This is a genomic window from Bradyrhizobium sp. Bra64, from assembly GCF_024519875.1.
In the GTDB taxonomy this organism is placed as follows: Bacteria; Pseudomonadota; Alphaproteobacteria; order Rhizobiales; family Xanthobacteraceae; genus Bradyrhizobium; species Bradyrhizobium japonicum_G.
In genome coordinates, this window is record NZ_JALJRD010000016.1 from 1 (window position 1) to 57,671 (window position 57,671).

The window sequence follows — 57,671 nt, forward strand, 5'->3', positions numbered from 1 at the left end:
CCCTGGGCCTATTGCCGTCACGACCTCAGAGCTGTGGCCTGAAGACAGCGCTTACGTCAAAGCCATGGCGACGACCCGTAGTTCGACCAGCGGGTCATTCGAGCGCGAGACACCTCCTGCAAGCCTGCCAGGCGGTCAGACTTGGTTAATTTTTACAGCCACAACGGCTGCCCGTGGCGAGTTCGCGTGACGGCAAGCACGCTGTGCCAGTTTTTAACGACGAGAAGGTCGCCCTCAGTCTATTGTTCAACGCCACCGCCATTCACCAACTCGCGATGCGTGCTGACCGCGCCATGGGCGACCGGCTCAAGGGTGTCGGGACGAATGGAGAAAATAGTGATCACTTTACCGACCGTGCTGTGGTTTGATGTGATCGGGGCGCCGGCGTCCTGCGGCGTATCAGCACCCAATCGGGAGAGCTCAAGCCGGGGATAACATCTGTCGGTCTCACCAAGTGTTTCCGGTAGTGAGAATCGCATCGTGCGGCTCACCCGACAGGTGCCGATGCCGGGGCCACTTGAGCAATGATTGTCCCCATCCTCCCAGCAATCACCCGCAAGACGGCCAAAGTTGGTGCGATGTTTGGTCGTGACTTCGGATCAATTGGTCACTCGAAACCAGCGTAAGTTCGACAATGAGGTTCTAACCATCCCGCAGCATAAGCGGTGTGTCAATACCTCCAAAAATTCTGGCGACTGTCCCGGATATTGTCTCGATATTGATCGAAACGAGATCTTCCAGGACCGATCAAAGAGTACGAAACGAGAGAAAAACGGGCAAAAAGGCTCCAAAAAAACCCAACTGAACCACGTGATGAAAGTATACAGCTTGGGATAATCTGTACGATCTGTTTTCGATTTAAATCCCTTTTGTCAATGACTTATAAAGGTCAAGCAAGCGAACCCGCCGTCGGGTGTCTTGGTATTTGTCCCGGGAATTGAGCTTCTATGGCCGGGGCGAGCTCTAGAAGGATGTCGGACAGCGGCTCTTGGGCAACGCCGACACCCATCAGACCGGCGAGGAAGAAGGCTGTTGGCGCCGTTCGACTAGTCGCTGGCGCGACCGGTACTGCATGCTGCCATCACACCGAAACACCACCGGACTCCCCTCAGGGGCGGCGCACCGCAAGGGGCTCGGCAAGGAGTTTGGCCGGGCACGCGCGATGACGACAACCCTCGCGGGATTAGAGGCGACCGACATGGTTGATGCCGAGGCCCGTTGCCATGCTGGCGAGGTGGTAGAGCCATCGCATCCAGCCAATCTTAAAATGACCGTCGTCGGATGCCGAGCCGAGACCAGGATCACAGAAGGCGGCCTGCTCCGAAGGCTTGACCTTGGTGTAGGAACCGACACGACATGCTCGGTAGAGCTTGTAGACGTTGGTTCGGGCATCGTCGAAATTGATCCCGCTGCGGCACCCGGCATAGTTCGTCCCCTATGGCGCCGCTAAACTCCCGAAATCATTTGATCCAAAATAGATATTGGCGAGGTCCGGAGGGTGGTCACCAGGCAAAGTATCCCCCTAAAGCCGCATGCGCCAGCGACCGCAAACATGCAGTCAAAATGGGCGTTTCCAGGATCTTGGCAATCGAACGGGCAGGCGATGCTGGCGGCGCGTACCATCCCTGAGCTCGGCAATGCGCCAGGAACGGCGGGTTTCACCGCTACGTCCTTCAGCAATTGCCCCGCTGCCCTTCGCAACCAAGTTCGCCCGAGTTCCATAGAGGGCTTCGCTTGATTAATTGCGACATGTGACACATATTGGGCGACACATGACGCGAGGGCGACTATGACTGCTGCAGCCAAGAAACCGGCTCCAAAGGGACTAGGCAATGATCTGCAGAAGGTGGCCGATTTGCTCGGCGGGCCGCGCATCCTGTCGCGCCGCATCACAAGCACCCTCGACGCCCACGAACTGCTGCTGGACGGACTGCCAGGCTCCGCGCTGACCCACTTTGTCAGTCACCTCCTCTTCATTCAAACGGACTCGCTGGAAAAAGCCTTCGGAATGAGCCTTCGCACCTTTCAGCGACGCAAGGACGCTCCGGACAAGCCGCTCAGCCAGGAGCAAAGTGGGCGGACCTGGAAGTTTGCCGAAATCCTGGCCAAGGCCACGGACGTGTTCGGTTCGCAGGAAGAAGCAGAGCAGTGGCTCGAGCGTCCGGCCATCGGTCTTGACCAGCGTCGCCCGATCGATCTGCTTGCTACTCCGGCGGGCATCGAGCTCGTTGAACAGTACCTCACACGGCTCGCATACGGCGTCTATGCATGACGCCTTCGGTAGAGCCATTGGGAGGCGGCAAGCTCATCGCTTGGCGCCTCGATCAGGCGCGCTTTGCGTCGACCTGGGATAGTGGCGAAGGCGCGTTCCAGGTCGGCGGCCGGTGGAACAGCAAAGGCGTTCGCGTCGTGTATTGCGCGCTTGATCCAGCGACCGCGATACTCGAAGTTGCGGTTCACAAAGGCTTCAAAGCGCTCGACACTCTGCCGCACGTACTGACCGCGCTTCATATCGCTGACGTGTCTGACGTTCATATTGTTCGCCCTGTCGACGTTCCGAACGCCAATTGGCTACGACCGGGAATCCCAGGCGCAGGCCAGCAGGCGTTCGGGGATGCGCTCTTGGCCAAGCACAAATTCGTCGTGATCCCAAGTGTAGTGTCCAATCACAGCTGGAATCTGATCTTCGACCCGACCAGGGCGAAAGGCGCCTACCAGCAGCACCTTCAGGAAGCGTTCGCGCTCGATACGCGCCTTCATCCTTCGACATCACCGCTCTAATTCGGCCCGTAGCAGCGACCGGCCGCGTGTGAAATATCGGCTATCCGGATTATCGTGTGGAATGACGCGTGCGCCGTGGCCCAGAGTGCCATGGGAGCTTCTAATCCTTCGCTACCCATTTCAGGTGGCATCGCGGGAATTTCTGAGCGACTGCGGCATTGGTTTACGCCTGCCGATACAGAATGATCGGAACTCCCGGAACAAGTTGGTTGAGGAAGTCGAAGTCGCCGACATTCGCTGTCAATACGCCGGCACCGATACCCCGCGCCTGAAGATAGATGAGCGCATCGTTGAGATATTTGCGCTCATGTCCCGCGCCCTTCGGCGCGCCGCTGAGACGAACGAGCTCGCCCGCAAGCATTCCCGCTTCGCCCCACATCGCCGTGTCCGGAGCTTGCAAGCGATGTCGCGGAATGTCTTCAATCACACTCCGTACCGCTTGCAGAACCCCACTCGTTGAGGGGTGAGCCGGATCGAGGCGACCGAACACATGCGTTAGTTCGGCAAGGCAGACGGCCGAGTGGTGGCAGACGCGATACGTGAGCAATTCATCGACGGCGTTCGGAGTACGAGCCTGCAAGACGTCGAGGTAAACGCTGGTATCGAGCATTAACGTGCCGCCGATGAGCGGTTCGTCGGATGCCCAAGCAAGCTCGGAATCTGATCGTCGCGTCAACCGCTCCAAACGCTTGTGCGGCTTCACCCTCCGCAACGTTCCCTGGAGATCAAACGGCAAGATCGATATCTGCCGGGACGCTTCCCTTGCGCCGGACAAGACGCGCGCCGAAATCGTCTTCGAGCGCCAAACGCGACAACGCGAGCTCTAGGAGTTCGGTATCGGAAGACACGTGAGCCCGCTTCTTTGCCGCTTCGACCAAGCCTGCCGGCACGCGGCCGGACAAGCGCGTGTTCTTGGCCTCACCGAGCAGCCCGACGGCGCGCGCCTGCTCGAGCACGAGCCGGTTGCGCTTAAGCGCAATATGTTCCTCGGTCTCTGTCGACGTGCGGGTCCGCACAACCATAACAACCTCTAGCGTTGAACAAAGTATAACAATTGTTCAACGCCTTTGCAAGGACCAGAAACGAGGGGGTTGTGACCGCGATCGGTGCGCGATGTTTCAACACGAAATTCCGAATGGCCGAAATATCGAAGAGGGGCAGCTGAAGATCTTTTGGTCCATCCTGGATGCCGGCTTGCCGAGGTATCGGCGTTCGTCCTCAACCCGAGACATCCGGAATGAAAAGTCCCGCCGTGCTGGCGGGGCTTTTGTGTTTCAGGCGAAGGGACCTACTTTGCCCCGATTAGGGACCAACTTGTAGGAGACCAACTTTGCCCAGTGCAGCGGCCCGTCGCTGCAAGAATGCTCGAGATTCGAACCGCGCGATGTCAAAGATTTACGAAGGAACGAGGGGACGTACTTTGTCCGGCGCCGCAACTGGATCGCGCAGCAGCGCCAGCGCCTCGTCGGATGGAACGTCAAACAGTCGCCTCGTTGCGGGACATCTATTGAGACTCATCACGCGATGTCGAAGCCGAACCGAACCGCCGTCGTCGCTTCATCGGCGCCGCTCGGGATTCAAACGGCTTGCCCAAAGCGCGCGAATCGGCTTGCGAATGATCACCTCCGAGAGGCCGCCAAGGCGCCGTTCCCGAGTCGTTAACCAGAGGTAAATCGCCGGAAAGATTTGCTCCGCTTGCAATTTTGCGACTCAGGTTATGTCTCGTCCATAGTCGTTGAATAGAGGACGGTCGCAATGTCAGGCGGCAATGGAAACGAGGCCTGCTCAGCTGGCGGAAGGCTCATCGCTTATTTCGTTGTCGCGGGTTCGACGCTTGCGAGCATGGCGGTTCTCCTGTTTCGGGCCTTGCCGACCTTGCTTCAAAACTATGGCTAACAAGTCCGCTACAAGACACAGCATGGCTTGTTGCTGCGGCGAGACTCACCCTAAGCAACCATACGAAGCTTACTTCCAATATCTGGGTCCAAAGATGCGAAACTCTACGCGAGATCTGCCGACGACTGGTTATGCGATTGTGGTCGACGGTTGCGTGAAGACAGAGTTCGAGACGAAGGACGGCGTCGAACATGGAGCGCGGGATCTTAAGCGACGCTTTCCCATGCTGCAGGTTAGTGTCTACGATGCGCAGGCGCGATCGGATCACGAAATAAACGCGTTCTGACGTCGCGACGTCGACGGAACCTTGGAGCCGCAGCAAGCCGCGCGTGAGTTTGCGCTTTCGCTTCAGGCTCCCGGGGGATATATCGCTCCGCCGGAGACGAGACGATGGTGCAAAAGCACGCGAGTGGATCCCGCCAGCATCGGCGACGGGCGAGACAGCGCGAAACAAGTCCAGGCGTTAACATTCGCGACCGCATTGCGGGCTTGCGAAGTCTGCCGCGGCAGCAGCTGGCGGATGCGGTGTTCATGCTTGCGATGGACGCGAAGCGCCAGAGTACTATGCTGCGAGAGGCGATCAAGCAGCGTGCGGATGTCGAGCCCGATCCAAGCTCGGCACCGGATGTAGATTTGGCGACTTATCTGGCGGGAGAGGCCCTGTCGTCACTTCGCCACCACACAGTAAGCGCTCCCTCCTTTCTCGATGTTTTGCTGCAACGGTCGCGTGACCTTCGATTCACCGTTGATTCAGACGAGGCCGTTGCACTGCTTGCCGCAACTCTGCGGGAACAGCGGATCGAGGGTATCCTCGAGGGCCTCCGGCTTGCCGGTGTCTTGAACGAGCCACATAAGGATCGCCACGCTGGCTTCGACTCGTGAAACGATAGTCTGGCGTTGAACGAGATCATTTTGTCGGCTGTTCCCTAATTCCACAGCATCGTGTTCGAGCCGTCTCGCCGACGTCCGCAGTTGCTTGCTCATGGGTCGAAGAGCTTCGAGAGCTGAGTGTGGGCCAGCCTGTCCCCGCCAAAAGTCTTGCTGATCGGTCGAGACGAGAATCCGATGATCTGCGATCTCTCGGCCGCTATACCCGTCCGCTGACGGCATGATACACGACGAATGCATGGTCGGCATGGGCGGAACCTCGCTGCACTGGTCGAAAGTGGTCCGCGACGTTCCGGATACGGCGCAACTTCACGAAACAGTCTATGAGCGCCTCGCGATGAAGTCTGTGCGCAATTATTCAAGCTTCGGTCCGTATCGACCGATAACGTTGCAAGGGCATCAGAAGGCGAAGAAGTTCTTCGAAGTGCCCTCAAACGTTGATGTTGGGACCAAGCGCCGGGACGAAACAAGCTAAACGCGCCAGGCGCCTGTTGCGGTCCGCAATCACGCTGCCAGTTTAGTGAACCGGAGATCGCGAAACTTCCGTCGCTCTTTCGCATACGCAGCGAGAAGCGTTTTGGCCCAAAGGGCCATGCCTTCTGCTTTCAATCCTATCCGCTGGCTGCGGTTGTAGTGTTGCTCGGTCACCGACGCCATCCGTTCGCGTTCGTCGACATGATTATGGTTAGTCTTATGGCCGAGAATAGCTGTGGCGGCCCCACCCAGCCGGTTGTCGTCAAGGAATGTTGTCATCGTCCTGCGAACGTCATGCAGCGTCCACGGTGCAATGCCGTAGATTTTGAAGAGGTCTAGTCTTTCCTTCTTAGGCTGAGGTTTTGGCCCGGGTTTGCCCTTGCGAGCAGGCTTCTGCTTCACAGTGTGATCGTAGACACGTCCCTGGAGCCGGTACAACAACTGGTTCAGCGCAGCCTGCGTAACATGCCTTCTGGGGTCGCGTCCGCTGAACATCCATTCGGATTTTCCGCCGGATTCTGTGTGATAGGCGCGCAGTATGCTAAGAATCTCTGGAGGCAATGGCAGCGAATGAGGCCTGCCACCATCTCGACCTCCCTTCATCTCTTGTTCGGTCCAGTTGGCGACCTTCCAGCTTTTTAGGCGCCGTTCAGTCCTCGGCGGATCGAACAATCGGTCCGGCCGCAATTGTAGGAAGCCGCCGGTCCGCTGTGCGGTCAGGGCAACGCCCCACAGCGCTCCGATGGTTCCGGGATAGGTCTCATGCTCGCCGTCCGCTAAACTCCGGAAATTTTCGGCGATTACGATGGTGCGGGCTATCTCTTCGATCGTCGGTGCGTGCGTCCGCGACTTGGTCTTGTACTCGAAGGACCACCGGGTCCACCATTCGAACTGTACTTCCTCCAAACCGGCCGCGGTCGCATGATACTTCCAAGCCCAGCTCATCATCGTCTTGGATTGAGTGAGGGCGCGGTGGACTGCGGAGGGCGCATGATTGAGATGTATCGTGTCCCGTAACCGCTCCAGATCGCGCAACTTGACCTGGCTGACGAGCTTCTCGTTTACTTGGTCAAATTCGGGCAGCTTGAGGTAGTGTTCGTAGTGATCGCGGTATTTGGCTTTGAGCTTCGGCAGTTGATATTCGAGGAACTTGGCGGTCAGCACCTTCCAGGTCCAGGTTGTGCCGGTGTCGCCGATACGTTTTCGATACGCAAGCAATGACGTCTCATCGGCCAGTTCATCGGCCCATTCCGTCTGTCCCATACGGTTTCGGTATTCCGAAGTAGTCGTCTCGAACTTCACCAGAGCCTCGGCGAATTCGCGCAAGTTGCGCTTGCGTTTCGCTGCCAGGTGAATTTGATCGGCAACGTATCTCGCCTGTTCCAGATCGAGTTTGCCTGGCACACTCTTCCCAGCGGGGCCGCTCGACAACAGTAAGGCGAGCCGAAGCGTCAATTCGCGGCGGCGCACGTACCAGACGGCCTTCCCCGGTGTGATCCGGATCGTCAAGCCAATCGTCTTGCGGTCGCGCCACTCCGCGATCTTTCCAATGATCGCGCGGCTCTGGCTGTATGATATTGCGCTATCGATGTCGTTGTCGGTGAGGGATTTCACCTCCCGTTCGTAGGTAACCTTTTCTGGCACCTGCCCCTCCATACAACGGCCATACAAAACAGCTTCCGAATGCGAACGTTTTTACGGCGCTTCCGAAAGTCTTGGAATAGCAGTAATATGAAGTCTTTTCAATTGGTTAAGGGGAGGCTAACGTCTCCTCTAAGCGGCTGAAGATTCCGCCTTCCAAGCTGAATACGAGGGTTCGATTCCCTTCACCCGCTCCAGTGTTTCAATGGCTTAGCACGAACCCTCAGATTTCATTCTGACAGCCATTCTGACAACGCGGCTGACTGCCGGTCCCCGACAGTCGCTCGCGCAGCAGCCAGACCCGATCGCTGCCCCAGAAAAGCTCGCCGGTTTCCTGCAGCACGAATGTCGGGACACCGAAGACACCCCGCTCTTCGGCTTCCGTAGCGATCGTCCGGCATCGGCGGACCCCTTCGCCGGATAAAATCAACTCGTCGAAGGCGCGGCCTTCCGCGCCTGCTTCGATGAGGAGGCTCCTGATCGCTCCCGCGTCTTCGATGTCGAGGTCTCTGCGCCAAAAGCGCTCGCAGAGCGTATCGTGATAGCAACGGAATACAGATTCGTCGGTCTGTGACGCGAGCAGCATTCCCGTATGCGCGAGCGTAGGGTCGAAGATTTTAGTTGTACCGCGGATGATCCAATTGTGGCGCGCAGCAAGCCGCCGCGCGTCCATGTAGGCATAGCGAACCTTGCGCCAGTCTCGGTCGGTCCTCTCTTCGACTTCGCCGCCGTAAGCTCCCTGAAGGTCAATCGTGAATGGTTGCCAGAGCAGTGTCACATCGAAATCTCGTGCGAGCGCGTAGGCTTCTTCCTTGACGAGATAGGAGAACGGGCTGCGGTAATCGACGTAGAGGGTGACTTTTGTGGACATGGCTAGTTGGTTCCGGGCGATCTGGCGGCGCCCGACGCGTACTGCGGACCGCCGAAGAGATTCGTCCGCGCTTGCTCGCTCTTCGTCACGTCGACCCACTGATCCAGCAACAGTTTGATACCCCGCTCCACTGCCGGCCGGGCGCGGATGGCCGCATACCAGCGCGAGACCCGCGGCAGGTCGTCGAGGCTCTGGTTGGCCATCTTGTGGATGCGGACCCAGGCGAAGCAGGCAATGTCGGCGATCGAATACTCTCCGGCCAGATAGTCGCGCCCGTCGAGCCTTCGCTCCATCACGGTCAGCAGTCGTCGGCCCTCGTTGGTGTACCGTTCGATCGCGTACGGCACCTTCTCGGTGGCGTAGCGATGGAAATGTTGTGCCTGGCCGAGCATCGGGCCGAGCCCTCCCATCTGCCACATGAGCCATTGCATCACCTCGCATCGCGCGCGCGCGTCCGAAGGCATGAAGCGGCCCGTCTTCTCCGCGAGATATATGAGGATCGCACCCGTCTCGAACACCGTGATCGGGGCGCCGTCCGGACCGTCGCCGTCAACGATCGTCGGCACCTTGTTGTTGGGATTGAGCGCCAGATAATCCGGATCGAACTGCGCGCCGCGAGTAATGTCGATCGGATGCACCGTGTAGGGCAGGCCGATTTCCTCGAGCATGATCTGGACCTTGTGACCGTTCGGGGTCGGCCATGTGTAAAGGTTGATCATTGAAGGGCCCTTCTATTTGAGGCGATGCGATCACGCCGTGCGGATTTCCTGCAGCGCGAGTTCTCGCACCATCGCTTCCCGCATGATGAATTTCTGAACCTTGCCGCTCACTGTCATGGGGTAGGCGTCCACGAAGCGGATGAAGCGCGGAATCTTGTAGTGGGCGATCGCCTCGCGACAGAAGGATCGGATGCTTTCTTCGTCGCACGTCTGCCCGTCCTTGAGACGGATCCAGACGCAGACCTCCTCGCCGTACTTTGGGTCCGGAACGCCGAATACCTGGACATCCTGCACCTTCGGGTGCTGATACAGGAATTCCTCGATCTCGCGCGGATAGATGTTCTCGCCGGCTCGGATCACCAGATCCTTGATGCGACCGGTGATGTTGCAATAGCCGTCGGCGTCGATGGTGGCGAGATCGCCCGTGTGCATCCAGCCGGCTGCGTCGATCGCCTGCGCGGTCTTGTCCGGGTCGTCCCAATAGCCTCGCATGACCGAATAGCCGCGCGTGCAGAGTTCGCCCGGCATGCCGCGCGGGACGATGTCGCCGGCTTCGTCGATCACCTTCACTTCCACGTACGGCTGGATGCGGCCGACCGTTGACACGCGCCGTTCCAGGGGATCGCCCCGATCGCTCTGAAAGCTGATCGGGCTCGTCTCCGTCATGCCGTACGCTATGGTGATTTCGCCCATGCCCATCTCGCCGATCACGCGGCGCATGACCTCGACCGGGCAGGGAGCGCCGGCCATGGCGCCGGTGCGGAGCGACGACAGATCGAAACTGGAGAAGGTGGGGTGTTCCAGAATCGAGATGAACATCGTCGGGACGCCGTGCAGCGCCGTGCACCGCTCGGCTTGGACGGCCTCGAGCACGCCCAGCGGATCGAAGGCTTCGCCCGGGACGATCATGGCCGCGCCATGCGTGATGCAGGTCAGGTTGGACAGGACCATTCCGAAGCAGTGATAAAAGGGAACGGGAATGCAGAGCCTTTCATCGGGACCGAAGCCGAGGGCTTGCCCACAGAAGTAACCGTTGTTGAGGATGTTGTGATGGGTCAGCGTCGCGCCTTTGGGAGCGCCGGTCGTGCCACTGGTGAACTGGATGTTGATCGGATCGTCGAAACGTAGCTTCACGCGCGGAGGAGAGGCAGTCGAGCCGCGGCGGCAGACGCCCTCGAATGAAAGCAGGCCCGGAGTCGTCGTCTCGCCGATCTGAATGATCGTGCGCAGGTCCGGCAGTTTCTGAAGGTTCAATCGTCCCGGAATGCCCGTCGCGATCTCCGGTGCGATCTGACGGAGCATGCCGATGTAGTCGCTCGTCTTGAACGCGGTCGCTGTGACTAGCGCCGCGCATCCGACCTTTCGCAGCGCGTACTCCAACTCCTGCGGACGATAGGCGGGGTTGATGGTGACGAGGATCAATCCGAGCTTTGCGGTGGCGAACTGCGTGACCACCCATTCGGCGTTGTTGGGCGACCAGATGCCAACGCGTTCGCCCGCGACGAGACCGAGCGAAGCCAGGCCGCTCGCGAAGCGATCGACGACCGCGGCAAGCTCGCGGTACGTCCATCGGACGCCTTGAGACCGCACCACCAAAGCGAGGCGATCGGGGTGGGCGCGGACCGTGGCATCGAAGCAGTCGCCGATCGTCATGCCCAGGAGGGGCGTCATCGACCCTCCGCTGACGTAGCTCGGTGTGATCGACGAACCGTCGGTTGCCTGGCCGCCGTGCATCAGTCCCTCCTGTTTTTCGTTCTTTTCGATGGCCTCTACTTCACGTCCTCCTTCGGATGGCGCCTAGGCGGGCAAGGGCCAGGTCACTTCCTTGCCCTTCAATTCCTTGTAGCGTCGCGTGTGGGCGCGGATGCTTCCGAGATCCGACATGCCACGCGACAGCAGGTCCTTGTCGAGGCGGGCCGCGGCATCGATGGCGGCCATCGTGGTCGCCTGAAGCGCACGCTTCGAGAAGGCGTACGCCGCATGGCAATCTGGCGGCACCAGCGCCGCCCAGGCGACGGCTGTCTCCAGCAGCTTTTCCGGCGCGACCGTCTGCTGGACGACGCCGAGACGCTTGGCGGCGGCGAGATCGTAGATTTGACCGAACAGCGTCATCTCGAACGCCGATCGCGGACCGATGGCATGCTTGATGATCTCGCAGTAGACGGCCGGCATCGGAATTCCAATTGGCACCTCGTTCAACGCGAACTGCAGCGGGCCTTCGCTGGCGATCCGGTGATCGCAATCGATCGCGGTGATGAACCCGCCGGCGTAGGCGTGGCCGTTGATCGCCGCCACGGTGGGCCTCGGATACGTGAAGAGGCGCAGGTTCGTCGCGCGGTATGCGTCAAACCAGGCATCGATCTCCTTGATCGACCGGCGTGCGAACATCGGAAAATGATGATCGAAGTCGAGGCCCGCCGTGAACACCGCGCCCGATCCGGTCAGCACGACGGCGCAATCGGCGAACTCGGATTCCAGACGATCGAACGCCGCGTGGAGCTCGGCGAAGAAGGCCGGATTCTGCGCGTTGACCTTGTTGGTGTTCATCGTCACCACGGCTACGTGGGGGTGCTTGCGTTCAATGGTCCAGGGCATCGGTCATCCTTCGGTTCGGGGTCTCGGGTTGCGGAAGATCAGGCCACCTTGAACTGGCGACGCGCGTTGTCGGTCGGGGAATGACGAACGGGCGTCGACGCCGAGGTGGAGGCTGGCGATGCGCTCGTCCGCCCGTCTTGCTGGTCTTCAGCGCCGCAACGATCGAACCTCGGATTCCCGATCCATGCGGCGTTCGGGTGCTGCATCCAGGCGTCGATGATCATTCTAAGGAGCTCGCGTCTGACGGTGTCGAGGTCGAGGCCTACGACCGGTCAGCGCGAAAGGCGGACCTGCTCAACCGGCTTCGGTCGTGGTCTCAAGTGGCCACACCGCCATCATTAGGCGCGTGGATCGGCCGGCGTCTTGAAGAAATCGGACAGCCTGCGCGCGGGGCCTGCACCAGGCCTGCCGGAACGCGCCGGGAGTGACGCCGGCGTGTCGCCGAAACTCTCTGGTCAGATGAGCCTGGTCGGAGAATCCGAGATCGGAGGCGATCGCCGACAGACCGTCGCCTCCCGCCGCGATTTCGTAGACCGATCGGCGGAACCGCTGCATGGCGAGAAAACGCTTCGGCGGGCAGCCCGTCGATGTTCTCACTCGCCTCTGCAGCGTCCGGACCGATCTGCCTACGCGGTGCGCCAGGTCCCTGACGCGGCCGTGCGGCGTATCCAGAGGGGCGCCGCCCGCAATCGATCCGTGCCTTGGTTGCCGCGAAAGTGCGAGCAGGGTCCGATCCATGGTGTCGAGGATGTCGAAGCACGATGGACCCTCCCGGACGAGGCGCGCGAGCGCATCGCGACAGGCGACGATCGCCGGATCGTCGACGCTCGGTGAACCGGACCAATTCGGCTTGAACTTGACGCCCACGATCCAGCCCACGAACGCTCTGCCTTTTCTTCGGTGATCGAGGCTGGGCTCGCTGAAAACTACTCTGCCGCCTGGACCGTCCTCCCGAAATACGAAGGTGAGCTCCTTGAGCGGGGAAGCGAACGACATGCGGCTTTCGGTCAGCCGTCCCCGGTCCTTCAGGATGTAGATCGAGTCGACGCAGCCGGCTTGATCGTCGCGCGGCGCGAACTCGGCGTAGAACGAGGGGAGGGCGAAAACCTGCTCGTTATCTGCGCTCCAGGCCGTCCTCGCTCGCGGATGTGGGTCTTTCGCTGACAAAGTCGAGCTCCAGTGATGCCGGGGGCGGCTTCCTTGACGTCATTTAAGTAACACTGTTATATTTCGATAGCAAACGTCTCTGCGCACCGCCCGGTCCGGCACTTGAGCGGCGACAATGGCGCGGAGGTCGGGCATGAGTGCCGCCCGCCATGGCCTCGCGAAACGGAAAACTATCGATGGCGGAAGCTTCCGATCCGAAAATCGAACAGCGCAAAGCCGCCGTGAGCGCTTTCAAGCGCGAACTGATCCGCGAGGCCGCCAAACGCGTTTTCGTCGAAGTCGGCCTGCACAAAACATCGGTGCGGGAGATCGCCAAAGCGGCGGGCTACACGACCGGTGCGATCTACGCCCAATACGCAAGCAAGGAGGAGGTCTACGCCGACATCCTGCGTGAATCCCTGACGAGCATGGCCGAAGCCGTCGAGCAGGCGGCCGCAGCAGCCCGGGTGGGTCGGAAATGTGACGCCGCCTTGCGCGCTTGGTTCGAGTATTTCCGCGAGAGGCCCGCGGAGTACGATCTCGGGTTCTACCTGTACGGCGGTGCCAAGCCCGCAGGTGTCGGCAAGGACCTGAACCGCGAACTCAACGTCCGTCTGAAGCGGGTCTATGCTGCGGTCGCGGACGCGCTCGAGGCCGACGGTCTGGTCGACGCATCCAAAAAAAATGAGGTGGCAGTCGCCGGGGCGTCCTGGATGTTCGGCCTGCTGCTCATGTACAGGACCGGTCGTCTGAAGATCCTGGCAGTGGACGTCGACGTGCTGATCGACGATTGTCTAGCCACGCTCTACCGAGGCACGGCACGCTCCCGGTCCGGACGGTCCCGCGGCTGACCCGCCTCCTTAGCCGGGCTGCATTGATGAATTGATTGGGGGATCAAGTCCGTCCTGATCGAGGCACGCTTGGCATCGACCAACACCCGCCGTGCGTCTGTGGATTGCAGACAAGGCCTCCAAAACCTACCGCATGTCGATACGCCACAGGGGCATTGCCGCCATTCTGACAGCAAGAAATTCTGTAACGATCTCAATGGGCCAAAACTGCCGAAAATGTCAGAACGGCCGCTGAAAACATTACAGCTTTTCGAGACTTCCAAGCTGAATACGAGGGTTCGATTCCCTTCACCCGCTCCAATGTTTCAGTCAGTTGTAGTTCAGCCCGTCCGCACAGTCGCGACTGAGCATCAAGCACCAATGCGAGCGCTTGATTGCGTCCAGCTCTTAATCATCAGCTCAGGGATAGATCGCCGCATCAACGGATGCACGGCGTCAACGAGGATGGCGTGGCAATCCGACAGCAACGGGAACTGGCTGACCGGCTTTGCGGCCGGAAGCAGGAAGTCTCGCTCGTCGAAGTCGATCTTGATCTTTTGCCCGGTTGTAACTCAGTAACGATCCGGGAAACGGGGCCTGCTATTTATCGTGGTGCAATGCAAATTGACCGTGCCGTAGCTTTATCCTAGGTCGCTCCTGCCATCGCTGCAAACCGGGAGCGCTCAAGATCAAGGTGGCGCCTGATCTTCGGCGTCGCGGGGGCACGCTATCGCAAGCCGCCATCTGCGGTATACTCACTGAATTGCTGGGCGAAGGTCCGGGCGAACGAACCCCGACCGCATAATTCGGGACATTGGGCTAATGGCGATCAGGATTGCGGCGGTGAGCTCCGCCACCATGACAGATGACAGCAAGGAATTCGTGGTTCAGACCACGGGCAAATACACCGGTGCGCTGGAGCTGAGATTCGCCAGTGACTGTGTCGATGATCTGATCGCAGCACTGACGCGCGCGCGGGGCGGCGTACAGCCCGCGATGCCGAATGGCGGTGGGTCGGCCTTCGCTGCCGAAGCAGTCGCGCCCGGTGCGGACGCGGCGGCGCGGATCGAACCTGGCGCAGCTGACAAGAACAAGCCAAACGAGGTGAGATTCGAAATCCCCCAGAACTGCACGATTTCCGCGGACTCCGGCGGTCGCGGCCTTGTGCTGTTCATCCTCAATCACCGGCTGGACCGGCAGGCCGGATACGCGTTCTCTCCGGACGCGGCGAAGCAATTGGCCGGAGGGCTCACCAAGAGCGCCGAGGCGTTGTTGGCGCAGCAGGCGAGACCCAAAAACTGAACGTCAAGCAGCGGAGCGTTGGCTTCGCTCATCTCCAACTCCATTACTGCAAGAATTTACGATGATAAATAACGCCATCACGCTCAGCGTCCGCCCGAAATGGCCCGAGATCGCCGATCACTATGCGGTCTGGTCGCAAGGCCGCGAGATCGGCAAGATCCGCCACGCGCTCGATGCCGGCGGGCCTGATCACGCGTGGGAGTGGTTCATTCTGATCCCGATGGGCATGCCGGCATGGGCAAGCGGGGCTGCCCGCGACAGGGATGCGGCGATCAGGGCCTTCAGCGCGGCCTGGGGACGGCTGCTGCAGGAAACGCAACCGGAGCGGTTGCAAAGAGCATGGGAGCTTGGCCGGGCGGCGCAACTGCGGGCCGCGACACCACAGCCTGCGCGGTCCCCGGCCGGCAGTTGAGAGCGGGACCGTTCACATCCTCATCGTACGGTCGAAGCCATTGATCCACCTGCGGAAAGCGACTTTTTGCCAGATTTTCCCGATCGCGTGACTTCTTGGTCGGAAGGCAAGCTCTCTATAAACATTGCATTAATTGTAAATAATTGCTTAAAGTTCCCTGTTTGGCTCGTTTAGGGCAGGGGCCGTTTTGATTAATTCTTGTACCCGGAGGTTTGCGTAGGCCGGCACGCGTGGCGCGTGAGCCGGCCTTTTTGTTGCGCAACCAAAGGTGGCATTTTGGCCTCTTCCTGCGAAGCCCTGGAATTTTTTTGCGAGTTTTTTTGGAGAGTTTAAGTCATGGCAACATTCAAATACGATCCGGCGACGGGGACGTACATTCTTGTCGATGACTCTCAGTTGATCTTCGACCCGACGCTTGCGGCCATTTCCATCAGCACCGACCAGGCCGACTACGCACCGGGCTCGACCGCTTATTTCACCGCAAATGTCGGCGTCGGCGACGCTGTCACCTTTGAAGTTACCGACGTGGGTGGCAACGCCGTGTCCGGCACGAATATGCCGTGGACGATTACAGACGGCGGCGCCGGCGATCTTGACAACGTTGCAAACGGCGTCGTTCAGACGGCCTGGAATGTCGGCTTGGACGCGGCCGGGGAGTCCTTCGTGCTCAGCGCGATCGACCAGACCGCGGGTCTGATGGCCACAACCGCGTTTACCGATTCCAGCGGCACCGCGACGACAAATATTTCCTACCAGGTCCAGGTCGACCTCTCGACCGTAGGCTCGACTGCCCTGGTCAATCAGGCAACCATTGAACAAATTCCGGTCGGCTCAACCGGTTCTTCCGGCACCGGCCAGTTCCCGGCGTTCTTGCGGATACACAATCCCGGCAACGATCACACTGAACAGGGCTACAACACCGACGGCGACACGAATCCGAGCACTGGCGCGCAGAATTTTCAGTTCGATCAGGTTGCCGGCAATTTTACGCACTCGGTCCAATTGGGCTCGATGGCGATCGTCACCGTCGACGGGACGGACTACAGGGAGTTCCGGCTGGATCTGGGCGAGAACGTCAACAATCTGATCTCGCTGGATGTTCTGAAGCTCTATGATTCAAACAATCCGGCACTCACCAGCTATGACCCGATAGGCGCTCTTGGTGGCACCGATACCGGCTTTGGTGCGGCGGCGACGCTGATCTGGAACATGGATGCAGGTGCAGGAGGGGATGTCTCGCTCAAGCTGAACGACCTCTCGTCGGGCAATGGTCATCCGGACTACAGCTTTCTCATCCCGAACTCCTTCTTCGTCGGCCTCAGCAACAGCTCCTATATCTACCTGTATTCGGTCTTCGGTGGCGTGAGCGGCGAGCGGGTCGACGGCACTTTCGAGGAGTGGTCGTACCGGGCGTCGGGCAACGTCGAGCCTCCGCCCACCCCGCATGCGACCGTTTCCATCACCAAGGACACTGTCTGTCCAGAGGAAGGGCAGAGCGTCGCGGGCAAGACCTTGCTCACCGGTGAAGACGTTAAGTGGACTTATGCAATCACGAATACCGGAACGGTGGGCCTGAACAACGTCGTTGTCACGGATGACAGCGGGACGCCCGGCAACGCGCTCGATGATTTTGCGGCGACCGGTGTCAGCGTGACTTTCAACAGCCAGCAGTACAACGTTGGTGACCTGAATCATAACGGCATCTTGGATGCCGACAATCTCATCACCACGGATGTCAACGAAGCCGAGACCTGGCAGTACTTTGCGACGGGGACGACGGTTCACGGCACTTACTCGAACATAGCGACTGTCACAACGAGCGCGACGGGTTACGACCCGGCCAATCCGCCCGCCGATCTGAATCCAACCGCATTCGATGTCAGCGGTTATACTGGGGTAACCGTGGCGGAAGATTCGGTCACGGTTAAGAAGGAAGTGTCGGTCGACGGCGGCGCGACCTGGTACGACGCGAACGATCCGACCGGTCCGACGCTGATCGCGGGTCATGATGATCCGCAGTATCGATTCACGATCACCAACAGCAGCGACGTTGCGCTGGACGTCCACCTGACAGACGCCAAGCTGCAGATTGATCTGACTGTCACGGTTGCGGGCGGCGGTGGCTCCGAACTCGTGGACACTATCGGGGGCAATGCCATTACGGCTGCCTGGGCCGAGGGGCAGCAGACCAACACGGCGACAGTATCGGCAACCTACACTGACGCGTGCGAAAATCAGGCAACCGCTTCCGGCTCCGACGACGCCAACTACTTCGGCGCGGCGCCGTCGATCACGATCGACAAGAACATCATATGCGCGGACGACAATAGCGTGCTGTCGGCCGACAGCGTCGTTAACCTGCTCAAGGACGGCGATGGTATGGTTGAGTACCAGATTGTCGTTACCAACAACGGTAACGTCGATCTGGCAGGGCCGACAGTGACTGACACCAAGCTGACGTTGGGTAGCCCGACGGAGTCGATCTCCGCCGACGGGATACTGGAGGTGGGCGAGACCTGGACCTACACCGTGACAGCCGCATGGCTTGCTGGCGGACCCAACACGAACACGGCCAACGCCACCGATAGTTTCACGGACAGCGCCGGCAATACCGCAAATCTGGATGAAAGCGATTCCGCCATCTACTTCGGGCTCGATCCACACATCACGTTGGACAAGAAGACGAACGGTGCCGATTCCGCAACCGTCCTGGTCGGGCAGGCGATCACCTGGACCTACGCGGTCACAAACGACGGCAACGTTGGGCTGACCGGTGTCGGAGTTTCCGACAACAACGGCACGACCGGCACGACAGCCGACGATTTTGCAGCGGCCACGTTGTTCGGATCCAGCTCGGATCTTCTTGGGTCGGATACCACTCACAACATCGGCGACCTCGACAATGACAACGTGCTCGATGTCGGCGAGACTTGGCAATTCACGGCTACCGGAATCGCGGGGTCGACTGCCTACACCAACATCGGCACCGCCACGACCGATGCGGTCTCAGACGATTGCGGGGATTCGACGACGCCCACCGCAACCGATACCAGCAGCTATACGCCGATCGGTGTGACCTTGGCCGGCTTGACCAAAGGCTATTGGTCGACACATCTTACGTTGTGGGATGCGTCGTCCGGCAACGAAAAAGGCTCCGGCGCGGAGATCAACCTCACTCCGAAGTACGATTGGGACCACGATACAAAGATCGGCTTGAACGATCTCAGCACGCTTACGACGAGCGGCCCCGCGAGCAGTCTTGGCCTCGTTAAGGGTGCAAATAACGGAGGTGGCGACTCCGGGCTTCTGATGGGCGACCTGAACCATGACGGTTGTGTCGGCGGTGACGGATCGTCAGATCACCTGTTCTTCGATCTCGCCTCCGCGCAGATACTTGCCAACAGCTCCGTCTCTGGCGATGCCCGCATCATACTGGCAAGTCAGGCGGTCGCGGCGCAGCTCAACGAGTACAATGACTACATCTACGATCAGGCGCACGGCGGCCTTGCATCAGGCTTTGATGCATCGCCCACCGGCCTGATCGAAGAGGCCGTGGCGTGGATGAAGGGGTTGGGGCCCTTTAGCAACGGCGACAGCAAGATCAATTTCTCGGCCGGAAATGATCTGGGTTCGCCCGCAGTTCAGGCCATCATCAACGATGCGGCCGGAGTGGATTATACCTTGAGCGGCAATGCGATCACGTTCAAGAGCACGGCCATGTCCTCAAGCGACGCTTCGTGGTCGAAGCTTGCTTCGACCGGCTTCTCCTACAAATCAGATTACATCGCCGCCAACACGGACAGCAATTCCTTGAACGATGTGATCACCACCGTGTATGCGGACGGCGAGGGGCTGAAGAACGCTCTCGCCGCCTACAACCACGGACTGGACGGGTCGACTGGAGGCTTCGTGATCTCGACAGATGGCAGCCTGATTGGCTGGCAGGACAGCCTGGGCGGCACCGTCTACGACGTTCACGCGAACACGACGGACGCGTTCTGGGGCATTCTGGAAGACCAGAACCTGATCGGCCTGCACCCGATTGCGGGAATTGCCAATCACGCCTAGGCGTGACGGGTTGCCGGAGTCCAACGGAGGCCCCGCGGCGAGTTCGTCGCGGGCCTTTTTCTTCGTTACACGATCAAGCTCCACGATATCGTGCTCTCGTGAAGCAGGCTCGGCGCGATGCCGACGACATCCACGATCGCCTGCGGCGCCGCGCCGTTGTGTGCGTCGAGCACGACGTTGGTGCCGCCCTTTGCATCCGAGATGAAGCTCAACCATCCGTCGCTCAAGGGATTGCTGCCGGCATAACCGATCGAGCTGAGCAGCTGCCCCACGTTGATGCTGTTGTTTCCCGACACCCAGTTCAGGATGGTGTCGGTCGTGCTCGAGAGGGCATTGAATATGAAATTGTCGCTGCTGCCGGTGGCTTGCGCGGCGTAGAGGATGTCGGCCCCCTTGCCGGTGACGATCGTGTTGTTGCCGAGGCCGGCCTGAATCGTGTCGCCGAAATCGTTGGCGATGATCGTGTCGTTGCCGACGCCGGCCCACACGTTCTTGATGATGGAGGTGGAGGCGATCTGAAGCGTCTTGCCTGCGATCGTATCGGTCGCTCCCGGATTGAGATCCAGATAGGAGCCGGTGGTCACGGCCGCGGTGTTGATCTGTGCGGTGCCGCTGGAGTCCGTGAGCACGACACGGTTGCTTCCGGCCATGGTCGCGAATTCGTCGGTGTAGACATAGGTGGTCGGGGTGGTCGGTGCATCGCCCAGTGCCGTCAGCGTCCAGCTGTTCAGCGTGCCGCTGTTGCCGGATACGCTGTCGGTGACCGTCAGGGTCCAGGTGCCCTTGGCATCGTCGCCCCAGAAGCTGTTCGCGGTGGTCTCGAACACGATCCCGCCGCCGGTGCCGCCCGTGGGATGCGAGACGAGTTTAGCGCTCATGCCGTCGGGCCCGGTCAGGGTGACCGTGAGGTCGCTGGGGCTCGCATGCGTGATGTTGAGATCGATCACCATCTTCTCGACCTCGAGCGACGAGGCAAAGGTGATCTGGCTGCTCACGCTTCCGGTGCCATCCGGAATCGCGGCGTTGTCGCCGTGAATTGCCGATTCCGTCGACATGTCGGCGTAGGTCTTCTGATAGCGCCAGCTTTCCGCGAGCCGAACTGCCGCCGTCGCGTCGACCAGCCCGAAACCGTAGTCCTCGCTGTAGTGCAGGCCGCCGCCGTTCCAGTCGTGGGCACCGTTGACGTGCCAGCTGGCGTTGGTCGGGTCGGTCTCTTTGGAGGAATAGGCCAGGATGTCCTGAATGTCGCGAAATCCCAGGTTGGGATTGGCTTGCAGCATCAGGGCGATGACGCCGGAGACGGCCGGCGCCGAATAGGACGTGCCGGAGATCGAGATGTAGTCGCCAGTGGTGTTGTAGCCGGCGCTGCCGACCCGGTCATCGGTATACGCGCCGCCCGGGGCGGAAACAAGAAGCGCCGCGCCCGGCGTGCTGAAGGTCGCGACGTGTCCGGTGGGATCGACGCCGGCAACCACGATGACATAGGGGTCATTCTGGTAGTTGTGATAGTTGACGTTGTCGCCCGATCCCCGGCCGTTGCCGGCTGCGAAGACGACGCTGGTGCCGAGACCCCCGCGACCGTACATGACCACGTTGAGGATGGCCGTCTTGGACGAGGCGAACGCAGAGGAGAAGAAATTGTCCGAGTAGGCGGTCGAATAACCCCAACTCGCGTTGACGACATCCATACCGCTCGAGAGCGTGTGATTGAGGGCATCGGTAATCTGGCCCGGGCCGCCGCCGGTGCCGTAGCTGATACGGAAGCCGGCGATCCCGGCATTGTAAGCCACGCCGACAGTGCCGCTGCCGTCGCGCGCGGCTCCGATCACGCCGGCAACTGTCGTTCCATGATTGTCGGTAGACGTGCCGTAGGCATCGCTCCCGCCATTGGTCGCGTCGTAGTCCAGAGCGAAGAGATAGTGCGGATTAAGATCGGTGTTGTTGTAGTCGATGCCGTCGTCGATGACGCCGACCTTGACGCCCAGACCCGTATAGTTCTGCCAGGCCTTGGCGACATTGATGCCGCCGGTGCTGCTGGTCAGATTCCATTCCTTGTAGAAATATGTGTCGCTTGGCAGCGCGCTGTTGCCGGTGGGTGGGTTCAGGGTCGGCGACATCATCGTTACCGCCGCAAAGCTGGTCGTCGTGGTGCCCTGGCCGGCGGTCGTGCCGGTGCCTGTTGTGCCGCTTCCGCCCGTCGTTCCGGTGCCGGCGGTGCCACCATTCGTCGTTCCGCCGCCGGTGGTGCCGCCACCCTTTTTCCCGGCGAAGCTCTCCGGTGCGCCTGCGTCTGAAGTCGAAATCTCTATTTCGACGCCGCGGTCCCCTGCGTGGGCCGCCGGTGTGTCCATCGATCCGACGTTTGCCGAGGCGATGTTCAGTCCGACGAATTCCCATTCCAGAGCATTTGCATTCGCTTCAGAGAAATTCCCGTACTGATCATTCACGCCCCGCTTCGCCATTGAGTCTCCTTGCATGTGCGACGGAAGAAAACGCGCGTCATGTCGCGCGTTGGTGCGGAGAGCGGACGACGGAGCAAATTAAAGGTGGGTAAATTCAGCCGTTAAACTGGGATCATCGGTTCCGGAGCGCTGACCGCCGTCGTCCAAGTTTCGCAATTTCTTTAAGGGCGCATAAATCGAATTTATGCCCGTTACGATCGTCGCCTTTGTGCGGTAAAACTGTGCTGGATTTGACTTGATTTCGCTTCTGACGGAGCGTCGTTTCCCCACACCCGATGATAAGTGGAGCGGGCACCGATCCGATGATCCCGGCAATCGAGCGCGTGGGCTGCGAGGTCCGAGGTGCCGCCCGGGCATGCCGCAGTCTCCCCGGGGGAGCGCGCGAAGGAAGCCGCTAAAATCGTCTGACGGAGCCCGAGACGTCGGCTTCACCTGTAACCCGCCCCGGCCTCCTTTCTGCGCACGCGCGGTCGCGGGTGCCGGCCGGCACCCGGCCTTCCCTGCACCCTTTCTTCCGAGACGGGGTTTAGGGGCAATCTCGGGCATGGTGCGCCGCGAGAATGCCAACCCATGTCCGCCGTTTGCTCCATGTCCGCCGTTTGGGCGCCCGCTTGGCTTGCGCGAGCGCTTGCCGCTTTAATGTGACCGGGAGCGAATTTAAGTGCGCCTCAGTCGAGCTAAATACCGTAAATGAGCGGCAGGCCGTAACTCTACGGGCGACTTTAACTTTCAGCGAGGATTGATTTCGCGGGGCGTGACAGCTGTGCTAAACATTGTCTTGCATTAGGCAAGAATTGTAGCTGTTGCCAGAAGTCGTTAATTCGGCCGGGCGTTGTCGCGCCGGCATAAGTTTTGATTAGAGGGGCGGAAATCCGCCGGATCGTGTGAGTGCGCCTTTCAAAAGGCCGGACGAACTCCGGCGCTTGCTGCAGACATGCCAGGGTTACTTCCTTACGGCGGGCATCTTCAGCCTTGCGATTAACCTGCTGTATCTCGCCGGCCCGCTCTACATGCTGCAGGTTTATGACCGTGTGATCTCGAGTGCGAGCGAGATCACGTTGTTGATGCTGACGATAGCGTTGCTCCTTGCGTTCCTTGCGCTTGCCGGGCTGGACGCGGTTCGTGCACGGGTCCTGACCCGCGCCAGCATACGCCTTGACCAGAAGATCGCCTCGCGGGTGATGACGGCAATCATCGATCGGTCGGCCGGCGCGAACGGCGCCCGCAGCCAGGCGCTCCGCGATTTCGATACATTCCGTCAATTCGTGACCGGGACGGGCATCCACGCCGTCTTCGATCTGCCGTGGGCTCCCATCTACATCGCGGTGATCTTCGCGCTGCATCCTTTTCTGGGGGCGTTTTCCCTGGCATGTTCGGTCATCCTGGTGCTGATGGCGCTGCTCAGTGAGTGGCTGGTGAAGTTGCCGCTCACGGAATCGAACGAAGCGGCCGCACGCAGCTACGGCTTCACCGAAATGAGCCTGCGCAACACGGAAGTGGTGCGCGCCATGGGCATGACCGGAGGCCTGTTACGCCGCTGGAGCCGCGATCGCGACCGGATGCTCGAGCGTCAAGTCGCAGCAAGCGACCGTGCCGCCGTGATCCAGAGCCTGATCCGTTTTCTACGGCTCGCCATGCAATCGCTGATCCTCGGCCTGGGAGCCTATCTCGTCATCGAGCGGATGGCGACGGTTGGTTCGATGTTTGCCGCCAGTATTCTGCTCGGTCGTGCACTGCAGCCGGTCGAGCAGATCGTCGGCTCCTGGCGTGGCCTCGTATCAGCGCGCGGTGCGTATTTGCGCATTCGCGAACTGCTTGCGGCTCATCCCATTCCAGATACCGGTCTGACACTGCCGAAGCCGAAGGGACGCCTTTCGGTCGAGGCGCTCACCTTTGTCCCTCCCGGCGGCTCTAAGCCGATCTTGCGCGGCGTCACCTTTGCGATCGAAGCGGGAGAGGTCCTCGGGGTCATCGGGCCGTCCGGAGCGGGAAAATCGACCCTGTCACGTCACCTTGTCGGCGTCGCCATGCCTTCGGCCGGCGCCGTGCGACTGGACGGCGCCGATGTCTCGACCTGGGTCAAGCGGGCAATCGGAGACCATGTCGGCTACCTGCCACAGGATATCGAGCTGTTTTCCGATACGATCGCCGCGAACATCGGTCGCTTCGAGGAAGGCAGCGACAGGGAGGTCATCCTCGCCGCGCAACTCGCGGGCGTACATGAAATGATCCTGAGGCTTCCGAACGGTTATGACACCCAGGTGGGAGAAGGCGGCGCCATTCTGTCCGGCGGCTTCCGCCAGCGAATTGGTCTGGCCCGCGCTGTCTATGGCAGTCCCAGCCTTGTCGTGCTCGATGAGCCCAGTTCGAACCTCGACGCCGAAGGGGACGTCGCGCTTGCAGATTGCGTTGTGCAATTGAAAAAGCGCGGAACGACCGTCGTCATCGTCTCGCATCGTCCGGCGACGATCGGCGTCGTGGACAAGATCCTCGTCCTCAGAGAAGGCGTCGCCGAAATGTTCGGGCCACGTGCAGAGATCATGTCACGCCTGACTCGCCCCGTGCCTGTGCACGCGGTGCAAAGCTCCAGCGGTTAGGCACGAGGCATGGCCATTCTAGAACAGACGCCCAGGAGTCTTGCAGCTGTCCGCGGCCGGACGGGTCGCGCCGGCGGACCGCCAAGCGACTCCATCAAAAACATCGCGCTCGCAGGCTGGGTTATCATCGCAATCTTCTTTGGCGGAATCGGCGCATGGGCTGTCACGGCTCCGCTCAACGGTGCGGTGGTGGCGAACGCAGTTGTCAAGGTGGATGGCAATCGCAAGAGCGTACAGCACCTCGACGGCGGTATAGTCAAGGAATTGCGTGTCAGGGAGGGCGACAAGGTCCGCGCTGGCGATGTCCTGATCGTGCTGGACGAGACCCAGGCGCGCGCGGAATACGAGGTTCTGACCCAGCAATGGGTTGTGCTCCGCGCGACGGAGGTTCGTCTACTGACGGAACTCGACCATGGCTCCGAGCTCAAGATGCCGTCAGATCTGAAGGCGCACTCCGATGACCCCTATCTCAAGAGTGTATGGAGCGGACAGGTCAGCCAGTTCGAAAGCCGCCGGGCGGCCCTGGATGGGCAGCGCAGCGTCATCCGGGAGAAAATCAATCAGCTCGGATCGCAGATCGTCGGCGCCGGGGCGCAAGTCAAGGCATTTACGGATCAGATAAACTCCGTCCACAGCGAGGCGAAAGATATCGCGCCTCTGGTGGAACGTGGACTGATTGCACGCCCGCGTATTATGCAACTGGAGCGCTCCGCCTATGGCCTGGAAGGTCAGATCGCAGATGCAAACGCCAACATGGCCAAGGCGCGTCAGGCGATCGCCGAGCAAGAACAGCAAACGGCGCAGCTCGACAACGATCGTATGACCGACGTGACAAAGGACCTGCGCGACACACAGGCAAAGATTTTGGAGGTCATACCAAAGGCCGTGAACGCAAAGGCGGTTCTTGGCCGCATGGAGATCCGCGCTCCCTATAGTGGGCAGGTGGTCGGACTTAACGTCTTTTCCGTCGGCGGCGTCATTCAACGTGGCGACAAGATCCTGGACATCGTCCCGGAACTGGATGGGTTGACGATCGAGGCGCAGGTGGCGGTCGAGGACATCAGCGACGTGCATCCAAACGCGCGCGCCGAGGTTCATCTTACGGCCTACAAGCAACGCATCGTGCCGATCATTCACGGCGACGTCGTTCAGATCTCGGCAGATCGTCTGACCGATCCCAAGACCAACAACCCGTATTATACGGCCTTCGTACGAATCGATCAGGATGAGCTTGCGAGCATGCCGAACATAAGACTTTATCCGGGCATGCCTGCGACCGTTATGATCCCGACTGTGCAGCGCACCGCATTTGAATATCTGGTCGGGCCGCTAATTATGTCGTTTAATCATTCGTTCCGTCAGAAGTAGAGGCCGTCGGCCTTGTTCAACGCATGTGCTCCGACAGCTGTGAGGCAATGAACAATGCACCGAGCGGTAATGGCTCCGGCAGCATTGCTCTGCTGATGCAGTATGTGGTCGTTACTCTTCTTTTGAATGTGCTTGCAGGCTGCGGGGGAACCCGACAGGCGCTCGAAACTGAAAGCGAAGACGCGTCAATCAACCTGACGGAGGCGCTTGCAGATTGCCGCAACGCTTTTCCCGATCAGATTGCGCAGGCCGTGCCGCGCGCCGAATGCATCGTGAAAGCAACGGAGCTTTCGGTCCGGCCGGGCTTGCGGTTTCCGGAACTGCTCGACCGTGAAAACGCCTTGCGCAAGGCGCTAGCCGTTCAAGTCCAGGCTGGCAAGGTCTCGCTGCTTGAACGAAATGACCAGATTGCAAAGGCCCACATGGCCATCGTCTCGGAGGAAGCGGAGAGGCTGAAAGCAGCGCCGTCGGACGGGCAGGGGAAAAGCCCGATAGCCGTCGTGCAATGGCGGGGATCCAATTCGAACGCGTGCGCCGGGCTCGGGGGTAATTCTCCGAATTGCTATTGAGGTCGCCTGGAGGTTGCGTGGCGTTGCCACGATCCCGGCGCAAGGCGTGATCGCGAAATCATGCTTTTCCGCATCGCCGCAAGGTTCATTTGAAAGGGTCATCGATCGATTTGCTTGATTGCCTCACGCGCCGGACGCCGACGGGCGAGCCGTCCGAGACGAACTGCAGCTCATAATTCCGTCCTCGAGAGTCTGTTGCGGTGCAGTTGACGCTGGAGACCCGCCGCGCGGCGAAGTTGCCGAACTGGCGGCAAACACCGGTCGATACCTCTTCCGAAGGCACCGGGAGGCCATGGATTTTCGGCCGGTCCTTGGAATTCAGAAGCATCCGGTCGATCGGAAGCTCGTAGGAGTTGTCGTCGAAGCGCTTTCCGTTCTCGCCGGAGAAGGACACGACGTGGGCGTCGTCCGTTGAATCCTCGAGAGCTACCGCGAAACTGACGCGTCCGGCTTCACTGTGTGCGTAGGCAACAGCCTTGCAGCCGTAGTCACGACCCGCGATCTTGAGGGTGGTGCACTTGCCGGACATGAGGGCAAGGATGTCGATCATAGGTTGATGACGCTCGACGCGCCTGGTGGTGGGGGCGTCAGAACGCTGCTCGGCGGCTGGCCGGTCCCCCGGAGTCTGAGCGAGGCATGGAGCTGTCAGTAACACTGACGATACCCCGGTCAGCAACAGCCGGGCGCCCGACCGGAGCAGAAAGCGCGAAAAACTGTTCAACCCAAACCCCGCTGCCGGGGCGAGAGCGGCAGGGGAGAAAAGTCCCGTCCGGTCATGCTCTTACCCTGCTTGTCCCACCCGCATGGTGCCATTCTCGCGATCATCGATCAATCGCAATAGAGCCGGGCGAGGCTGCCTCGCCTGTTTACTTGGTCCGGTCAATGCATTACGGCGTCCGCACCGGCCGGCCGCTGCCGTTAGAGCCGGCGGGCCCGTTAATCGCTAACTACCCTGTCACACCGACGTTGATCCCTGGATTAGGAACGCGTTTCGTTGAGCGATATTGGTTGTGTACGTCGCTGGCTTGAGCCTTGCATGCTCGTCCGGCTGGTTGGCTAATCTGTGAGGGGCTGCACTGGGCTGCGCCGGTTTCCGGGTCAATTATTGACGGGAATCGAATAAAAATCCTAATCTTGCCTACTTCTGGTCGCCAACGCTGACCCCTACACATAAAAATGGAATTTACCCGTGCCTAAAATCAAGAACAAATTGGTTGCCAGCTTTGGTTCGCGCTTGAAACAGCTGCGAGAAGATCGGTCGATGACCATCACAGAGCTGGCCAGACGGATCGACGTGACGCCACCCGCCATCTGGCACTGGGAGAAGCGGGGCAGGGTTCCGAAGCCCGCTACGATAAAGGCTGTGGCAAAGGTGCTCAACGTCAGCTCTGAGTTTCTTGAAAACGGTGTCCACCTCGTGAGTGAGCAGGATCAGGGCCCGTCCGACAGTCCCTTGATGCGGATCGATCAGATGAGCCTCGAAAAACTGATCCGCGCCATCGAGGCAAAAGGTTTCCATGTCCAGATCTCTTCGACCGGAGATCGCGAAACTAGCGCGGAATAGGGTCGGCGTAATACCCCGTATCGACGAGCAACCGTTGCCCAAGCCTCGGGATGAACTGCGCGATCCTACCGGGCGCTCGAGCGGCGCGGGTTGAACCATGGGCGGCCGCACCGCGTAACTCTTGCGTGGGTGTCGAGACCAGCGCCGCTAATGCGGATGCAATCATAGCGGGTTCCTCTCTTGCGCCTCGCGCTTCTGGCGGCGGTCCCGGCCATGCTGATGGGGATACCGCGTTTGGGGAGGCCCACTTTCAGGTTGCCGTATGCCCAAGCACAGACACGCAACCATCTTCGATGACGAGGTGGTGACGCCGCTCGCGACAGGGCGATCTTCGGCACAGTAGTCTCGCTGCGCGATTGGGCTTCAAACGCCGTTCCGGGCTTGAGATCGAGCAATCGCAAAATAGGCTGCAATTCGACAATGCCACTAAATAACGCACGCACTCGTTTCGTGGTATCGGCCATGTTTTACAACTATTGATATCGTGCCGCTGCGAATAGTAACGCGTTTTAAATCGCGGATGCTCACGATTTTAAACACGGCTAGAACGAGTCCATGCTGTTGAGAACACACGATTACTGAGTGGAAAAGAGCCGTATTTTCAACGCGCGGGCAGCGCACTCCCGCTGACCGCGGAGTAAACTCATAGGAGCCGATCTCGCAAATAACCGATGATCGCTGAAGGGGCCAAAACGCTTGTGGGCGGTCTGCGGCCGTGTCATAATTTCGCAGTTAAGGTCGATTTAAGGTACCATAAAATTTATTTACGCCGCCAACTCGTCGTTCGAAGGAGGCGCTGCAATGAACAAAGACTTTAGCACCTTAGAGGGTTGGCATTCAGCTCCCCTTCTGTCGCGTGCCGTTACCGGCGCAGACAGTCGAGTTCTCCCCGACAGACACTGCTAGCGTCCCTATCTCAAGCGCGTATTTGCTTGAGCTGTCTTTGCGTTCGTCAATGCGGCAAGCCGTTTCGGTCCATTTTTTGATGGAGCACCACGATGGGTATAGCCCGGCGCTGGAACAAGGAAGCTCACAAACGCTCCGCGTTTGAAACCCTTCTCGACAAGGTCATTCGCGAGATCCTTCCGGGGCGCGACAGTAAACGGCGGCGCTGGGGCGGCGCGGCAAAGCCGGCCGCAAAGCCGCGGCGGCAGAACTTCACGCTGGAAGCGATAGAGCCGCGCCTGCTGCTCTCGGCCGATTTGACTTATGGCGCTCCTGGCAGCATCCCGGGCGGCATCACCAATGCAAGTGACATCAGCAATTACGTTGCAACTCTGACGTCAACGACCTTTGTGCTCAAGGCCGAGGCTAACGGCAGTGGCGACGTGTTTTGGAACCTCCATGGGACCGGGTTGGATGGGACCGGTGACACGGGGATTGCCGCTTCGAAGCAGATCACGACAGCCGACGATCTGACCGTCAATATCAAGCGCGACGATCTCGGCGTGTTCAATGACAAACTCAGCCTGATCGATTTCGTCGGCGACAAGGTCACGATCGACACCGACAGCCTTTCCGTGCTCAACACGAAGTTTACCGGCAACAAGATCAACATCGATTTTGCCGGCGGCAAGGACATCGACCTGGGTTCGCTGATTGGCGTTACGCTTCCGATCCCGCTTGCCAACGACCAGGTTGTGATGACCGGCAATGGCGGCACATTTACCGGTCATGATTTTTCGCTCCACAGCTCGTCCGATATCGTAAACGACGCAAGCGGCCTGCAGATCACGGATGCAGGGGGCTCGTTTGAACTCGTCTCGGACTCGAAGATCACGATCGATCATGACTCGGCCATTAACGCGACCAACATCACTTTGAAGGCCGATGCCAAAAGCACGGGGGGATTGTTCCAGGGATTGTTGGCCGACGCGAAAAGCGAAGTCACGCTTGATAGTTCGAGCCTCACCGCGACGGGCGGTACCGTGGCGCTGCTGGCCCACTCCGACGCCACCTTCGTCGAGAATGGCGACACGTACTTCAGTGGCAGCCTCTCCGGCACCGCCGTGCTCAGCATATCGGGCGCGCTCGTCGACGTGAAGGGAACAGCATCCATTACGGCAAAGGATGCCAATCTCGAGGCCAAGATTCACACCGACATCACTGCGACCGCCAGCGATCCTGGAGCCACCGTAGCGGCAGTCGTTGTCACCGTGTTCAACACGCCCGAGATCAAGATTGGCGATACCGCCGACATCAACCTCACGGGAAATCTGACCGCGGAGGCAAAGTCGGATATCACGGTGAGCAATACCATCGTCCCGAACGGCTCCTCCAGCTCCGATTCCGACGCGGCAATCGCCACCACCATACTGCACAGCGACCCGTCTTTGACGGTCTCCGGCGGCAACATTGACGCGGTCGGAACGGTGGAGTTGAAAGCGACGAACACCATAAACGTGACCACAACCGCTGATGGGTCGTTGGGCGATGCGGGGGCCACGGTTGCCTTTACTTTGTTCACCGGCGACACCGCGGCAAGTGTCACGAACGGCACCATCGAAGCGGCGAGCATCGCGATCTCCGCCACCAGCGACCGTACTGCCACAACGCTGGCCCGGGCGACCGCGGGGGGCGCTACGGAGAGTGCGGGCGACGACAACGAATCCGAGAAGCGTCTCGCTGATCCCAACGACGACGGAGATACAAGCGATCAGGCGAGTACAGACGAAGGTAGCGTGACGTTTGCGGCCGCAGTTGCCGTGTCGGTCCTTACCGGGGACACCACGGCCAGTATCACGGGCGGGTCGGTCGCGGCTTCGGCAGGGAACCTTGATCTCACCGCCAGCGGCAAGGTCGATGTCGTCACCACTGCGGACGGCTCGAGCAAAACCGATTCGGGAGCGACAGCGGTGGGTGCTGCCGTCGCCATCAATGTCGTGACGCCGACGGTAACGGCAATGCTCGCCGGAACGGCCAACGTCGATGGCACGGATGTTAACGTCACCGCCCTGATACCGGATAGCAAGGTCGAGGCGGATGCGACTTCCGGCGCCGGGGGAGGGAGCAGTCTCGGCGTAGCCGGCTCGCTGGCCCTCAACGTCGCGGTGCTCAACGTTTACGCCAAGGTTGATGGCGCGGTGCAGGTCAACGGCGCCAATGTCATTCTCATTGCGGAATCGAGCACAACGAGCACGGCCTCGGCGAAGGCGACGGTCGACGGCAGCGGTGACGCAACCGGCGTCGGGGCTTCGGTGGCGATCAACATTGCCGATAATGATACGAATGCCCTGCTGGCGGACGGCGCGACGCTGGACAATGCCAATAATCTGACCTTGGATGCGGAATCCAAGCATGTGATGGAAACGGACGCCAAGGGCGGCGCCACCGGTGGCACGGCCGTAACGCCGATCGCGGCGGTCTCGGTTGCGACCTACGACACCGAAGCGCGTATTGGCACGGGTACCCAACTCACCCTATCGGGCGCTCTATCGGCGACCGCCTTGCACATTGGTTCAGTCACGACGCTGGCGGACGGCGAGGCGGCCGGCAGCAGCGCGGCGGTAGGCGCGTCACTTGCGTTTGCCTATGAGAAGGACACCGTGATCGCGACCACGCTGCGGGATATCGCGGCCGCGGGCTCAGCAGCATTCATTTCCGGTTCGATTGGAAGGACGAGCACCTTCGCCAAGGCGAGCGCCAGCGGCGCTTCCGATGACGGCGAGGATGCGCAGGCCAAGGGCGACAGCAAGCGCGGCGCCGCCAACGATCGTGCCAGCAAGAGCGGTGCGACAGGTTCCGGCACCGACAAGAAGGCGGAGGCCAAGACGTCGTCCAGCAGCGATAGCGGCGGCGACAGCATCGCGGTCGCGGCGGCGATCGCCATCAACATCGTGGATAGCGAAGCTCGATCCGAACTCCCGGCCGGCGTGACGATTTCGTCCGGCGGCGCGCTGACGGTCAGGTCCGGAAGCAATATCAACGGCTCTGCCGAGGCGGACGGCAGGGCGGCCGAGGGCGGCTCGGCCGCAGTCGGCGCCGCCGTATCGGTCAACTCCGTCGATGCCAAGAACACGGCGCGGGTCGCAGGCACAGTGACGGCCGCCGACGGGTTGGTGGTCGAGGCCCTGATGCTCGATCGCGCCATCGATCTCCAGACGGGGACGATCAAGATCGTCGACGATTCCGACGATACGATCTTCCTCGGAACCGGCCACGGCCTGACCACAGGCCAGAAGGTCAAGTATCACAAGGGAAGTGGTGGTACCGTGGTCGGCGGCCTGGTCGACGGCAAGGAGTATTTCGTATTCGACGCAGGCGGCGGCAAGATAAAGCTGTACGACAATGAAGCTGACGCGAAGCTGGGTGGTGCAACGGGGCTCGTCGATCTGACCGGACCTGGCGCGGGCAGTGATCATAGCTTCGGCACGTATATCAACGTGCCGCTGGTCGGCGAAATCGAGAACCCCCTGGATAGCAGCAAGGTTCGATTCGACCCTGACCCGAATAACATGCGCGTCATCCAGACCAACGACGCGCACGGGCTGAGGACGGGTGATGAAGTCGTTTATCACAAGGGCGCCGGCAGTCCGATCGGTGGGCTGACGGACGGGCATACCTATTACGTCATCGCGCTGGATGACACCCGTGTCCAGCTTGCCGCTTCGCGCGACGACGCCCTGGCCGGCAAGGCGATCAAGCTGACGTCCGACGACGACGCCACGCACGACGACACGCTGACCGAAGCTACGCATAGCATATACGCGAGCTCGGTCTCGGGCGCCGGTAGCGACGACGTCGGCGTTGCAGGGTCCGCGGCGATCAATCGTGCCGCCGTTGTGACCCTGGCGGAAGTTACGGGTGACGTCGTGCTCGCCGATGGCCTGGACGGCGGCACGTCAGTTGGCGCCGTGATCGTGCACGCGCAATCGACTTCCGACAATACGGCCAAGGCGGACCCCGCGGGTGATGGCGCCGTCGGCGGCAGCGTCGGCGTAGGCGCATCCTTCGCGCTCAATATGAACTTCAACGACACCACGGCCCAGATCACCGATGGCGCCGACATCAGCGGCGGAACCGCCGATAGCCTCGATGTCGCCGCCACCGGCCGGCATCGCACCTCGACCGAGGCGAGCAATGGTGCCAAGGGAAGCACGGGCGTCGGCGCGGCGATCGCGGTGGCCATCTCCGACGCGGACACGACCGCTGAGATCGGTACCGGCGCCACGTTGAACACAGCAGGCCTCGACAGCGTTACCGCAACGCACTCGAACATCATCGAGACCAAGGTGAGCTCGAAGGCCGAAGGCGACGACGCCGCGGTCGGCGCCTCGGTCGGTGTAAATTACGTCACCGATGACAACAAGGCGCATGTGGCCCGCAGTCTTCATTCAACGGGCGGTGCCGTCTCGCTCATCGCGGATCTGACCATCGTCGATTCGCTGGAAGCGCATGCCAGCGCGGGCGGTGGGGATTCCTCCGGCGACGATGCGGATTCTCAAGCCAACAGCAGCACCAATAACAACTCGAATACGCAGAACAACGGCGGCAACCGGTCCATGGAGTCCGCCAGCGGCAACACCAACAGCGGCAATTCTTCCGCGAGTTCCGAGTCCGGTTCCGGGGGCGGCGGTGTCGGCGTCGCGGCTGCCGTTGCGATCAATATCGTGAAATTGACGAATGCCGCGACCGTCACCAACGGAGCCGACCTGACTGGTGCCGGGGCGGTGACGATCGCGGCGCGCGCGAGCGTCGACAGCAAGGCCCAGGCCGATGGTCTGTCCGTCAATCTCAGCGACAGTTCGGGTACCAGCGTTTCGGCCGGGGTGGCGCTCAACTTCGTGTCTCTCGCCAATACTGCAACGGTGGATACAGGCTCCGTCATCACGGGCAATGGCATCACTATCGAGGCGGTCACCACGAACGCCGAACGTAACGATTTTGTCGCGACGGCCTTTGCAGCCAGCGGCAACAAGTCGAACGACCCGTCGATCGCCGGCGTATTCGCGCTGAACGTGATCGATGTCGATACCAGGGCGGAAGCGCTTGACGGATCGGATCTGGAGTCCACCGGCGGCGTGACCGTGACCGCCGAGCACAACATGGGGCTGCAGGCGATCGCCGCTACCGTTGCATTCTCGACCGGCGGCGACGTGGTGGGTGGCGCCATTGCGCTTGATATCATCGGTACCGGCGCTGGCGGTTCGAACACGATCGCCAGCATCGGCACGCCCGATGGCGATGCCAGTGGTGCGATCGTCCATGCGGACGGGGCGGTGAGCGTCTCGGCGACCCATACGATCAATATGATCGGTGTCATCGATCTTCCCGACAGCGTCAACAAGCAGATCGACGACCCCGGCATCAGTCTCGGTGCGGCGGCCATCTCTGCTGCCGGCGGCGGTGGCAGCGCTGCCGTTGCGGGATCGGTATCGATCGGAGTGATCACCACCACCACGCAAGCAAGCGTCGAAAACGGCAGCTCGGTTACAGGAAAGAGCGGGAGCGGAGCCTCGGCGGGGTCTCTCGTCGTAAGCGCGACGGATACCTATCATTGGACTTCGATCGCCGGCAGCGTCGCAGTGTCGCTAGATGGCGTCGGCGTCGGCGCGGGCCTTGATTTCTCGTTTATCACGAAGGACACGCGAGCCTATATCGGCGTCGGCGCTGATGTGAACGTTTCGGGCGATGTCTCCATCACCGCCGAATCGACGGAAGACATCATATCGGTTGCGGCGAATGCGGGAATCGGCGCGGGATCAGTCGGCATCGGGGCGACGTTCGGGATCCATATCGTCAATACCGGCACGCGCGCATATATCGCGGACGACACGCTGGACGGTAACACCATCGTCACCGCCGGCGGAAACGTCACCATTTCGGCCCATGGCGCAGCCACGCTCAAAATCATCGCGGCCGCGATCGGCGGCGGCAACAGCGTCGGCGTAGGTGCGGGCGACGAAACGCTGGTTCACACCGACGTCGTCGAGGCCTATGCCGGCAACCACGTCGTAGTGCACGCGCACGGCGGCGATGGCTTGCGCATCAGCGCATTGTCCAGCGAGGATCTGATCGGCATCACGGCTGCCGGCAGCGGCGGCAGCAGCGTTGCCGTTTCGGGCGCGGCAACGATCAACGTTCTGGACGAGACCACCACCGCGCGCATCGGCCGCGGCGCTGTGATCGACGCCACCTCACCGGGCGCCAGCACGCCGGACATTTGGGTCCACGCCAGCGATGATACCACCATCATCACGGTGGCCGGTTCGCTTGCGATGTCGGGATCGGTCGGCGTCGGCGTTGGCGTCGACGTGACCAAGATGGACAAGACGACAACGGCCTATATCGATTCGGGCGTCACCGCGACCGCCGATGGCGACATCGATGTGACGGCGCTGGTGTCGGAAGATATCACCTCGGTGGCCGCAGGCCTGACGCTTTCCGGCTCGGTCGCGGTGACGGCGGACGTCAGCGTGCACGTGATTACCAATCATACCCGCGCCTTCATCGGCGACGATCCCACCGAAGCCACTCTCTCGGCAGGTGAGGGCAATGTCTATGCACGTGGCACCGTTCGCGTGTGGGCAAACGACACGTCCGAGCTCGACAAGGTGATCGGCGCTGCGTCCTTCTCCGGCACCGCCGCAATCACGGCCGCAGCCGGCGTGACGGTTTCCAACAAGACCACGGAAGCCTTCATCGGGGCTGGCGCAAGAGTGACGGGCGAGGGCCACAGCCTCCTGGATGCGCCGACGGGCGGGTTCGATCTCAACGCTTCCAACGCATCGGCACAGTCCAAATACGACAGCGTCAATTCCGGCGAGATCAGCGTCACCTTCGGTAATGACGGCACGCACGATACGATCACGCGTAGCGACGGCGTTAGCTTCGCGGCCCATGATCATTTTACAGCGGGCCAGACGATCAATATTTCGGGTGCTGGCGGAAATAACGGCGACTTCACGATCGACAGCGTGTTCGACGATCACATCGTCCTTACCTCGAACAAAGGGCTCACGGGAACCCTGACCAAGACGATCGTTCAGTATGATTCGAACGCGCCTGGCATCGAAGCCAAGAACTCCGCGGGCGCAAGCGAGAGCGATCTCAAGAATTCTGGCGAAATCAATCCGCCGACCCCCATCGGCAGCGGCGATGGCGGCTCCAGCGTCAAGAATACCGACGGCAGCAATGTTGCGGTCAGCGACGACGATTTGGGCCGGAATGTCCATCTGAGCGTCGCAAAACAGGCTACCAGCGGCGTGATCGTTGCGGCGACGAACAACGACGACATCGAAAGCTACTCGATCGGCGTATCGGCCTCGGGGACCGCTGCGATCGGTATCGCGGTTTCGGTGAACGTCATCAACGCGACCACGAACGCCTTTATTTCCGATGGTGCGAAAATCAACAAGGACACGGTCGATCCGGCCGGCGGTCAGTCCGTGACCGTCGTGGCGGCCAACGATTTCCGTCATACCGCCGCCGCCGCCGCCGTCTCCGTTGGAACCGTTGGTGTTTCTCCCGCCGTCGATGTCACCGTTACCGACAATAAAACGAAGGCATGGATCGGTGCGGCCGACGTCACCGCGAAGGACGACGTGCACGTCATAGCGGATGCAAGCGAGAAGGTGCTGCTGGTCGGCGTCGGCCTTGGGGGCGGATTCGTCGGCGTCGGGGCTGGCGTGAACGTTCTGTCGCTGAATGGCGAGACGACGGCTTCCGTTGCGGGCAAGGTGCGGGCCGGCGGCGACGTCGTCCTGCGGGCCAACGACGACACCAAGGTCACCGTCATCAGCGGTGGCCTGGGCGCCGGCTTTGTGGGCGTCGGCGCGGGTGTCGGCGTCATGGTGATTTCGAAGGACACCGAAGCCTTCATCGCCGATGGCGCGGATGTCACGGCCCTTGGCGGCGGCACCGGCGAATTCGACATTCGGTCCGGTGACCTCGACGGCCTGCACGATTTCAACACGGTGGAAGCCCACGGCGTGCTTCTTGATGCGCGTTCCACCGAAGACGTATTCCAACTGGCGATCGCCGGATCCGGCGGCTTCGTCGGAGTGTCGGTGACGGTGGCCGTAACCGTCATCGAAGCGGAGACCGACGCCCGGATCGGGAATGGCTTCATCAATAAGAATTATGATGGTTTGTCCGACCCCGCCGACCTCCGGCAGGACGTCTTCGTCGACGCCAGCGACAAGGCGACGGTGCAAGCGGTCGTCGTTGCGGCGGCCGGCGGATTTGTCGGTGCGGCAGGCTCGATCGACGTCGGTGTCCTGAACAACGACACCAGCGCCAGCATCGCCTCGGGCGCCGACGTTCATGCTTTGCATGACGTCCAGGTCAACGCTGTTGCCTACAAGTCCATTGACTCCGTGGTCATCAGCGCGGCCGGTGGATTCGTGGGAGCCGCCGGCGCGGTCTCGGTGTGGAACATCGGCTCCTCGCTGAACTCGACCTACCAAAACCAGGACAGCCGGAACAAGGACAGCCGGATCGACGATGGGAGCAACGCCGGCGCGACCGATACGAGCCGGAATGTTCTGGAGAAGCAGCAAGACACCAATAACGACGGCACGGTGGACGCTGGCGACAAGACGATCACCGCGGACCAGGATGCCCAGGACAACGCGGACAAGAGCACGTCCATGGGTTCGGACACCATGGACAACAGTCACGTGAACCAGCAGGGTAAGTCCGGGAGCCGTATCAGCACCGCCACCGGCAGCGCCCAAAGCAATATCACGTCCAGCAAGCTCAGCGACAAGGCCCAGGCCAAGCTCACAACTCCGCCTCCCAGCGGTACGTCCGCGATCATTGAGGGCGGCAGCACCTCGGTCACCGCCGGCGGCGCCATTGACGTGCAGGCGACGGAAGAACTGCATTTGACGACGGTAACAGGCAGCGTGGCCGTTGGCGTCGTTGGTGCCGGTGCGGGTGTCAGCGTTCGCAATGTCCACTCGAACGTCACGGCATCGGCCGGCGGCACGCTCTCGGCCGACGGCGCCATCACTGTGCGTTCCCACCTGGACGAAAATCTGCCGATAACGGCTTTCGCCTTCTCGGGTGGACTCGTCGGCATTGGTGCAGCGGTTTCAATCGTCAACGATGACAGCACGAGCAGCGCCTCGATCGGCGACGGCTCCACGATCGTCAAGGCGGACGCCGTATCCGTAACGTCCTACAGCAAGCAGAATCTCGTCCTCAACGTGGGTGGTATCTCGGTTGGCGCGGTCGGTGTGGGCGCCAGCTTCACCCAGGGAACCGTGAATGGTTCAACCTCGTCTTCGATCGGCGATGACGTCCAGATCGGTCAGTCGGAAACCGTCGGTAATCTCACCGTGTCGGCTGATTCCGAAGTCATCGGCACCGTCCACACTCTCGGCGTTGCGGGCGGCGTCGCAGCTGGCGCCACTATCAACTTCGGCTTCATGACCGTTAAGCCGAATGTCAGCGCGATCGTCGGCAGCGCCGACATCAAGGTCACGGGTGAATCGCTGATTTCGGCCACCTTCAAGGGCAATGTCGACGCGACGGCCGAAGGCGACGCTACGGGCGCGTTCGCCGGCGGTGCGGCATTCGCGATCGCGGACCTGGAGCCGACCGTGACGGCCACGCTCGGCAATGGCAACGACGGCACCTTCGTCGGGAAGAACCTGACCATTCAAGCCCAGGTCACGCGGCCGGATGGCTACGGCGCAACTGCGACCTCCTTCACTGCGGCCTTGGGCGGCATTGGAATATCAGGCGCCGTCGCGGACGCCACGGATAGCCCGACCATCACGGCGTCCGTCGGTTCCGGCATGGACATCGACAACACTGGAATCGTCAAGCTGACCGCGGATGGCAACAGCAATGCCGTGGCGGACGCCGCGGGTATTGCCGGCGGCGTGGCCGGTATCGGCATCACGATCTCCGGTGCGCATACGGAAGGAAAGATCAAGGCTCATCTCGACGGCGAAGTGAAGGGGCCGTCGGAGACCGCGGGCGCCTCGACGCTCGACGTCACGGCCGAGTCGAGCGATGTCGCCAGTGCGAAGTCGCAGTCCGTCACCGGCGGTCTTTTCGCGGCCGGCTTCAACTACTCGAACGCGACGATCAAGCCGGTCGTGCAGGCCTATATCGATACCACCGGCGTCATCAGTGCGAGTTCCAACATCACGGTCTCCGCAACCGAGCATCCGGAGGGCGACGCCGTGACCAAGGGTGTCGCGGTGGGCGGTATCGTGATTGGCGGCTCCCAGTCGGACACCTCGGTGGTTCCTGCGGTGACGGCCTATATCCAGTCGGCGAAGACCGAAGCCGGTCCACTCGGAAATATCGCTGTTACCGCTCTTGCGGAGCCGAATTTCGGTCAAGTGCCGGATTACCTCATCACCCACAGTGATGACGGATCCAACTCGCTGACGGTCACGAACCACGGCCTGAGCGACGGTGACGTCGTTGCCTACGACAACAACAACCAGGCAGCCGTCGGTGGCCTGCAGGGTACCGTTGGCACAGGGCTGCCGGCACCGAACGACAAGGAGTACCGTGAATACAATGTCATCGTTGATGACCAGGACCATGTTTCCCTCGGCGCCATCTTCAACGGCGCGACGTCGATCGATCCCGCCACGGACATCATCACGTTCGATGCGCCGCACAACCTGAAGACCGGCGAGAAGGTCATCTACACCAAGGGTACGGATCCCGACCATCCGTCCACGTCCGTCGACGGATTGGCTGATGGCAGCACCTATTGGGTGCTGGCGCTCGATGCGAACCGCATCAAGCTACTTGACTACGATCCGAGCGGCGGGCTGCATCTCACCACGTTCACGCCCACGATCACTGGCAACGAGATTTCGTTGGCAAACAGCTTCACGAATGGCGAGGCCGTCACCTATCACGCGCCGCCGTCGCTCACGTTCAATACCCGGCAGGTCGATGTCGACGGCAGCCTGACGAGCTACCACGACCCATTGCTCGGCGACATCAACAACGTTGCCACGCTCACTGCCGACACGAGCAAGGACAACATACAGTTCGTCGATCCGTCGACGGGTGTCGTCGCCGACCCGCACTTCGGCCTCAACAATTCCGTCAGGTACAGCGCGACGGCCTTAAACGGACCGGCGAAGGTCATCGAGGGACTGCAGAACGGCCAGACCTATCTCATACTGAATCCCGGTGGCACCGGGACCGATACGATCCAGCTCGGCGCGACCGCGACTGCCAATCTCGACTTCGCGCAGCATGGCGGCGGCGACACGATCACATTCCATACCGCGCCGGGCGCCGGGCAAAACTGGTTCGATCGTGGGTTCCAGGGCGGGCAGACGATCACCATTATCGGCGGCGGGGGTAATAATTCTCACACCTATCATATCGCCGCCAACGGTGTCAGCGCGAACACCCTGACGCTGACGGAGTTCAACACCGTTGCTGCCGTCTCCAACGTCTCGACGACGGTGAACAGCAGCAAGATCGCAATTGCGGGCGATCCGACCCTCGGTCTCACGTTCGCCAAGAATGCCGGCGGGGATACCATTACGGCGGCTGGGTACAATTGGGCTGACCACGGATTCCTGGCAGGCCAGCAGATCACGATCAGGGGGGCGGGCGACAACAACGGCACTTATACGATTGCCGCGGGCGGGGTCAGCGGAACGACGCTCAAGCTCACCGTGTCGAATCAGGTCACCAACGGCGCGTTCACCAAGACGATTGGCAACAGCACGATCCAGAGCCTGATCAAGGTCAACGACTTGCCGATGACCGGAGATGGCGTAAGCCTCGACGGCAAGACGTTGTTCGTCATCAAGGACGGATTAAACGACGCCACTACGTTTGGACTGTCGCTCACCCAGGGCGGGCCGGCATTGACGCTGGCGGCGCAGCCGCTGGCAACGAACAATCATCAAATCGGCCACGAAGCGATCGACCTTGGCACCGGTGCAGGTGCGCAGTTCCTGAGACTCGATATTACGTCGACCGGCGATATCGGCGGCGGTCAGAAATTGACCGGGCCGGGCGGCGTTCCTCTGAACGTGACTTCGCCGCCTTCTGGCGATGGGACCTCGTCGGCGAAGTCGAACAGCTCCGGCGGTGGAGCTGTCAGTGTCCAGTTCAACAATGCCACCATCAACAATGATCCGACCGTCAGAAGCTATGTCCATTCTGACCTGATGCGGGCCGGTCACGACATCACAATCACCAGCTCGTCGACGACCTCATCGACCGCTGCCAGCACGAACGCGGGCGGTGGATTGATCGGTATCGGCATCGCCCCGTCCAAGAGCACGCAAAACGTCACCAGCGACGCCTATGTGGATGCCGGCAGCCATTTGGTCGCCGGGCGCAACTTCATTCTGTCTGCATTTGACCAGAACAATTCCGATAACAGCGGTCGCACCATCACGGGCGGGCTGGTCGGCGTAGCGGTCTCCAGCGTGGACTCCACCATCGGATACAACACCACCGTATCCATCAAGGGCGGTGCCGACGTTCTGGCCGGCAACAACGCGGTGGTGAAGGCGGAGTCGCGGTCCTTCCAGCATACGAGCGCAGATGCGACCGGCGTCGGGATCGGCGGCGACGGAAATGCCGATGCGGATGTGACGAACAATGGCAATACCACGGCGCTCATCGACGTGGCCTCGTCGCTTGCGGGGCGTACCGTATCCGTGGCGGCGAAGATCACGCAGCTGGACGTCTATGCGCGGGCGGACGGCGAGGGCGGCGGACTTGTCGCGATCGGAACGGCCGATGCAACGGTCCATTCGAGCCAGAATGCGGACGTCACGCTCAAGGATCATGGTGCGATTACCGGCTACGAAGGCGTCGATCTCGTCACGCGCTACGCCCCCGGCACTGTCCCGCCTGACGTTATCAGTACCACTGCGGATTCCTTCGCGCGGGCAACCGGCCTGTTCGGCTACGTCTCGGCGGATTCCGTCAATCACACGACGCTCAATTCGAAGATTCTGACGGAGGCCGCCTCGCTGATCACGGCTGGACCGCGCGATCCGTCGAACGATCCGGCCCTGGAGGACAAGGATGTCGGCGGCGGCCAGTACAATCACTTGGCCTTGTTCGTCAGCGCCGAAAACGGCGACATTCACGTCAACACACCCAACGATACGAGCCTGCGTTCGCTGGCAGTCGACGGGTCCGACTCTCCCGACAATCAGAGGCACGTCGAACCTGTCATCGACTTCAGCGCCAACGTGCTGATCCTGTCCGGGAAGTCGCCGCAGCTGGAGATCGACGAAAACGGCAATATCTCCAAGATCGTCAACCTTCATCTGCTGAACATCGCGTCTCAGAATATCGACGACCCGGCCTATGACGGCAGCAACAACATCACGGTCGACAACATCGTCAACGATGATCCCGGTCAGGCCTATCTGGCTACGGGCAACGTTGACAACAGCGCAATCCTGAACAGCGCCGGCCCCGGCACCTGGACCTTCCGCGATACCTTCAGCAAGGTCGAGATCATCAACAATTCAAAGAAGAACTTGATCGTCAACGGCATCAAGGTGGTCAACACCACGGTTGATCCGATCGTCGACGTCTCGAACACGAAATCGCGGACGTTGGATTTCAACATCAAGCGCGACGTGGCACCCACCTTCATCGATATCGAAAATACCAATGACGACCCGCCGAGCATCACGCTGAACGGCGTGATAGAAAATCCGATCGGTACGACGCGAGTGACCGTTGCTGACGGTGACATTCTCTCGACCAACAATCGCGTGAACGACAGCGACCCCGGCTCGCTGATCCGGACCAATATCCTTGACCTCGAGGCACACAACGGGAATATCGGAACCTCCGCGAACCGCATCAATGTCGACGTCGTCGACAGCGGGACCGTGCCGGCACCAACCGCGTTCCTGAGCGCACGCGTCAGCGTCGCCGACAACTCGATCACGCTCGGCCAGCACCAATTCTTTACGGGAGAACTGGTGAAGTACGAGTCGGCGACCCCGCTCGGTGGGCTGGTCAGCGGCCAGTACTATTACGCCATCGTGTCGGATGATGGTCTGAGCCTGCAGCTCGCCCAGGTCCTCAAGGACGGGCCTGGCGCCGTCGTCGACATCACGTCGGTCGGCGCGCTGACCAATTCGCATACGCTCACGCCGGCTCAGCGATTTACCGTCGTTGCCGACGGCACTCCGAGCGCTGCGGGGAACGCCTATCTCGACGTCAAGGCGCGCTTGCGCGACACGGCCAACCACGTGCGACAGGACGTGTCCAATCCAGACGTGACGTACAATGTCATCGTCGATGCGGTGAACACGTCGGGCAATGCGGACCTTCTGCTCAGGGGCAGCGTTCAGGAGACCGACGTCAGCGTCGTGACCTACACGGGCACCCCGGCCGGCAAGATCGGCGGTGTCGACGTCATCTATCCAGGCGGACCGGGCTTCCCGGGCGAGTTGCACCACACCTTCTTCGACACGCCGGATGGCGCCGACGGTGGCGATCTCAACATGGGCCTGTTCGCGAACGCAGGTGCGGGGGCCACGCATATCGACAGCACCTACGACATCCGAGCACTCAACGGTGTGGGAGCTCTCTACCGCGCCGGCATCACGTCGGAGCGGAACATCATCGTCGCGGCGGCGGATGCGAACTCGGCCAGCCCGTACATCATCAACGTCTACGGCATCACCGAGATCGTTGGCGGTGCGGCCGCCGATCCGGGTGATGTTCACCATATCGATGTGCTGACGAACGGCGATATCACCATCGCCGAAAAGACCGGCGACCTGCGGGTTGGCGAGATTCGCTCGACTTTGGCGAATGTGACGCTGAACTCGCCGGCGGCGATCATCGACGCGCTCGATGACGGCATCTCTCCGATCCTGGCTACCGCGGACGTCACCGCGGCAAACAACATCACTATGACGGCCGGCAATAATCTGATCGGCGACACCGACGACAAGTCCGGCCGTGGCGGCATCGGAACGCCGGGCAATTTCCTCGAGGTCAACGTCGATTCCGACGGCCTCGTGCTCGGCGTGATCAATGCGACCGACATCGCCTCCGATACGGCGCCGTTCAGTTACTTGTCACCGCCGTTCGACCCGGCTGGTGCCGGGACTTATGGCGTGTTCCTGACGGAAACCGCTGGGGACATGAAGATCGATATCATCCAGACCAAGGGTGACGTCGCACTCACGTCGGTTGCGGGCTCGCTCGTGGACCGCAGTGGCGGCGTCGGCGGCGATGATTCAGCGAACGTGATCGGGAACACGATCAACCTGTTCGCCAACGGCGGCAACATTGGCGAGACCACGGGTGGCGACATCACCGACCCGCAGGCCAACGGAAATAACGACCTGGAAATCGATTCGCAGGCCTACGCTTACGGCACGATCGGGGCGCGGGCTACCGGCAGTATCTATCTGACCGAGACCCTGCCGACCACGGGCAGCTTCTTCGCGCGCGATGCGCAGGTCGTGCTGCTGCAGTCGCTCGGGACCGCGGGTGTCGGCAATGTCCGCTTTACGGTCCGCGAGAGCGCCCAGCAGGGCGAAGACTTCAATCTGCTGGCGTCAGGGCCGGTACTCTTCCTCGAGGGCGCGACCGAGCAGGTTGCTCATGGCCTCGTCAACGCAGCCAACGGCTCGATCCTTCTCCGGATTGCCGACAACATTACGACGGATCTCAACTCGCAGATCCTGGCCAGCAATAACGTCGACATCTACGGCGACTTCGCCCGGACGAGCGGTGCCAATCTCGATTTCGGCGATCTCAACTACGGCACCGTCATGCACCTGCATGGCGTCATCGCGCACGGCCCGACTGCAAGTGGTTACCTGACCCGCATCTTCGGCAACGCCGACACCGACCAGATCTACTTCGACGAAACGTTCCTTGGCGGCGAGAGCGGCACCGCCACCTCGTCAATCCCGGGTGGTGGAAACGTCCAAGTCATTCCCGACGGCGGCTTTACGACGAATTTCGGCGTCGGCAATGCCGGGAAGATGTCGGATTATTCCGGCGGCAAGACCCGTGCCTTCGGCAGCAACACGCCAACGCAGATCATCAATGTCACCGCATCGATGACATTTGCGCAAAATGCCGGCGGCGACACGATTAGTGCGGCGGCCGGGACATGGGCCGGCTTCGCGATCGGCGACATCGTCACGGTCGACACCGGGCTGGCGGACGATCCGAACAACCGCAGCTTTACGGTTCTGAACGTGACGGCGACAGTTCTGACGCTGTCCGCGGTGAATTTCGTGAGGGCCGAGACGGTCACCACGAAGGTCAAGAACAACAAGGTGGCTCCGGGAGGCGACAGCGAAGACTTCTTCATCGTCAACCAGCTGCAGTCGATGATCATCACCCAGGAGACGCAGACCGGCGTCGAAACGGGCGACACGCTGACGCTCGACGGCCAATCGGCCTCCGATACCTATGTGATCAACTCCACCGGAACGCACGGCGACGTCCGCAATTACGTGGTCAACGTGCTCGATACCGGTGCTGCCGCCGACGGGGTCGACAGCCTGTCCGTGTATGGCCGCGACGACAACGCGGCCAATGATACGAGCGCCGACTATCGTGGGGCCAACAAGGGCTTCGACGACGTGTTCCTGCTGCGCCGTACGACCGGGATCGCCCAGGAGACTGCGAACCGGCCAGTGCTCTATGCCGACGACTCGGCGTTCGTGGCGCTGTTGCATGTGAGCAACCTCGGCCAGGCGCAAGTCTCGGATCCGAACAATGATCCGAACATTCGGTCGCAAAGCGTTCAGCGCATCAATTATGACAGCTCGATCAACGGTCGCTTGATGGTGTTCGGGCAGGGCGGCAATGACTACTTCGCCGTGGACGACAATGCCGCGATTACGACGCTCGATGGCGGGGCTGACAACGACTCGTTCCAGGTCGGACAGATCTACGGCTATCAGCGCGACGGCAGCATCCATTCGCCCGCGCCGCTCGGCAACACGCTCGGCGGCTCGGTCGTGACGCCTTACGATCAGTTCCCGCAACTGGTCAATTCGCTCACGCCGCAAAGCATCTATGGAACGGTCGCCACGACGCGCGGCTGGCTCTCTGCGGGTGCGACCTCGCCGCTGGTGGCCGAGGGCGGCACGGGGGATGACACATTCACCGTCTACAGCAATCAGTCGCCGCTGCGCCTCGAGGGCGACGACGGCAACGATCTTTTCACGGTCCGGGCCTTTGCATTGGCCGAAACCAACCCAGTCACGGGCGACATCGTCTGGGTCGATCCGGTCCAGGAGATCGCGAAGCCCAAGCTCACCAGGGGCTTCTCGACGGCGGCCGAGACGGCCATCCGGACGGGCGCCGGTGCCAACCAGGTCGAGTACAACATCAACGCGCCGGTCTCGGTCGACGGCGGCAACGGCTTCGACAAGCTGGTGATCCTCGGCACTGAATTTGCCGACCACATCGTCGTTACCGAAAAGGGCATCTTCGGTGCCGGTCTGACTGTTACCTACCAGAACATCGAGGTTCTCGAAGTCGATGCGCTCGAGGGTGATGACATCATCGATGTGCTGAGCACGCAGCCGGGTGTGGCGACACGGGTCATCGGCGGCCTCGGCAACGACACGATGAACGTCGCGGGTGACGTCACCGGGCCGGTGGTGTCGCGCGACATCGAAGGCACCAGCGGAATGGTGAACAACCGCGTCACGTCGGACGACTCGACCTATGACGGTCTGGTCGCCGACGGCATTGACCTCAGCGTTGCCCGGCCCAACCAGGGGCAGGTGATCATCGACGAGGAAGTGCTTGGCGATGCCAGCCGTGGTTTCACCGACATCAGCGAGAGCGGCACGCAGGACGTCTACGGCGTCTACCTGCAACACGCGCCGGTCCACGGCACGCACGTGTACGTCACCGTGTCGGCGGCGATGCCGCCCGAGGAAGAGCATGTGAAGGACGGGCTGCTCCACTCGGGCGATATCCTGGACGAGCTCGGCAATGGCCTGGCTCCTCTCGACGCAAATGGCCTGCCGCCCGGCGACAGCATGCTGCTGGCGGAGGACGACTCGAACGTCGGATCGATTGCGGCAGCGAACTACGACCGCGAGATCTACCTGAACGGAACACTCATTCACGTCCCGGCGCGGTCCATTGTCCTGGTGTTCGACGACACCAACTGGGACAAGGCACACGAGCATCTGGTCCACCTGATGGCGGTTGATGACAACCGGCCGGAAGGCGTGCGGACGGTGGTGACGAGCCACAGCGTCCTCAGCGACGATGCCTCCTTCGACCATGCGATCGTGCGCAATGTCGAAGTAACGATTCACGACAACGACCAGCCCGGCATCTTGATCACGCAGTTGGATCCGACGACGACGAATCTGGCGCTTTATCCGGCGAAGTATCTCAACCACCCGAGCGATAACAACACGATCGTGCTCGAGGGCGACGCAACCACCCAGGTCACCGACCTCTATGCCGTCGAGCTCGAGAACCAGCCGGTCGGCGGCTCGGTCACCATTGCGCTGAAGCCGCAGGACAGCCGGATGACGCTGAGCTCGTCCGACGGGCGGTTCGGAGTGGGCCTGGACCAGTTCGGCGTCCGTTCGGGCGTCTATTACCTCACGTTCAGTTCGGGCAACTGGAACAGCCCCGTCATCATCACAGCCTCCGCCGTGAACGATGGCCAGGTCGAGGATCCGCACAACACGACGATCGTGCACTCGATCTATGTCGACCAGTCTTTGAACCTCACCTTCGCGGGGAACACGGTCAGCCGTCTGGATGCGGCGGATCTCGGCGCCGATTGGCTGACCGATGGTTACTCGGTTGGCCACAAGATCACCATTTCCGGTGGTCCGAACGCCGGCGCATATCTCATTACCGCGGCAACCGAGACGACGCTGACCTTGAAGACTCTGTTGAACACCATCCCGACCTTCACGGGCGGCGTGTTCCTGAATACGGTCAACCTGGACGGTCTCGCATCGACAACGAACACGGCATACAGGAACGCGGCGTTCAGCAGCGATACGCCGATCTACGCCAAGGTGTTGGACGACGAGACAGCCGGTGTGTTCCTGCTGGAGAGCGCCGGCCGGACGCTTGTCACTGCTGGCACGACCTCGGACGGGCCGGGGCCGGGCGATAGTTATACGATGCGCCTGCAGAGCCCGCCGAAGTCCGACGTCAACGTCGATGTGGTAACGGATGGACAGACCGACCTGGTGACGGGCGGACGGGTCAGTCTGCAGGAAACGGGTGGACTCCAGCCCGTGCAGCTCTTCACCGGCAACATCACGGTGACCAGCGTCGATGCGCACACGGTCATCATCACGCGTGCCAGCGGTTCAGAGACCGGCAGCTTCATCGGCGACGGCTTCCTGCCCGGCCAGCGTATCCGCATCGAAGGCACCGGCATCGTCGGACTTGATAACGGCGATATCAATTCGCCGAGCGGCTTCTATACGATCGATTCGGCAAATGACGCCGTCACCGCGAGCACCATCCGTCTATCGGACGCCGGCGGCGCTGTGCTGCCGACAGCCTTTGGCACGTACAATACCGACGACAACAAGACCGTGGCGGTCGATATGGTCGTCGAACGCGGTCGCTACACTGGAAACGTCGACTACAGCGTCACGAATGTTCCGTTCCAGCTCTTCACCGGCAACATTAGCGTGTCGGGCAACGTCATCACCCGCAACGATGTCGGCAGCTTCAAGAACGACAACTTTGCCATTGGGCAGGTGATAACCATTCTCCAGGCGGACCAGAGCCCCCTGGGGACGGCATTTACAGTGACCGGGGTGAGCGACTCGCAACTGACCCTCAGCGGTGTCCCGGGCGCGGGACCGTCGTACCAGAACGTCAGTATCAGGAAGATGCTGGACGTCCTTGTCCGCAAGGACGGCACAAGCTGGCTCGACAGCGGCTTCTTCGAGGGCGAACTGATCAAGATCAAGGGCATCGGCGGCGACAAGATCGAGAAGATCGATCTCATCACCGGCACCACGCCGGACAAACTCGATATGCTGGTGCTGACCGACCACCCGGCATCGGGCCTCTACAGCGGATCGCTCGGCGGCAACGGAAACAACGTTCCGGTCACGGTCATCCAGATGGCCGCGCGCGTGACCTATACGCCGCCCAGCCCGCCCAAGCCCGATGCGAGCTATCCCGACACCGGCAATTGGTATCAGCAGGTCACGGTTCAGCTGATCGCAGACCCGTGGTTCGATATCCAGCCGGGTCACGAGAACTTCCGCGCCTTCCCGAAGGTTGCGCACCGGCTCGATGGCATTCGCGGCCCGCTGGCGGTTGAAGGCGGCACCACTGCGGCCGACCGCTCGCTGGTGCAGGCCGTGCTGTTGCCGGGCGAGGCCAATGGGCCGCTCTTCAACATCCCGCCGCAGCCCCCGGAAACGCAATCGATCGACGTCCTCAACATCTACAACGACGGTACAGTCGCCAACGATACGGGCACGCTGACCTCGACGGCCCTGTCGGGCTTCGAGATGGGCGGGACGCTCGACTTCAGCAAGTTGCTGGCGGGGGCACCGGCGCCGTTCGGCGAGTCTGTCAAGTATCCCGGCGGCATCAGCTACGGATCTATCGTCGTCGATCCGGTCACGCATCAATTCAGCACCGACGCAAGCCATTCGACGATCGAGTCGGTGAACATCTTCCTCGGCTCGGGCAACGACCGGCTGGACATCAACAGCACGCTGATTCCGGGCCCGGATCACAACGCCGATGGCACGATCGGGCTGGTCTCCGAACACGGCGGTCTCACCACCGTGCATGGCGGCGGCAACGCGCCGATCCAGATGACGGCCGGCATTGCTCCCAGCAACGCCTTCAACATCACGCCGAGCCTGGGCGGCAAGATCGGCACGCTCGAGCGCACCGACGGTCGCTCGTGGGTGGATGCCGGCTTCGCGGTTGGCCAGCAGGTCATGCTGAGCGTCGACACGGTTGGCGGCTCCGTTACCGGTTCCTACACGATTACCGCGATCCTCGATCAGGACCTCAAGCCCGGCAGCATCCTGGTTCTGCTCGGCGCCAATGGGGCCCCCGCACTGACGGTTCGGACCAATGCCACCGGCACGATTTCCGTGACCGACTGGCTGCAGGTGACCAGCGCCTTCGACGTTCAGGCGGATCGCATCATCCGTCGCGACGGACTGTCTTGGGACAATCTCGGCTTCGCGGCCGGGCAGCAAGTGTCGTTCTCGCTGTCCAACGGCAGTGTCGGAAATGCCACGGTCCTTGGGTTCGACAACGCCAGCACGCCGTCCGGCACCGGCTACGGCAGTGCATTGCTTCTTGGCAGCACGACGCTGACCCCCGCGACTGGTCTTCTCGGCACCGTGGCCGTGACCAGCCGTAACGTGGTGTCCGGTCCGTTCACTGTCGCGGCGAAGTCTCTGACGCGCAGCAGCGGCAGCTGGATTGCCGACGGCTTCGCCAAGGGCCAGGCGATCGCCATCGACGGACAGCCGGGCGTGTGGTTCGTGACCGACGATCCCACCAGCACGAAGCTGAAGCTCACGGGCGGCGATTTGACAGCGCTGCCTGCGATCCAGAAGGTGGCGGTCATCCGCATCGGTGGTGATGCGATCAATGTCAACGGCACGACTGAATACATCAACGGCACCAACACCGTCGCGGCGGCTCTCGCCGGCGATCCGCAAGGAACGACCAACCGCATCACCCGGTCGGATGGTCACGGTTGGGCTTCGGACCATGTAGGCGACAGCGCGTTTGCGGTCGGCCAGCAGATCACCATTACCGGTGAGTGGACGTATGGCGGCGTCGCATTTGCGCGCAATGCCAACGGTGACACGATCACGCGCAGCAGCGGAAGCTGGATATCGGACGGCTTCATGGCCGGCGAGACGATCGTGCTCTCGGGTACGACCAGCACCAACGGCAATCTGACCAACAACGGCAACTTCACGATCAGGAGCGTGACGGACTCGACCCTCACCCTGGCGGCAGTCAACACGGTCGTGCCTACGGCCGGCACCGAGCCCGTGACGATCGGTATCAGTGGCAATTTCCTGGTGACAGGCTTCGACCAGAGCTCCGGCGGCGTTGCCGGCGACACGCTGCTCGTCAAGGGCGCCGTCGGGCTGCCCATCTTTGCGGCCCCGATGACGGTCAACGTCGATGCGCCGCTGGTCGTCTACGGCGACACGACGCAGGATGGTATCTGGTACAACGGCAAGGCCGACAAGGCCTCCTCGCTCGGCAAGTTCAGCAACAAGCCGCAGCCGCATATGGACAACGTGCAATTCGTCATGGGGACGCCGTCCCTGGGCCAGGCCAACCCCGAGATCGCCGGCTTGGGTCTCGAATTCTCGACGTTTACGACCCTGGAAGGTACGTTCGGCGTCATCAAGCGCACGACCGGCGATTGGAACGGCAGCACCGATCTGACCCGCTTCCTGGTCGACGGCCTCATTACGATCGACGGCACGCCGATTGGCAATGTGAAGACACTCACCAGGACCGACCCAGCCCACCCGCTGGTCTATAACACCCTGATCCTGAGCGATCTGACGCCCGCCTTCACGACATTCGCGAATGGCAACCACACGATCAAGGAGTGGAACAGCGGCACGATCAAGCTGCAGCCCGGGCAGGGCGTGTTCGACCCAGGCTTCGTGCCGGAAGGCCTGATCGCCATCGGCGGGTCCTACCAGGTCGCGTTTGCCCGCGCCAATAGCGGCGACACCATTACGCGGTTTGACGGCGGCAGCTGGCTGACTGAAGGCTTCGCAAAGGGCCAGACGATCTCGGTGTCGCTGACCACCTACAACAATGTCAACTTCACGCTCGTGGACGTCACTGCGAATACATTGACCCTGGAGGTCAAGAACAGCGTCATTCCGACGACACTGGCCGATCCGGGAGCGCCGACGATTACCGAAGGCGCGCGTATCGCCGCTGACGTGGGCGCGGTTGCGGTTGCGGGTTCGCAGTATAGCGTAACGTTCGCGAAGCACGCTGGCGGCGACACTATTACCCGGAATGACGGCGGCAGCTGGATCGCCGATGGCTTTACGGCCGGCAAGAACATTGCCGTGTACGGCACGCCCGACGACACCAACTCGCCGTTCTCGCCGGCGAATCCCGGTCCCGGTAACAAGCAGGTATTCAAGGTCGTCGGCGTGACGGCGAATGTGCTGACGCTGGATCCGTTGAACAGCGTTGTCGAAGAAGGTCCGGAGCAGGCGATCATCTCCGGGCAGGGCACCAAGGTCGATACGCTGTTCATGTTCGACCTGAAGCCCGCCTTCCTGACGCTGACCAACAACGGCAATTCGACGCCCACGCTCACGCGCACCATCGTCGAACGCAACAGGCTTGGTCAGAACGCCGATTTCTACGTGTTCCCGCTGGCCAACGAGTACAGGTACGCCGGCAACGACGTGATCGACGCACACAACCTGTTCGGCGACGTTCCGGCCGGGCAATTGCCGACAGTCGGTATCACGGCTTATGGCGGCAAGGGTGACGATACGATCATCGGCAGCCAGGCCGGCGATCATCTCGCCGGCGGGTCGGGCAACGACACGATCATCGGCCAGCGCGGCGTCGACCACATCTACGGCGACTCCGGCTTCAACGTCGACGTCATCACGCGCGTGCTCAACGTGGCCCAGACGGCGGGCAACAGCGGCACCACGGTGCTCGACAACGTTACCGACGGCGGCAATGACTTGATCTACGGCGACGCGCCGGGATCGACGGCAACCGATGCATTCGGCGACTATGACGACGTGATCTTCGGTGACTTGGGCGACATCGGCCAGGCCACCTCCGGCTGGCGCGATACCACCAAGCCGGTCTTGCTTACGCCGCAGCGCATCGAGACGACGCTATTGTCCCGCACCATCGTCAGCCAGTCGCGGCAGTACGGCGGCAACGATACGATCTTCGGCAACGGCGGCGAAGACATCCTGATCGGCGGGATGGGCAACGACTCGATCGACGGCGAGAACGGCCGCGACCTCGTGTTCGGCGACAACGTCGCGCTCAACCGGACGACACATCTTGGCGACTTCCGCAACGGGCGGTTCGAGACGCTTTCAGGTACGCAGATCTACAGCACCGGCCTCAGCACCGACGCGTTGGCTGCCGGCCTGGATTACGCCAATGGTCTGCCGCAAGCCGATCCGCGCGGCCATGGCAGCTGGGGTGACTACCTGATCACCCTGTTCGACCACGGGAACGACACCGTTCTGGCTCCCGCGGGCTCGTACGGCAACGACTACATCGCCGGCGGTGCGGCTGACGACATGATCTTCGGCGAGATGGGTAACGACGTGACGCAGGGCGACGGCTCGATCGAGTACGTATCCCACACGCTGATCGACAATGGTGACGGCACCGCCGGCTACTCCACCGCGATCGGCGGGCGGGTCGGCGTCCTCAACGTCGCTGGAAACATCGCCGGCAATCCGTTCCGTGACGCCAACAATGCCCTGTTCCTGCGTCCGTCATTCGATGGAGCAGGCGACGGCCAGGATTACATCGAAGGCGGCGGCGGCAACGATATCCTGTTCGGCAACCAGAACCAGGATGACCTGATCGGCGGCAGTTCCGATCTGTTCAATCTCAATTCGCCGGCCAAGCGGCCCGACGGCTCTGACCTGATCCTCGGTGGTTCCGGCCGCGCCATCGCGCGCAACGCGATCGGCGACGCGACGATCGACGGCAACTCGTTGATTGCAACGACGCCGAACGGTCATGCCAACGACTCCGATTCGATCGTCGGCGACAACGGCGACGTCATCCGCCTGGTTGGCATCAAGGGCCAGGTTGCGCCACCGGTCGGCGCGCTGGTCATCGCGGGCACGGTCACGCAGGCGGGCAACCCGGTCCAGACGCTGAATGGCTTCCTGTCGTTCAACTACGACAATTACAACAGCGCGGTGGGCTTCGTGCGCATCATCCCGCGGGTCGACCGGTTGCTAGACTATACGCCGGGCGGCGTCGATTTCGACCCCGTGCACCAGCCATCCGACATCGGTGCAGCCGATGAGCTGCATGGCGAATCCGGCGATGACTTCATCTATGCCGGCAAGGGTGACGACTGGCTGTACGGCGAAGGCCAGGACGACGATCTGATCGGCGGCTATGGTAACGACTGGATCTCCGGTGGTACCGGTTCGGACGGGATCATCGGCGACGACGGCCGCATCTTCACCAGCCGCAACAGCCTGAGCGCCGATTCGGCCAATGCGACCTATCTGGTCAGCGTGGGCGAACCGCTATTCGGCATCGCGCCGCTGCTTTCCAGCGACGCCGATCCGAAGTACAGCAACGGCAACGCGCTGAACGAGTACATCTTCACGCCGGGCAACATGCAGACCGACACGATCAATGTGAGCGGTGCCCTGAAGAAGACCGTCGATCTGACGCCGTTCAGCTCCGATCCGACCTTCAACGGGACCGCCGACGAGTTCTCGGTCGCCGGCACCAAGAACAACGCGGCCGCAAGCGATGGAAAGACGCATCGGCACAACGACGACATCATCTTTGGCGGCCTGGGCAGCGACTGGATCCACGGCGGCTCCGGCGACGATTCGGTGTCGGGAGCCGAGGCGCTGAAGCTCTCCTACACGCAGACGCAGGACAGCTTCCTCGATCTGAACGGCATCGCCGAGACCGATTACTACCATCCGTACAACCCCGGCGACGCGCTGCGCTTCAATCCGACGGATCCGGACGGCAAGTTCACCCATCCGCACATCGCGAACCGTACGGGCGAGTTCGCGCTGTACGATGAGAACAATCCGATGCGGAAGATTCTCCTCAAAGCGGATGGGACCGCCAGCAGCACGGGGTCCGGCCTCGAGTGGTTCCTGAACTTCGACCAGACCGAGGGTGTCCTGCGGCCGGGCGGTACGACGCCGGGCAACCAGAACCAGTCCGTGACGTACGGGCCGGTCCGCGACGACGGCAACGACGATATCTTCGGTGACAACGGCAACGACTGGATCGTCGGTGGCACGGGCCGCGACCACACCTATGGCGGCTGGGGCAACGACCTGCTCAATGCGGACGACGACCTGACGACCGCGAATGGGTTGAACAACGTCCCGGAGACCGCGCCGACCTACGAGGATCGGGCCTACGGCGGTGCCGGCAAGGACGTTCTGATCGCCAACACGGGCGGCGATCGGCTCATCGACTGGGTCGGCGAGTACAACAGCTATCTCGTGCCGTTCTCGGAGTTCGGCATGGCGACGGTCAGTCGTACCATGCAGCCGTTCCTGCACCACTTCCTGTATGCGGAGTCGCTGAGCGACGGCGTCGACGCCACGCGCTACTCCGACCTGAACAATGGTGCGCTGCCGCCGGCGCCGACCAAGGCGAACGACCCGATTCCCAGCCGCAACGGCGAGCCGGCCGGCGAGCTCGGTCTGGTGCTGCAACAGGATGCGGCCTGGCACGCCCAGACCGGCGCACCGACTGACCCGCAGGCTGGTAACACGCCGGGCACGCAGCGCGATGTGCTGCGCAGCGCGAGTTACGCGCCCAATACCGTGACCGGCATGTTCGCCGATAGCGGCAGCTGGTCCGTGGCCAACAGTGCCTACCAGAACGCCACCGTGAAGGTGAGCGGCGACAACATCAGCCTGTTCGACCTCGATGCCTGGCTGCCTGGCAACTTCTTCGAAATCCAGTCGACGATGAAGGTTTCGAGTGGCGGCATCCTGCAGAACGGCTTCATCATTTTCGACTACCAGGGAACGACAAACTTCAAGTACGCGGGTATCGACGTCACCAACAACACCATCAAGATCGGCCAACGTTCAGACAGCGGTTGGACGGACCTTGCAACGCTTTCGGCGGGCAAGCCTGGACTGGGTTTGAACTCGCAGAACACCCTGCTGCTCACGGTCAACGGAACCACCGCAAGCCTCGCGGTGACGAGCGCAAACGGAGGCAAGGCTGCGAGCGCGCTGAAGGTGTCGTATACGTTCAACGCTCCGCTGAACACGGGAATGGTCGGCGTTGGCACGAACAACTCGATCGCCGCCTATACGTCGTACACGGTCCAGAGATTGCCGATCAGCTTCACCTATAATGTACTGGAGGACTTCTCGGACGGCGTCGCAAATAACTTCGCCGCCCAGACCGGGACATGGACCACCACCAGTGGAACGAATGGCCGCTATACCGCGGTTCCGCCATCGAACAACGCTGCCTTCACCACGCGGTCGCTGGCGGTGGCGCCGCTGTCTTATGTCGAATATTCGGCGACGGTGAACGCTGCGAAGGCCGGCACATCGGCGGGGCTCACCTTCGCTTACACGTCGACCAACGCCTTCCTCTATGCCGGCATCATCGCGGGAACCAACCAGGTGGTGCTGGGCCATCGCAGCAACGGCACTTGGTACGTCGATGCCGTCGCCAGCACGACCATCTCAGCCGGCAGCGACTACAATCTGCTCGTTGCCCTGTCCGAGGGCGTCGTGAACAACGTCAACGTGGTGCTCAACGGCAAGAGCGTCCTGAGCTTCAACTACAATATCCTGGTGCACGACGGCAGCCTCGGACTGTACGCGCGCAACGGCAACGCGTCCTTCGACAACGTGCTGATCCGCGGTGACGATATCGCCTATGCCGGCGGAGGTACGCCGCAGGTCGCCGCACTGGCGGCGCCTCCGGCGACCGATCTCGCCGTCGTGACGGCGGACCAGCTGGCGGCAATTGTCGCTACCGCCAGGCAGGCGTGGACCGCTGCCCTCGGGCCGACCGACCCGCGCCTGTCGATCCTCGATCAGGTCACGGTCCTGATGGCCGACCTGCCGGATCAGATGCTGGGCGCCACGACCGGCTCTACGATCGTTCTCGATCCCGACGCCGCCGGTTGGGGGTGGTTCATCGACCCGACGCCCGGCGATAGCAGGGAGTTCACGATCAGGCTGTCCGGCGAGGTATCCGAAGCTGCATCGTCGAGCCCGGCCGCCGGACGCATGGACCTCCTCACGACCGTCGTCCACGAGATGGGCAATGCCATGGGATTGCCCGAAGACCTCGGCGACGACGTGGCCGGCATGACCTTGCGCGCCGGTGAGCGACGGCTGCCGGAGCCCGCCGGGCATCCAGGGCCGGCTTCCGCGGCACTGCTGCAGAGCGCAGCTGTCGCTCAGGCAACGGCGCCGCAGATGACGCTGATCCCGGTTGCGACTGCGGCGTCGACGTTCACGGTCGCGCCGCCGGTGCAGGCGGTGGCCAAGACGGACGAGCCCAGCGGCATTACGCTGATCTCGAACATCCTCCTGAGCCCGAACGCCAGATCCCAGATTGCGGAGTTCCGTGGTGCAACCGAGGATCCCGGCAAATCCTTCGTCTCGCTGTCGGCAAGCCTGACGGGTGGTACCCCGAGCAGCGCTGCAGTCTCGCAAGACGAAGTATCTTCGCCGGAGCATCACTCCTCGCGGATTATCAATAGCGCGAAGGAAGCAACCAGCATAAACTGGCATAACAGTCTTGATGCCGTGGAGAATCTCGCCTCCGGACCTTCAAATGGTTCGCAGGAGTGGCTCGACGA

At 61.4% G+C, this 57,671-nt stretch carries 26 protein-coding genes (1 of these 26 running past the window's edge); 13 read left to right on the forward strand and 13 right to left on the reverse strand.

What is annotated here, in order from left to right; all coding sequences use genetic code 11:
- The coding region (locus NR187_RS30305; protein WP_256808771.1) for a hypothetical protein at window positions 1-190 on the forward strand (190 nt) is incomplete at its 5' end.
- Between the two features lie 49 nt (window positions 191-239).
- Here NR187_RS30305 and NR187_RS30310 read toward each other — a convergent pair.
- The gene (locus NR187_RS30310; RefSeq protein WP_256808773.1) at window positions 240-479 is read right to left on the reverse strand and encodes a hypothetical protein; all 240 of its coding nucleotides are present in this window, start codon (window positions 477-479) and stop codon (window positions 240-242) included.
- A gap of 1,310 nt (window positions 480-1,789) precedes the next feature.
- On the opposite strand from NR187_RS30310, the gene NR187_RS30315 reads away from it, so the two are divergent.
- The gene (locus tag NR187_RS30315) at window positions 1,790-2,272 is read left to right on the forward strand and encodes an antitoxin Xre/MbcA/ParS toxin-binding domain-containing protein (protein WP_256808775.1); all 483 of its coding nucleotides are present in this window, start codon (window positions 1,790-1,792) and stop codon (window positions 2,270-2,272) included.
- The gene (locus tag NR187_RS30320) at window positions 2,269-2,781 is read left to right on the forward strand and encodes an RES family NAD+ phosphorylase (RefSeq protein WP_256808777.1); all 513 of its coding nucleotides are present in this window, start codon (window positions 2,269-2,271) and stop codon (window positions 2,779-2,781) included. The genes NR187_RS30315 and NR187_RS30320 overlap by 4 nt, the downstream gene beginning before the upstream one ends.
- Before the next feature lie 163 nt (window positions 2,782-2,944).
- On the opposite strand, the gene NR187_RS30325 is transcribed toward NR187_RS30320, so the two are convergent.
- From NR187_RS30325 to NR187_RS30335, 3 genes are all read right to left on the reverse strand, one after another.
- Window positions 2,945-3,517, reverse strand: coding sequence for a type II toxin-antitoxin system VapC family toxin (locus NR187_RS30325; protein ID WP_256808779.1), 573 nt, complete (start codon window positions 3,515-3,517; stop codon window positions 2,945-2,947).
- Window positions 3,507-3,803: a hypothetical protein gene (locus tag NR187_RS30330; RefSeq protein WP_256808781.1), complete on the reverse strand. Its 297-nt coding sequence runs from the start codon at window positions 3,801-3,803 to the stop codon at window positions 3,507-3,509. Before NR187_RS30330 ends, NR187_RS30325 begins: the two co-directional genes overlap by 11 nt.
- A gap of 1,624 nt (window positions 3,804-5,427) precedes the next feature.
- Complete coding sequence (locus tag NR187_RS30335) at window positions 5,428-5,661, reverse strand: hypothetical protein (RefSeq protein WP_256808783.1); 234 nt, start codon at window positions 5,659-5,661, stop codon at window positions 5,428-5,430.
- Between the two features lie 142 nt (window positions 5,662-5,803).
- On the opposite strand from NR187_RS30335, the gene NR187_RS30340 reads away from it, so the two are divergent.
- A complete protein-coding gene (locus NR187_RS30340) occupies window positions 5,804-6,040 on the forward strand; it encodes a hypothetical protein (RefSeq protein WP_256808784.1) in 237 nt (78 codons plus the stop codon).
- Window positions 6,041-6,069: 29 nt separating this feature from the next.
- Here the strand turns inward: NR187_RS30340 and NR187_RS30345 are convergent, their stop codons facing one another.
- The 7 genes from NR187_RS30345 to NR187_RS30375 form a co-directional block, all read right to left on the reverse strand.
- The gene (locus tag NR187_RS30345; RefSeq protein WP_256808785.1) at window positions 6,070-7,683 is read right to left on the reverse strand and encodes a hypothetical protein; all 1,614 of its coding nucleotides are present in this window, start codon (window positions 7,681-7,683) and stop codon (window positions 6,070-6,072) included.
- A gap of 220 nt (window positions 7,684-7,903) precedes the next feature.
- Complete coding sequence (locus NR187_RS30350) at window positions 7,904-8,551, reverse strand: DsbA family protein (protein ID WP_256808786.1); 648 nt, start codon at window positions 8,549-8,551, stop codon at window positions 7,904-7,906.
- A 2-nt stretch (window positions 8,552-8,553) separates the two neighbouring features.
- Window positions 8,554-9,270 carry a glutathione S-transferase family protein gene (locus NR187_RS30355; protein ID WP_166468948.1) on the reverse strand — a complete coding sequence of 239 codons (717 nt, stop codon included), beginning with the start codon at window positions 9,268-9,270 and terminating at the stop codon, window positions 8,554-8,556.
- 30 nt (window positions 9,271-9,300) lie between these two features.
- Window positions 9,301-11,004: an AMP-binding protein gene (locus NR187_RS30360; RefSeq protein WP_256808791.1), complete on the reverse strand. Its 1,704-nt coding sequence runs from the start codon at window positions 11,002-11,004 to the stop codon at window positions 9,301-9,303.
- 63 nt (window positions 11,005-11,067) lie between these two features.
- Window positions 11,068-11,865, reverse strand: a complete 798-nt coding sequence (locus NR187_RS30365; protein ID WP_256808793.1) for an enoyl-CoA hydratase/isomerase family protein — start codon at window positions 11,863-11,865, stop codon at window positions 11,068-11,070.
- 38 nt (window positions 11,866-11,903) lie between these two features.
- Entirely contained in the window at window positions 11,904-12,089 is a 186-nt protein-coding gene (locus tag NR187_RS30370; RefSeq protein ID WP_166468951.1) for a hypothetical protein, read from the reverse strand.
- Between the two features lie 70 nt (window positions 12,090-12,159).
- Window positions 12,160-13,032 carry an AraC family transcriptional regulator gene (locus tag NR187_RS30375; protein WP_256808795.1) on the reverse strand — a complete coding sequence of 291 codons (873 nt, stop codon included), beginning with the start codon at window positions 13,030-13,032 and terminating at the stop codon, window positions 12,160-12,162.
- Window positions 13,033-13,208: 176 nt separating this feature from the next.
- On the opposite strand from NR187_RS30375, the gene NR187_RS30380 reads away from it, so the two are divergent.
- The 4 genes from NR187_RS30380 to NR187_RS30395 all read left to right on the forward strand — a co-directional run bounded on the left by NR187_RS30380 (window position 13,209) and on the right by NR187_RS30395 (window position 19,623).
- Entirely contained in the window at window positions 13,209-13,862 is a 654-nt protein-coding gene (locus NR187_RS30380; RefSeq protein WP_162307596.1) for a TetR/AcrR family transcriptional regulator, read from the forward strand.
- Between the two features lie 801 nt (window positions 13,863-14,663).
- Complete coding sequence (locus NR187_RS30385; RefSeq protein WP_256808798.1) at window positions 14,664-15,143, forward strand: hypothetical protein; 480 nt, start codon at window positions 14,664-14,666, stop codon at window positions 15,141-15,143.
- 61 nt (window positions 15,144-15,204) lie between these two features.
- Window positions 15,205-15,555, forward strand: coding sequence for a hypothetical protein (locus NR187_RS30390; protein ID WP_256808799.1), 351 nt, complete (start codon window positions 15,205-15,207; stop codon window positions 15,553-15,555).
- 336 nt (window positions 15,556-15,891) lie between these two features.
- Window positions 15,892-19,623, forward strand: coding sequence for a DUF11 domain-containing protein (locus NR187_RS30395; protein ID WP_256808800.1), 3,732 nt, complete (start codon window positions 15,892-15,894; stop codon window positions 19,621-19,623).
- A gap of 65 nt (window positions 19,624-19,688) precedes the next feature.
- Here the strand turns inward: NR187_RS30395 and NR187_RS30400 are convergent, their stop codons facing one another.
- The gene (locus tag NR187_RS30400) at window positions 19,689-22,085 is read right to left on the reverse strand and encodes a S8 family serine peptidase (RefSeq protein WP_256808801.1); all 2,397 of its coding nucleotides are present in this window, start codon (window positions 22,083-22,085) and stop codon (window positions 19,689-19,691) included.
- A gap of 923 nt (window positions 22,086-23,008) precedes the next feature.
- Here NR187_RS30400 and NR187_RS30405 point away from each other — a divergent pair.
- From NR187_RS30405 to NR187_RS30415, 3 genes are read left to right on the forward strand one after another with little or no spacing between them, the layout of a single operon-like run.
- The gene (locus NR187_RS30405) at window positions 23,009-24,682 is read left to right on the forward strand and encodes a type I secretion system permease/ATPase (protein ID WP_249129609.1); all 1,674 of its coding nucleotides are present in this window, start codon (window positions 23,009-23,011) and stop codon (window positions 24,680-24,682) included.
- Between the two features lie 9 nt (window positions 24,683-24,691).
- Complete coding sequence (locus NR187_RS30410) at window positions 24,692-26,050, forward strand: HlyD family type I secretion periplasmic adaptor subunit (RefSeq protein ID WP_256808804.1); 1,359 nt, start codon at window positions 24,692-24,694, stop codon at window positions 26,048-26,050.
- A 47-nt stretch (window positions 26,051-26,097) separates the two neighbouring features.
- Window positions 26,098-26,619: a hypothetical protein gene (locus tag NR187_RS30415; protein WP_256808805.1), complete on the forward strand. Its 522-nt coding sequence runs from the start codon at window positions 26,098-26,100 to the stop codon at window positions 26,617-26,619.
- 85 nt (window positions 26,620-26,704) lie between these two features.
- On the opposite strand, the gene NR187_RS30420 is transcribed toward NR187_RS30415, so the two are convergent.
- The gene (locus NR187_RS30420) at window positions 26,705-27,298 is read right to left on the reverse strand and encodes a hypothetical protein (RefSeq protein WP_372703283.1); all 594 of its coding nucleotides are present in this window, start codon (window positions 27,296-27,298) and stop codon (window positions 26,705-26,707) included.
- A gap of 510 nt (window positions 27,299-27,808) precedes the next feature.
- Here NR187_RS30420 and NR187_RS30425 point away from each other — a divergent pair.
- On the forward strand, window positions 27,809-28,183 hold the full coding sequence (locus NR187_RS30425; protein ID WP_256808806.1) for a helix-turn-helix domain-containing protein: 375 nt from the start codon (window positions 27,809-27,811) through the stop codon (window positions 28,181-28,183).
- Window positions 28,184-29,181: 998 nt separating this feature from the next.
- A protein-coding gene (locus tag NR187_RS30430) for an LEPR-XLL domain-containing protein (protein WP_306235800.1) crosses the window boundary here: on the forward strand, window positions 29,182-57,671 show its 5' portion. It continues 97 nt past the right edge of the window; 28,490 of the gene's 28,587 nt are visible here — the first part of the coding sequence; it begins with the start codon at window positions 29,182-29,184; the stop codon falls past the right edge of the window.

Excerpts from the sequence above, each read along its gene's own strand:
- NR187_RS30310 (WP_256808773.1), bottom strand. The coding sequence starts at position 479 with ATGCGATTCTCACTACCGGAAACACTTGGTGAGACCGACAGATGTTAT.
- NR187_RS30315 (WP_256808775.1), top strand. The coding sequence starts at position 1,790 with ATGACTGCTGCAGCCAAGAAACCGGCTCCAAAGGGACTAGGCAATGAT.
- NR187_RS30320 (WP_256808777.1), top strand. The coding sequence starts at position 2,269 with ATGACGCCTTCGGTAGAGCCATTGGGAGGCGGCAAGCTCATCGCTTGG.
- NR187_RS30330 (WP_256808781.1), bottom strand. The coding sequence starts at position 3,803 with ATGGTTGTGCGGACCCGCACGTCGACAGAGACCGAGGAACATATTGCG.
- NR187_RS30335 (WP_256808783.1), bottom strand. The coding sequence starts at position 5,661 with ATGAGCAAGCAACTGCGGACGTCGGCGAGACGGCTCGAACACGATGCT.
- NR187_RS30340 (WP_256808784.1), top strand. The coding sequence starts at position 5,804 with ATGGTCGGCATGGGCGGAACCTCGCTGCACTGGTCGAAAGTGGTCCGC.
- NR187_RS30350 (WP_256808786.1), bottom strand. The coding sequence starts at position 8,551 with ATGTCCACAAAAGTCACCCTCTACGTCGATTACCGCAGCCCGTTCTCC.
- NR187_RS30355 (WP_166468948.1), bottom strand. The coding sequence starts at position 9,270 with ATGATCAACCTTTACACATGGCCGACCCCGAACGGTCACAAGGTCCAG.
- NR187_RS30360 (WP_256808791.1), bottom strand. The coding sequence starts at position 11,004 with ATGCACGGCGGCCAGGCAACCGACGGTTCGTCGATCACACCGAGCTAC.
- NR187_RS30365 (WP_256808793.1), bottom strand. The coding sequence starts at position 11,865 with ATGCCCTGGACCATTGAACGCAAGCACCCCCACGTAGCCGTGGTGACG.
- NR187_RS30370 (WP_166468951.1), bottom strand. The coding sequence starts at position 12,089 with ATGATCATCGACGCCTGGATGCAGCACCCGAACGCCGCATGGATCGGG.
- NR187_RS30380 (WP_162307596.1), top strand. The coding sequence starts at position 13,209 with ATGGCGGAAGCTTCCGATCCGAAAATCGAACAGCGCAAAGCCGCCGTG.
- NR187_RS30385 (WP_256808798.1), top strand. The coding sequence starts at position 14,664 with ATGGCGATCAGGATTGCGGCGGTGAGCTCCGCCACCATGACAGATGAC.
- NR187_RS30390 (WP_256808799.1), top strand. The coding sequence starts at position 15,205 with ATGATAAATAACGCCATCACGCTCAGCGTCCGCCCGAAATGGCCCGAG.
- NR187_RS30395 (WP_256808800.1), top strand. The coding sequence starts at position 15,892 with ATGGCAACATTCAAATACGATCCGGCGACGGGGACGTACATTCTTGTC.
- NR187_RS30400 (WP_256808801.1), bottom strand. The coding sequence starts at position 22,085 with ATGGCGAAGCGGGGCGTGAATGATCAGTACGGGAATTTCTCTGAAGCG.
- NR187_RS30410 (WP_256808804.1), top strand. The coding sequence starts at position 24,692 with ATGGCCATTCTAGAACAGACGCCCAGGAGTCTTGCAGCTGTCCGCGGC.
- NR187_RS30415 (WP_256808805.1), top strand. The coding sequence starts at position 26,098 with ATGAACAATGCACCGAGCGGTAATGGCTCCGGCAGCATTGCTCTGCTG.